The 54,834-nt window shown below is 67.8% G+C and carries 57 protein-coding genes and 1 riboswitch (1 of these 58 only partly in view); of the genes, 33 read left to right on the forward strand and 24 right to left on the reverse strand.

All coding sequences use genetic code 11. The features are described 5' to 3' along the window. The 6 genes from exaC to ACTJJX_RS23660 all read left to right on the forward strand — a co-directional run. Positions 1-1,470 (forward strand): acetaldehyde dehydrogenase ExaC (exaC, locus tag ACTJJX_RS23635; protein WP_049261398.1); only part of this gene is annotated, 1,470 nt, incomplete at its 5' end. Positions 1,471-1,679: 209 nt separating this feature from the next. Further along, complete coding sequence (eat, locus tag ACTJJX_RS23640) at positions 1,680-3,128, forward strand: ethanolamine permease (protein ID WP_016852472.1); 1,449 nt, start codon at positions 1,680-1,682, stop codon at positions 3,126-3,128. Between the two features lie 57 nt (positions 3,129-3,185). Beyond that, entirely contained in the window at positions 3,186-4,580 is a 1,395-nt protein-coding gene (locus ACTJJX_RS23645) for an ethanolamine ammonia-lyase subunit EutB (RefSeq protein ID WP_003093232.1), read from the forward strand. Between the two features lie 10 nt (positions 4,581-4,590). Further along, on the forward strand, positions 4,591-5,412 hold the full coding sequence (eutC, locus tag ACTJJX_RS23650) for an ethanolamine ammonia-lyase subunit EutC (RefSeq protein WP_003114907.1): 822 nt from the start codon (positions 4,591-4,593) through the stop codon (positions 5,410-5,412). Positions 5,413-5,574: 162 nt separating this feature from the next. Next, positions 5,575-6,036, forward strand: coding sequence for a GNAT family N-acetyltransferase (locus ACTJJX_RS23655; protein WP_003093235.1), 462 nt, complete (start codon positions 5,575-5,577; stop codon positions 6,034-6,036). Between the two features lie 49 nt (positions 6,037-6,085). Continuing rightward, positions 6,086-6,979 (forward strand): substrate-binding periplasmic protein, encoded by an 894-nt coding sequence (locus ACTJJX_RS23660; protein WP_003102782.1) that lies wholly within the window; start codon positions 6,086-6,088, stop codon positions 6,977-6,979. Here ACTJJX_RS23660 and ACTJJX_RS23665 read toward each other — a convergent pair. Continuing rightward, positions 6,872-8,455 (reverse strand): protein kinase, encoded by a 1,584-nt coding sequence (locus tag ACTJJX_RS23665; protein WP_016852471.1) that lies wholly within the window; start codon positions 8,453-8,455, stop codon positions 6,872-6,874. The two genes, ACTJJX_RS23660 and ACTJJX_RS23665, sit on opposite strands and share 108 nt — an antisense overlap. A gap of 193 nt (positions 8,456-8,648) precedes the next feature. Between ACTJJX_RS23665 and ACTJJX_RS23670 the strand changes: the two genes are divergently transcribed. The 3 genes from ACTJJX_RS23670 (at position 8,649) to ppa (ending at position 10,754) form a co-directional block, all read left to right on the forward strand. Next, positions 8,649-9,314: a DedA family protein gene (locus tag ACTJJX_RS23670; protein WP_003093241.1), complete on the forward strand. Its 666-nt coding sequence runs from the start codon at positions 8,649-8,651 to the stop codon at positions 9,312-9,314. 2 nt (positions 9,315-9,316) lie between these two features. Beyond that, on the forward strand, positions 9,317-10,147 hold the full coding sequence (locus ACTJJX_RS23675; RefSeq protein WP_003093244.1) for a zinc-dependent peptidase: 831 nt from the start codon (positions 9,317-9,319) through the stop codon (positions 10,145-10,147). A 79-nt stretch (positions 10,148-10,226) separates the two neighbouring features. After that, on the forward strand, positions 10,227-10,754 hold the full coding sequence (ppa, locus tag ACTJJX_RS23680; protein ID WP_003093248.1) for an inorganic diphosphatase: 528 nt from the start codon (positions 10,227-10,229) through the stop codon (positions 10,752-10,754). Between the two features lie 91 nt (positions 10,755-10,845). Here the strand turns inward: ppa and ACTJJX_RS23685 are convergent, their stop codons facing one another. Continuing rightward, a complete protein-coding gene (locus tag ACTJJX_RS23685; RefSeq protein WP_003093250.1) occupies positions 10,846-11,562 on the reverse strand; it encodes a response regulator transcription factor in 717 nt (238 codons plus the stop codon). A gap of 194 nt (positions 11,563-11,756) precedes the next feature. Here ACTJJX_RS23685 and mucE point away from each other — a divergent pair, with 194 nt between their 5' ends. From mucE to ACTJJX_RS23725, 8 genes are all read left to right on the forward strand, one after another. Next, positions 11,757-12,026, forward strand: coding sequence for a mucoid induction factor MucE (mucE, locus tag ACTJJX_RS23690; RefSeq protein WP_003093256.1), 270 nt, complete (start codon positions 11,757-11,759; stop codon positions 12,024-12,026). A 346-nt stretch (positions 12,027-12,372) separates the two neighbouring features. Further along, the gene (aqpZ, locus tag ACTJJX_RS23695; RefSeq protein ID WP_003102790.1) at positions 12,373-13,062 is read left to right on the forward strand and encodes an aquaporin Z; all 690 of its coding nucleotides are present in this window, start codon (positions 12,373-12,375) and stop codon (positions 13,060-13,062) included. 165 nt (positions 13,063-13,227) lie between these two features. Beyond that, entirely contained in the window at positions 13,228-14,229 is a 1,002-nt protein-coding gene (locus tag ACTJJX_RS23700) for a FecR family protein (RefSeq protein WP_003102793.1), read from the forward strand. 18 nt (positions 14,230-14,247) lie between these two features. Beyond that, positions 14,248-16,548 (forward strand): CHASE2 domain-containing protein, encoded by a 2,301-nt coding sequence (locus tag ACTJJX_RS23705; RefSeq protein WP_004345887.1) that lies wholly within the window; start codon positions 14,248-14,250, stop codon positions 16,546-16,548. 404 nt (positions 16,549-16,952) lie between these two features. Further along, entirely contained in the window at positions 16,953-17,879 is a 927-nt protein-coding gene (locus ACTJJX_RS23710) for an ABC transporter ATP-binding protein (RefSeq protein WP_003118243.1), read from the forward strand. Then, the gene (locus tag ACTJJX_RS23715) at positions 17,876-18,610 is read left to right on the forward strand and encodes an ABC transporter permease (RefSeq protein ID WP_003102804.1); all 735 of its coding nucleotides are present in this window, start codon (positions 17,876-17,878) and stop codon (positions 18,608-18,610) included. Before ACTJJX_RS23710 ends, ACTJJX_RS23715 begins: the two co-directional genes overlap by 4 nt. Before the next feature lie 9 nt (positions 18,611-18,619). Then, on the forward strand, positions 18,620-20,422 hold the full coding sequence (locus tag ACTJJX_RS23720; RefSeq protein WP_003118241.1) for a GldG family protein: 1,803 nt from the start codon (positions 18,620-18,622) through the stop codon (positions 20,420-20,422). A 1-nt stretch (position 20,423) separates the two neighbouring features. After that, entirely contained in the window at positions 20,424-21,431 is a 1,008-nt protein-coding gene (locus ACTJJX_RS23725) for a DUF4340 domain-containing protein (RefSeq protein ID WP_003114913.1), read from the forward strand. 231 nt (positions 21,432-21,662) lie between these two features. Here ACTJJX_RS23725 and ACTJJX_RS23730 read toward each other — a convergent pair whose 3' ends face one another. Continuing rightward, on the reverse strand, positions 21,663-22,832 hold the full coding sequence (locus ACTJJX_RS23730) for a mandelate racemase/muconate lactonizing enzyme family protein (RefSeq protein WP_003118239.1): 1,170 nt from the start codon (positions 22,830-22,832) through the stop codon (positions 21,663-21,665). Between the two features lie 157 nt (positions 22,833-22,989). On the opposite strand from ACTJJX_RS23730, the gene ACTJJX_RS23735 reads away from it, so the two are divergent. The 3 genes from ACTJJX_RS23735 (at position 22,990) to dxs (ending at position 26,108) form a co-directional block, all read left to right on the forward strand. Next, positions 22,990-23,232, forward strand: coding sequence for an exodeoxyribonuclease VII small subunit (locus tag ACTJJX_RS23735; protein ID WP_003093283.1), 243 nt, complete (start codon positions 22,990-22,992; stop codon positions 23,230-23,232). After that, complete coding sequence (locus ACTJJX_RS23740; RefSeq protein ID WP_003114915.1) at positions 23,229-24,116, forward strand: polyprenyl synthetase family protein; 888 nt, start codon at positions 23,229-23,231, stop codon at positions 24,114-24,116. Before ACTJJX_RS23735 ends, ACTJJX_RS23740 begins: the two co-directional genes overlap by 4 nt. 108 nt (positions 24,117-24,224) lie before the next feature. Next, positions 24,225-26,108 carry a 1-deoxy-D-xylulose-5-phosphate synthase gene (gene dxs, locus ACTJJX_RS23745; RefSeq protein ID WP_003102816.1) on the forward strand — a complete coding sequence of 628 codons (1,884 nt, stop codon included), beginning with the start codon at positions 24,225-24,227 and terminating at the stop codon, positions 26,106-26,108. A gap of 237 nt (positions 26,109-26,345) precedes the next feature. Here the strand turns inward: dxs and ACTJJX_RS23750 are convergent, their stop codons facing one another. From ACTJJX_RS23750 to nrdR, 13 genes are all read right to left on the reverse strand, one after another. Continuing rightward, complete coding sequence (locus ACTJJX_RS23750; protein ID WP_003102817.1) at positions 26,346-27,143, reverse strand: cobalamin-binding protein; 798 nt, start codon at positions 27,141-27,143, stop codon at positions 26,346-26,348. After that, complete coding sequence (locus ACTJJX_RS23755; protein ID WP_003102818.1) at positions 27,143-27,562, reverse strand: hypothetical protein; 420 nt, start codon at positions 27,560-27,562, stop codon at positions 27,143-27,145. The genes ACTJJX_RS23750 and ACTJJX_RS23755 overlap by 1 nt, the downstream gene beginning before the upstream one ends. Further along, a complete protein-coding gene (gene ribA / locus ACTJJX_RS23760; RefSeq protein WP_003110510.1) occupies positions 27,559-28,176 on the reverse strand; it encodes a GTP cyclohydrolase II in 618 nt (205 codons plus the stop codon). Before ribA ends, ACTJJX_RS23755 begins: the two co-directional genes overlap by 4 nt. 130 nt (positions 28,177-28,306) lie before the next feature. Next, complete coding sequence (locus tag ACTJJX_RS23765; protein WP_003093301.1) at positions 28,307-28,951, reverse strand: TIGR02281 family clan AA aspartic protease; 645 nt, start codon at positions 28,949-28,951, stop codon at positions 28,307-28,309. A gap of 2 nt (positions 28,952-28,953) precedes the next feature. Beyond that, positions 28,954-29,700, reverse strand: coding sequence for a substrate-binding periplasmic protein (locus tag ACTJJX_RS23770; protein ID WP_003102821.1), 747 nt, complete (start codon positions 29,698-29,700; stop codon positions 28,954-28,956). Positions 29,701-29,708: 8 nt separating this feature from the next. Beyond that, positions 29,709-30,224 carry a phosphatidylglycerophosphatase A family protein gene (locus tag ACTJJX_RS23775; RefSeq protein ID WP_003093304.1) on the reverse strand — a complete coding sequence of 172 codons (516 nt, stop codon included), beginning with the start codon at positions 30,222-30,224 and terminating at the stop codon, positions 29,709-29,711. Next, positions 30,217-31,185, reverse strand: coding sequence for a thiamine-phosphate kinase (gene thiL, locus ACTJJX_RS23780; RefSeq protein WP_003113052.1), 969 nt, complete (start codon positions 31,183-31,185; stop codon positions 30,217-30,219). The genes ACTJJX_RS23775 and thiL overlap by 8 nt, the downstream gene beginning before the upstream one ends. An 18-nt stretch (positions 31,186-31,203) precedes the next feature. Further along, on the reverse strand, positions 31,204-31,683 hold the full coding sequence (gene nusB / locus ACTJJX_RS23785) for a transcription antitermination factor NusB (RefSeq protein WP_003118236.1): 480 nt from the start codon (positions 31,681-31,683) through the stop codon (positions 31,204-31,206). After that, complete coding sequence (gene ribH, locus ACTJJX_RS23790) at positions 31,680-32,156, reverse strand: 6,7-dimethyl-8-ribityllumazine synthase (protein WP_003093311.1); 477 nt, start codon at positions 32,154-32,156, stop codon at positions 31,680-31,682. Before ribH ends, nusB begins: the two co-directional genes overlap by 4 nt. A gap of 117 nt (positions 32,157-32,273) precedes the next feature. Next, entirely contained in the window at positions 32,274-33,371 is a 1,098-nt protein-coding gene (gene ribBA, locus ACTJJX_RS23795; protein WP_003093313.1) for a bifunctional 3,4-dihydroxy-2-butanone-4-phosphate synthase/GTP cyclohydrolase II, read from the reverse strand. Between the two features lie 26 nt (positions 33,372-33,397). After that, on the reverse strand, positions 33,398-34,057 hold the full coding sequence (locus ACTJJX_RS23800; protein WP_003093316.1) for a riboflavin synthase: 660 nt from the start codon (positions 34,055-34,057) through the stop codon (positions 33,398-33,400). Positions 34,058-34,240: 183 nt separating this feature from the next. Then, a riboswitch (FMN riboswitch) is annotated at positions 34,241-34,403 on the reverse strand. An 81-nt stretch (positions 34,404-34,484) separates the two neighbouring features. Next, positions 34,485-35,606 carry a bifunctional diaminohydroxyphosphoribosylaminopyrimidine deaminase/5-amino-6-(5-phosphoribosylamino)uracil reductase RibD gene (ribD, locus tag ACTJJX_RS23805; RefSeq protein WP_016852470.1) on the reverse strand — a complete coding sequence of 374 codons (1,122 nt, stop codon included), beginning with the start codon at positions 35,604-35,606 and terminating at the stop codon, positions 34,485-34,487. Further along, positions 35,603-36,067: a transcriptional regulator NrdR gene (gene nrdR, locus ACTJJX_RS23810; RefSeq protein ID WP_003107181.1), complete on the reverse strand. Its 465-nt coding sequence runs from the start codon at positions 36,065-36,067 to the stop codon at positions 35,603-35,605. The genes ribD and nrdR overlap by 4 nt, the downstream gene beginning before the upstream one ends. 185 nt (positions 36,068-36,252) lie before the next feature. Here nrdR and ACTJJX_RS23815 point away from each other — a divergent pair, with 185 nt between their 5' ends. From ACTJJX_RS23815 to trxA, 3 genes are all read left to right on the forward strand, one after another. Beyond that, positions 36,253-36,723 (forward strand): YbaY family lipoprotein, encoded by a 471-nt coding sequence (locus ACTJJX_RS23815; RefSeq protein ID WP_003113050.1) that lies wholly within the window; start codon positions 36,253-36,255, stop codon positions 36,721-36,723. Further along, a complete protein-coding gene (locus ACTJJX_RS23820; protein ID WP_003113049.1) occupies positions 36,720-37,382 on the forward strand; it encodes a class I SAM-dependent methyltransferase in 663 nt (220 codons plus the stop codon). Before ACTJJX_RS23815 ends, ACTJJX_RS23820 begins: the two co-directional genes overlap by 4 nt. A gap of 71 nt (positions 37,383-37,453) precedes the next feature. Further along, positions 37,454-38,323 carry a thioredoxin gene (gene trxA, locus ACTJJX_RS23825; RefSeq protein WP_003137633.1) on the forward strand — a complete coding sequence of 290 codons (870 nt, stop codon included), beginning with the start codon at positions 37,454-37,456 and terminating at the stop codon, positions 38,321-38,323. A 24-nt stretch (positions 38,324-38,347) separates the two neighbouring features. On the opposite strand, the gene ACTJJX_RS23830 is transcribed toward trxA, so the two are convergent. After that, positions 38,348-38,704: a hypothetical protein gene (locus ACTJJX_RS23830; RefSeq protein WP_003161695.1), complete on the reverse strand. Its 357-nt coding sequence runs from the start codon at positions 38,702-38,704 to the stop codon at positions 38,348-38,350. 132 nt (positions 38,705-38,836) lie between these two features. Here ACTJJX_RS23830 and ACTJJX_RS23835 point away from each other — a divergent pair, with 132 nt between their 5' ends. From ACTJJX_RS23835 to ACTJJX_RS23860, 6 genes are all read left to right on the forward strand, one after another. Beyond that, positions 38,837-39,421 carry a DUF2796 domain-containing protein gene (locus ACTJJX_RS23835; protein WP_016852469.1) on the forward strand — a complete coding sequence of 195 codons (585 nt, stop codon included), beginning with the start codon at positions 38,837-38,839 and terminating at the stop codon, positions 39,419-39,421. Positions 39,422-39,509: 88 nt separating this feature from the next. Beyond that, entirely contained in the window at positions 39,510-40,214 is a 705-nt protein-coding gene (locus ACTJJX_RS23840) for an ABC transporter ATP-binding protein (RefSeq protein WP_004365793.1), read from the forward strand. A gap of 2 nt (positions 40,215-40,216) precedes the next feature. Further along, positions 40,217-41,482, forward strand: a complete 1,266-nt coding sequence (locus ACTJJX_RS23845) for an ABC transporter permease (protein ID WP_016852468.1) — start codon at positions 40,217-40,219, stop codon at positions 41,480-41,482. 17 nt (positions 41,483-41,499) lie between these two features. Further along, positions 41,500-42,018: a DUF3299 domain-containing protein gene (locus ACTJJX_RS23850; RefSeq protein ID WP_003105266.1), complete on the forward strand. Its 519-nt coding sequence runs from the start codon at positions 41,500-41,502 to the stop codon at positions 42,016-42,018. 147 nt (positions 42,019-42,165) lie between these two features. Beyond that, positions 42,166-42,864, forward strand: coding sequence for an outer membrane protein OprG (oprG, locus tag ACTJJX_RS23855; protein ID WP_003093337.1), 699 nt, complete (start codon positions 42,166-42,168; stop codon positions 42,862-42,864). A gap of 83 nt (positions 42,865-42,947) precedes the next feature. Beyond that, complete coding sequence (locus ACTJJX_RS23860) at positions 42,948-43,304, forward strand: SirB2 family protein (RefSeq protein ID WP_003093338.1); 357 nt, start codon at positions 42,948-42,950, stop codon at positions 43,302-43,304. On the opposite strand, the gene ACTJJX_RS23865 is transcribed toward ACTJJX_RS23860, so the two are convergent. From ACTJJX_RS23865 to ACTJJX_RS23890, 6 genes are all read right to left on the reverse strand, one after another. After that, positions 43,305-44,234, reverse strand: coding sequence for an NAD-dependent epimerase/dehydratase family protein (locus ACTJJX_RS23865; RefSeq protein ID WP_003093339.1), 930 nt, complete (start codon positions 44,232-44,234; stop codon positions 43,305-43,307). It lies immediately after the preceding gene. Continuing rightward, positions 44,227-45,111, reverse strand: a complete 885-nt coding sequence (locus ACTJJX_RS23870; RefSeq protein WP_003113045.1) for a dTDP-4-dehydrorhamnose reductase — start codon at positions 45,109-45,111, stop codon at positions 44,227-44,229. Before ACTJJX_RS23870 ends, ACTJJX_RS23865 begins: the two co-directional genes overlap by 8 nt. A 268-nt stretch (positions 45,112-45,379) precedes the next feature. After that, positions 45,380-46,330 (reverse strand): transcriptional regulator FeaR, encoded by a 951-nt coding sequence (feaR, locus tag ACTJJX_RS23875; protein WP_003105262.1) that lies wholly within the window; start codon positions 46,328-46,330, stop codon positions 45,380-45,382. A 160-nt stretch (positions 46,331-46,490) separates the two neighbouring features. Continuing rightward, entirely contained in the window at positions 46,491-47,069 is a 579-nt protein-coding gene (locus ACTJJX_RS23880; protein ID WP_003105260.1) for a DUF3156 family protein, read from the reverse strand. Beyond that, a complete protein-coding gene (locus tag ACTJJX_RS23885; RefSeq protein ID WP_016852467.1) occupies positions 47,044-48,534 on the reverse strand; it encodes an APC family permease in 1,491 nt (496 codons plus the stop codon). The genes ACTJJX_RS23880 and ACTJJX_RS23885 overlap by 26 nt, the downstream gene beginning before the upstream one ends. A gap of 167 nt (positions 48,535-48,701) precedes the next feature. Further along, a complete protein-coding gene (locus tag ACTJJX_RS23890; protein WP_003159318.1) occupies positions 48,702-50,189 on the reverse strand; it encodes an aldehyde dehydrogenase family protein in 1,488 nt (495 codons plus the stop codon). Between the two features lie 228 nt (positions 50,190-50,417). Between ACTJJX_RS23890 and ACTJJX_RS23895 the strand changes: the two genes are divergently transcribed. Continuing rightward, complete coding sequence (locus ACTJJX_RS23895; RefSeq protein ID WP_016852466.1) at positions 50,418-51,086, forward strand: helix-turn-helix transcriptional regulator; 669 nt, start codon at positions 50,418-50,420, stop codon at positions 51,084-51,086. Here the strand turns inward: ACTJJX_RS23895 and ACTJJX_RS23900 are convergent. Beyond that, positions 51,083-51,919: a class I SAM-dependent methyltransferase gene (locus tag ACTJJX_RS23900; RefSeq protein WP_003132375.1), complete on the reverse strand. Its 837-nt coding sequence runs from the start codon at positions 51,917-51,919 to the stop codon at positions 51,083-51,085. The genes ACTJJX_RS23895 and ACTJJX_RS23900 overlap by 4 nt on opposite strands. Positions 51,920-52,025: 106 nt before the next feature. Between ACTJJX_RS23900 and ACTJJX_RS23905 the strand changes: the two genes are divergently transcribed. The 3 genes from ACTJJX_RS23905 to ACTJJX_RS23915 all read left to right on the forward strand — a co-directional run. Continuing rightward, positions 52,026-52,400 carry a hypothetical protein gene (locus ACTJJX_RS23905; protein WP_003105252.1) on the forward strand — a complete coding sequence of 125 codons (375 nt, stop codon included), beginning with the start codon at positions 52,026-52,028 and terminating at the stop codon, positions 52,398-52,400. Next, positions 52,397-52,603, forward strand: coding sequence for a helix-turn-helix transcriptional regulator (locus ACTJJX_RS23910; protein ID WP_016852465.1), 207 nt, complete (start codon positions 52,397-52,399; stop codon positions 52,601-52,603). The genes ACTJJX_RS23905 and ACTJJX_RS23910 overlap by 4 nt, the downstream gene beginning before the upstream one ends. Positions 52,604-52,812: 209 nt before the next feature. Then, positions 52,813-54,834: the 5' portion of a non-ribosomal peptide synthetase gene (locus ACTJJX_RS23915; protein ID WP_016852464.1), read on the forward strand. 954 nt of this gene lie beyond the right edge of the window; the window shows 2,022 of its 2,976 coding nt (coding positions 1-2,022); its start codon is at positions 52,813-52,815; the stop codon falls past the right edge of the window.

Below are 54,834 nucleotides of genomic sequence, written 5' to 3' on the forward strand. Positions count from 1 at the left end.
CGCTACGGCAACTACATCGGCGGCGAGTTCGTGCCTCCGGTCAAGGGCCAGTACTTCACCAACACCTCGCCGGTGAACGGCCAGCCGATCGCCGAGTTCCCCCGTTCCACCGCCGAGGACATCGACAAGGCCCTCGACGCCGCCCACGCCGCCGCCGACGCCTGGGGCCGCACCTCGGTGCAGGAGCGCTCGAACATCCTGCTGAAGATCGCCGACCGCATCGAGCAGAACCTGGAACTGCTCGCCGTCACCGAGACCTGGGACAACGGCAAGGCCGTGCGCGAGACCCTCAACGCCGACATCCCCCTGGCCGCCGACCACTTCCGCTACTTCGCCGGCTGCATCCGCGCCCAGGAAGGCTCCGCCGCCGAGATCAACGACAGGACCGTGGCCTACCACATCCATGAGCCGCTGGGCGTGGTCGGGCAGATCATCCCGTGGAACTTCCCGCTGCTGATGGCCGCCTGGAAGCTGGCCCCGGCGCTGGCCGCCGGCAACTGCGTGGTGCTCAAGCCGGCCGAGCAGACCCCGCTGGGTATCTGCGTGCTGCTGGAACTCATCGGCGACCTGCTGCCGCCGGGCGTGCTCAACGTCGTCCAGGGCTTCGGCAGGGAGGCCGGCGAGGCCCTGGCCACCAGCAAGCGCATCGCCAAGATCGCCTTCACCGGTTCCACCCCGGTCGGCTCGCACATCCTCAAGTGCGCGGCGGAGAACATCATTCCCTCCACCGTCGAGCTGGGCGGCAAGAGCCCGAACATCTATTTCGAAGACATCATGCAGGCCGAGCCGGCGTTCATCGAGAAGGCCGCCGAGGGCCTGGTGCTGGCCTTCTTCAACCAGGGCGAGGTGTGCACCTGCCCGTCCCGCGCGCTGGTCCAGGAGTCGATCTACCCGGCATTCATGGAAGAGGTGCTGAAAAAGGTCAGGGCGATCAAGCGCGGCGACCCGCTGGACACCGAGACCATGGTCGGCGCCCAGGCTTCCCAGCAGCAGTACGAGAAGATCCTCTCCTACCTCGACATCGCCCAGCAGGAAGGCGCCGAGCTGCTCGCCGGCGGCAGCGTCGAGAAGCTCGAAGGCAACCTGGCCAGCGGCTACTACATCCAGCCGACCCTGCTCAAGGGGCACAACGGCATGCGCGTGTTCCAGGAGGAAATCTTCGGCCCGGTGGTCGGCGTCACCACCTTCAAGGACGAAGCCGAGGCCCTGGCCATCGCCAACGACACCGAGTACGGCCTCGGCGCCGGCCTCTGGACCCGCGACATCAACCGCGCCTACCGCATGGGCCGCGGGATCAAGGCCGGTCGCGTGTGGACCAACTGCTACCACCTGTACCCGGCCCACGCCGCGTTCGGCGGCTACAAGAAGTCCGGCGTCGGTCGCGAGACGCACAAGATGATGCTCGACCACTACCAGCAGACCAAGAACCTGCTGGTGAGCTACGACATCAACCCGCTGGGCTTCTTCTAGTAGGACCCCGGACCGGCCGCGACCGCCCTTTCCCGGAGCGGTCGCGCCGGCTCGTGAAACACGCCGCCGAGGCTGACGGCGGCGCCCCTTCCACCTCCTCGCCAGGCCGATTGCAGAGCGGCTGGCATAGCTATTGCCTGCGTTCACCACGTACAGCACACCACCGGGAAAACCGGGGTCGATAACAACAAGATTGAGGTGAAAAACCCATGTCCCTCGAACAAACCGGCCATGCGCCCACAACTTCCGGGGTCGACTTCGAAAGCGTCGACGCCGACTACTTCCAACACCGTCAACTGAAGAAAGGCGCCGCCGGCTGGGTCCTGCTGGTCGGGCTCGGCGTCGCCTACGTGATCTCCGGCGACTACGCCGGCTGGAACTTCGGCCTGGCCCAGGGCGGCTGGGGCGGGATGTTCCTCGCCACCCTGCTGATGGCCACCATGTACCTGTGCATGTGCTTCTCGCTCGCCGAGCTGTCTTCGATGATCCCTACCGCCGGCGGCGGCTACGGCTTCGCCCGCAGCGCCTTCGGGCCCTGGGGCGGCTTCCTCACCGGCACCGCGATCCTCATCGAATACGCCATCGCCCCGGCGGCCATCGCCTGCTTCATCGGCGCCTACTGCGAGTCGCTGTTCGGCGTCGGCGGCTGGCTGATCTACCTGGTGTTCTACATCGTATTCATCGGCATCCACATCCTCGGCGCCGGCGAGGCGCTGAAGCTGATGTTCGTCATCACCGCGGTGGCGGCCATCGCCCTCGGCGTGTTCATTGTCGCGATGGTTCCGCACTTCGACTCGGCCAACCTGTTCAACATCCCGCAGACCGCGGCGACCGGCGCCAGCAGCTTCCTGCCGTTCGGCTATGTCGGGGTCTGGGCGGCGATCCCCTACGCGATCTGGTTCTTCCTCGCCGTCGAAGGCGTGCCGCTGGCCGCCGAGGAAACCAAGAACCCCAAGCGCGACCTGCCGCGCGGACTGATCGGCGCCATGTTGGTGCTTCTCGCCTTCGCCGCACTGATTCTGGTCGTCGGTCCCGGGGCCGCCGGAGCCAAGGAGCTGATGGGCTCGGGCAATCCCCTGGTGGAAGCGCTGGAGTCGGCCTACAAGGGTTCGACCTGGATGAGCCAGTTCGTCAACCTGGTCGGCCTGGCCGGGCTGATCGCCAGCTTCTTCTCGATCATCTATGCCTACTCGCGGCAGATCTTCGCCCTCTCCCGCGCCGGCTACCTGCCGCGCAGCCTCTCGCTGACCAACCGCAAGAAGGCGCCGGTACTGGCCCTGGTGGTGCCGGGGGTGATCGGCTTCGGCCTGTCGCTGACCGGCCAGGGCGACCTGCTGATCCTGGTCGCGGTGTTCGGCGCGACCATCTCCTACGTGCTGATGATGGCCGCGCACATCACCCTGCGCATCCGCCGCCCGGACATGCAGCGCCCCTACCGCACCCCTGGCGGCATCCTCACCTCCGGCGTAGCCCTGGCGCTGGCCTGCGTCGCGGTGGTCGCCGGCTTCCTGGTCGACCCGCGGGTCGTGGTCGGCGCGGTGGCGATCTACGCTGTACTGATCGGCTACTTCGCCCTGTACAGTCGGCATCACCTGGTGTCCGGCACCCCGGAAGAAGAGTTCGCCGCGATCCAGGCGGCGGAACAGGACCTGCGCTGAGAGCGACAACGACAAAGCCCGGCCCGCCGCTGGCGAGGCCGGGCACTGGAGACACACATGGCACGTTTCACCCATAGCGTCGGCGGCGAAACCTACCGCTTCGACAGCCTCAAGGACGTGATGGCCAAGGCCAGCCCCGCGCGCTCCGGCGATTTCCTCGCCGGCGTCGCGGCGAGCAACGACGGCGAGCGGGTCGCCGCGCAGATGGCCCTGGCCGACATCCCGCTCAAACACTTCCTCGACGAGGCGCTGATTCCCTACGAGGACGACGAGGTCACCCGCCTGATCATCGACACCCACCAGCGCGACGCCTTCGCCCCGGTGTCCCATCTCACCGTCGGCGGCTTCCGCGACTGGCTGCTCGGCGACGCCGCCGACGAGGCCAGCCTGCGCGCCCTGGCTCCGGGCCTGACGCCGGAAATGGCAGCGGCGGTATCGAAGATCATGCGTGTCCAGGATCTGGTCCTGGTGGCGCAGAAGATCCGCGTGGTCACCCGCTTCCGCAACACCCTCGGCCTTCGCGGCCGGCTCTCCACCCGCCTGCAACCGAACCACCCGACCGACGACCCGGCCGGAATCGCCGCGAGCATCCTCGACGGCCTGCTGTTCGGCAATGGCGACGCGATGCTCGGGATCAATCCTGCCACCGACAGCATGGCCTCGATCTGCGCCCTGCTGGAGATGCTCGACGCGATCATCCAGCGCTACGAGATTCCTACCCAGGCCTGCGTGCTGACCCACGTCACCAGCTCCATCGAGGCGATCAACCGCGGCGTGCCGCTGGACCTGGTGTTCCAGTCGATCGCCGGCACCGAGGCGGCCAATGCCAGCTTCGGCATCAGCCTGAAGATCCTCCAGGAAGGCTACGAGGCCGGGCTCAGCCAGAAGCGCGGCACCCTAGGCAACAACCTGATGTACTTCGAGACCGGCCAGGGCAGCGCGCTCTCGGCCAACGCCCACCACGGCGTCGACCAGCAGACCTGCGAGACCCGCGCCTATGCGGTGGCTCGTCACTTCAAGCCGTTCCTGGTGAACACCGTGGTCGGCTTCATCGGTCCCGAGTACCTGTACAACGGCAAGCAGATCATCCGCGCCGGCCTGGAAGACCACTTCTGCGGCAAGCTGCTCGGCGTGCCGATGGGTTGCGACATCTGCTACACCAACCATGCCGAGGCCGACCAGGACGACATGGACATGCTCCTGACCCTGCTGGGCGTCGCCGGGATCAACTTCATCATGGGCATTCCCGGCTCCGACGACGTGATGCTCAACTACCAGACCACCTCCTTCCACGACGCCCTCTATGCGCGCCAGACGCTGGGCCTGAAGCCGGCGCCGGAATTCGAGGACTGGTTGCAGCGGATGGGAATCTTCACCCAGGCCGACGGGCGCATCCGCTTCGGTGACGAGTTACCGCCGGCGTTCCGCCAGGCCCTGGCGCAACTGGCCTGAGGAGATGCCGATGAACGACAAGCACCTGCCCGACGCCAGCGCCGAGAACCCCTGGCTGCCGCTGCGCCAGCTGACCCCCGCGCGGATCGCCCTGGGCCGCACCGGCACCAGCCTGCCGACCCGCCCGCAACTGGACTTCCAGTACGCCCACGCCCAGGCGCGCGACGCCGTGCACCTGCCCTTCGACCATGCGGCCATCAGCGACGGCCTGCGCCAGCGCGGCCGCGACAGCCTGCTGCTGCACAGCGCCGCCGCCGACCGCCACGTCTACCTGCAACGCCCGGACCTCGGCCGGCGCCTCGACGAGGCCTCGGTGCAACGCCTGCGCGAACACGCCGCCGGCTACGACGGGCAGATCGACCTGGCCATCGTGGTCGCCGACGGCCTCTCCGCGCTGGCCGTGCAGCGTCACACCCTGCCCTTCCTCGAACGCCTGGAGGAACAGGCGCTGGCCGAAGGCTGGTCGCTGTCGCCGGTGGTCCTGGTGGAACAGGGACGGGTGGCAGTGGCCGACGAGATCGGTGAATTGCTGCGGGCGAAGATGAGCGTGATCCTGATCGGCGAGCGTCCCGGCCTCAGCTCGCCGGACAGCCTCGGCCTGTACTTCACCTGGGCCCCGCGGGTCGGCCTCACCGACGCCTATCGCAACTGCATCTCCAACGTCCGCCTGGAAGGCCTCAGCTACGGCATGGCCGCGCACCGCCTGCTCTACCTGATGCGCGAGGCCTGCCGGCGGCAGCTTTCCGGGGTCAACCTGAAGGACGAGGCGGAGGTCCAGGCGCTGGACGGCGAGGCTCCGCGCACCGGCAACTTCCTCCTGGCGAGGGACTGAGCCTCCCGGCCGAAGGATGGGCCGGCGCGCGTCGCCCCTCCTTCGGCCGATTCAAACGTTCGCTTGGATTGCGCTTTCCAGGGAGATTGGGCAGCATCGAAGCGTTGCTGGCATGCAGCCTGCATCGTCCCGGCAGCCCCTTCCCGCAATGCGAGGCCCGTCATGCGAATCGTGCAAGCCACCCTCGAACACCTCGACCTGCTGGCGCCGCTGTTCGTCAAGTACCGCGAATTCTACGGCATGCTCTCCTACCCCGAGTCCTCGCGGAAATTCCTCGAGAAACGCCTGCGCCGCAAGGAATCGGTGATCTACCTGGCGCTGGCCGACGAAGAAGACCGCCTGCTCGGTTTCTGCCAGCTCTATCCGAGCTTCTCCTCGCTGTCGCTCAAGCGCGTCTGGATCCTCAACGACATCTACGTCGCCGAGGAGGCACGCCGGCAACTGGTCGCCGACCACCTGCTGCAACACGCCAAGCAGATGGCCCGGGAAACCCATGCGGTGCGCATGCGTGTCTCCACCAGCGTCGACAACGAGGTAGCGCAGAAAGTCTACGAGTCGATCGGCTTCCGCGAAGACCAGGAGTTCAAGAACTACACCCTGCCGATCAGCGACGAACTAAGCTGAAGACAAAGGCACGGCACTTCCCAACCGATCGCTCAGAGCAGAGGCATCCATGGGTTCGCGCACCTGGCACTGGCCCGGCGTCCTGCTCGGCCTGCTCCTCGCCACGGCCGGCGCGCAGGCCGACACCCTGCGCGTGGCGACCCTCGACTGGGCGCCCTACGTCGGCCCCGACCTGCCGGGCAAGGGCCTCGCCAGCCGCATCCTCGACGAAGCCCTGGCCCTCGACGGGCACCGCGCCGAACTGGTGTTCCTGCCCTGGCAACGTGCCCTGAAGGAAGCCGCCGAGGGGCGCTTCGACGCTCTCATGCCGGCCTACCTGTCGCCCGAGCGGCGCGAACTGTTCCACGCCACCATCCCCCTGCTCGACTCGCAACTGGGCTTCTTCCGCCAGCGCGAGCGCCTGCTGCCGGTCAATCCCGCGCATCTGGAAAGCCTGCGTCCGTACCGCATCGGCGTGGTCCGCGGCTACGTCAACCGGGAGGATTTCGACGCCGACCGCAGCCTGACCAAGGACGCGGTGACCAACGACTGGCAGAACCTCGAGAAGCTCCTGCGCGGGCGTATCGACCTGGCCGTGGTCGATCGCTACACCGGCTACCACCTGCTGGCGCGCAACGTGCCGGCGCTGAAGGATCGCCTGGTGTTCATCGAACCGCCGCTGGAGGTCAAGCCGCTCTATGTACTGGTGCCGAAAAGACACGCCCGCGGCGCCGCCCTTGCCGCCAGCCTCGACCGCAACCTGCGCCTGATGCGTCGCAGCGGCCGGCTGGAACAACTGATCGCCGAAGCGCACCTCGAACGCAGCGGGCAGACCCGCACGCTGGCCGTCGATCCGTTAACCGGCCAGGCCGACCAGCAGCGCAGCCCCGGCCAGGAGCAGGACCAGGGCCAGCACGCCCCGTTGCAACCGGCGTGGCGCGAAGACCCGCTGGGGATGCGCTAGCGGCTTCTGCAAGGCCAGCCAGAATTCCGACAACGCTTCGAAGCGCGCCTCCGGACGCGGCGCCAGGGCCCGCGCCAATACCCCATCCCAGCCGACCGGCAGGTCCGCCTGACGCTCGCCCAGGGGCTCGTAGCGGCATCCGCCGTCGCTCTCCGGGCAGGCGATCGACGGCCAGCGACCACAGAGCAGCCAATAGAACAGCGCCGCCAGGGCGAACTGGTCGGCCCGGCCATCGATCGCCTCGCCGCGACGCAACTCCGGCGCCAGCGGCACGCTGTCCGCAGGCAGCGCCTGGCGCGCCACCCCCGGCAGGATCGCCGCCGCCTCGGGGAGGAACAGCAGGCGCCCGCCCTCGTCCAGCAGGATCTGCCGCGGCGCCAGCCACAAGCCCTGTACGCCGCGCCGCTGCAAGGCGCGAACCGCATCGATAAGTTGCTCCAGGAGGACCAGCGCGCATTGCGGTTCCAGCGGCAGGTGCGCTGGCGCCCAATCCAGCAGGCTGCGCATCGGCCAGCGCGGCGGAGCGAACAACTGGAAGGCATGACGACGCAACCGGGGCGACGACAATACTCGCGGCAGGCTCTCCGCACGGCAGCGCCGCAATGCCCATTCGCGCTGCCAGAACGCTTCGTCGGCATCGACCGCCGCGAGCAGCAGCAACGCCTCGCGTCCTTGCTCGTCGCAGGCGCGGAATAGCCGCCCGGGCGGGCCGAACGCGCAAGCTGCCTGCAAGGTCCAGCCATCCACGCAGTCGCCGGGGCACGCCGCGCCCAGCGCTGGCCAGCCGGTATGCCGTGGCGCCGCCGGGGCGCGCTCGAGCGCCCCCGGCAAGACCAGCGCCACCGCCCCCGGCGCATGCAGCAACGGCTGCAGCACGCCCTCCAGGCGCCCCGTGGCCAGCCCCGCACAACGCTCTCCGAGGGCGCGCAGGTCGGCCACTTCGAGCAGCGGCTGGGGCGCCAGCAACAAGGGCTCGCCGGCCACCTGGGTCAGGTTGTGCTGGACCAGCGCCAGCTCCGCGCTGCTACCCAGCGGCTGGCCGCTCCCTCCCAGGCGCTGCAGGCTGCCCTGGCGATAACGCAGCAGGCCGACGGCGCCGCACTGGAGAAAGTGCACGCCTCCGGCATGGACCAGCAGCAACCCCGCCGCCAGCTCGAGCACGCCCGGCTCGCCTTCGCGGCGCCGGCGATAGAGCTGCATGTTCAGCGAAGCCAGGACCTGCCGCGCCGCCTGCGCTTCCGGCCAACCCTCGGGGGTACAGGCGTAGTCGGCGAACAGGGCGTCGAGATGGCCTTCGATGGCCTGCACCACGTTGGCGCAACCGCGTCCCCAGAGCAGCGCCAGGAGAAACGCCGGAGCCCGTCCGGGGCGAGGCGCGAGCCATTCGGCGCGAACCCGCGCGGCCTGCCCCGGGAGGTCGCGCCCGGCGCCCAGGGCGAGACTGAGCGGTGGCTGGGCAAAAGGCTGGAGTGTCATCGCACGCCCTTCCCTGCTAGAAATTTCTCCTGTTCTTGCAGACTTTATGCCGACCAATTTCGGAAAAATTACCGAAACATCCTGCAATCAGTGGTTTTGCCGGGATCGCGACAAACAGCCCCCCACCCATCCGGACGCCCCCCTATAATGGCGGCCCTCTGCCGCTCAACGCGTTGTCTCCGCAGGTTGCTCAATGGACTTCAACCCAATCGATCTGATTCTCCACCTGGATACCTACCTGGCCATGCTGGTCAGCAACTATGGCGTCTGGATCTACGCCATCCTGTTCCTGGTGATCTTCTGTGAAACCGGCCTGGTGGTGACTCCGTTCCTCCCCGGCGACTCGCTGCTGTTCATCGCCGGCGCCATCTGCGCCACCGGCGGCATGGACCCATGGCTGCTCGGCGGGCTGCTGATGGTCGCGGCGATCACCGGCGACAGCACCAACTACGTGATCGGCCGGACCCTCGGCAAGCGGCTGTTCAGCAACCCCGACTCGAAGGTATTCCGCCGCGACTACCTCGACCGCACCCATGAGTTCTACGAACGCCACGGCGGCAAGACCGTGACCCTGGCGCGCTTCCTGCCCATCGTGCGGACCTTCGCGCCCTTCGTCGCCGGCATGGCGAAGATGCACTACCCGCGCTTCGTCATGTTCAGCGTGGTCGGCACCGTGGCCTGGGTCGGCGGCCTGGTGACCCTGGGCTACTTCTTCGGCAACGTGCCGTTCATCAAGAAGAACCTGTCGCTGCTGGTGATCGGCATCATCCTGCTGTCGCTGCTGCCGATGATCCTCGGCTTCATTCGCCATCGCCTGCAGGCGAGCGCCGCCAAACAGGCCAAGGCCCAGAGCGACTGAGCATGTGGTCGTTCCGCGCCTGGCGGCGCCGGCGCCTGCTGGCACGCCACCCGGTGGCCGAAGAGCTCTGGCAGCGGGTACGCCGGCACCTGCCGATCCTCGACGGCCTGGACGCCGACGAGGACCGCCGCCTGCGCGAGCGGGCCGTGCTGTTTCTCGCCGACAAGCACCTGACCGCACTCGCCGGCGTCGATCTCGACGACTTCGGCCGCCTGCTGCTGGCGGCGCAGGCGCAACTGCCGCTGTTGCACCTGCCGGAGCTGAACTGGTACCAGGGCTTCCACGAACTGGTGCTGTATCCCGACGATTTCGTCAGCCCGCAGAAACACCGCGACGCCAGCGGCGTAGTCCATGAGTTCGACGACGAACGCAGCGGCGAGACGTCCCTGCAAGGGCCGGTGGTCCTGGCCTGGCCCGGCGTCGTCGGCGGGGGTGGCTGGGATGCCTACAACCTGGTGATCCACGAACTGGCGCACAAGCTGGACATGCTCAACGGCGACGCCAACGGCCTGCCGCCGCTGCACGCCGGCATGCGCATCGGCGACTGGGCGAGCGCCATGCAGGCCGCCTACGACGAGATGAACGCCCTGCTCGACCGCGACCCCGACGCGCAGACCGCCATCGATCCCTATGCGGCGGAAGATCCGGCGGAGTTCTTCGCCGTTACCAGCGAGTATTTCTTCACCGCCCCGGATCTCCTCCACGAGGCCTATCCGGCGGTATACCGGCAGCTCCAGTTGTTCTACCGCCAGGACCCACTGCAACGCCTGCGCCGCCTGCAGGCCGAGCATCCGGACTACCGCGAGGCGGCGGGCGACACGACTAACGGCTGAATGCCGGTACATGGCATCGACAACCGAATATGCCTATAATCGCGGCCTCTTTTTTGGCCAGAAACCTCTGGAGTCACCCATGAGCTACAGCAAGATCCCGGCCGGCAAGGACCTGCCGAACGACATCTACGTCGCTATCGAGATTCCGGCCAACCATGCGCCGATCAAGTACGAGATCGACAAGGACACCGACTGCCTGTTCGTCGACCGTTTCATGGCCACCCCGATGTTCTACCCGGCCAACTACGGCTTCATCCCGAACACTCTGGCCGACGACGGCGACCCGCTGGACGTGCTGGTGGTGACCCCCTATCCGGTCGCTCCCGGTTCGGTGATCCGCGCGCGCCCGGTTGGCGTCCTGCACATGACCGACGAGGCAGGCGGCGACGCCAAGCTGATCGCCGTGCCGCACGACAAGCTGAGCGTCCTGTACAAGGACGTGAAGGAATACACCGACCTGCCGGCCCTGCTGCTGGAACAGATCAAGCACTTCTTCGAGAACTACAAGGATCTCGAGAAAGGCAAGTGGGTCAAGGTCGAAGGCTGGGGCAACGCCGACGCCGCCCGCGCCGAGATCACCAAGGCCGTGGCCGCGTTCCAGAAGTAAGCGCGCCTCGCCGAAAAGAAGCCCCGCAGCCGCGGGGCTTTTTCATTCTCCCTCGCCGACCGCCAAGGTCGGTCTCGCCACCCCGCTCCGCTCAGTCGACCGTCGCCACGCTCTCCAACCGATATCCGTAGCCGTAGATGGTCAGCAACTGCCAACCGCGCTCGGCGGTCAGGCCAAGCTTGTTGCGCAGGCGATAGATGTGGGTATCCAGCGGCCGCGAGGACAACACTTCCTCGTGGGGCCAGAAGCGCTCGTAGAGATATTCCCGCGACAACGGCCGTCCCAGGTTGGCGAACAGGCAGCGGGCCAGGCGGTATTCGCGTTCGGTCAGGCTGATCGGCGCGCCGGCCCGGGTCACGGTCAGCTCGGCATCGTCGAAGCTGAGGTCGTTGAAAGTCTGCACCTCATGCTGCGCGGGACGCGTTCCCCCGTGGCGACGCAGCACGGCGGCTACCCGCGCCTTCAGTTCGTTGGGTCGGAACGGCTTGCTGACATAGTCGTCGGCGCCGCTGTTCAACGCTTGCACGATGTCCTGTTCGGCGTCACGGCTGGTCAGCATGATCGCCGGCGGCGGCGCATCCAGATGCTCGCGGCTCCAGCGCAGCAATTGCAGGCCGCTGAGGTCCGGCAACTGCCAGTCGAGGATCAGCAGGTCGAAGGTTTCCCGCTTGAGCTGCTTGAGCAGGTCCTCGCCACGGGCGAAACGGTGCACCGTCCAGGCCTGTTCGCCCTGCGCGGGTATCTGCTGCAAGGTCTGCTCGACCCGGTCCAGTTCGGCCGACTCGTCGTCCAGTATCGCGACACGCATAAAAGCTGGTCCTGTTCAATCGGGCTAACGCCCCTTTTTCGCTCCAGGAACGGCGAATTACGTACAAATCTGAAGAATTGTGACGAATCTCTCTGGTCGCGACCAGCCCTTGATAGCCTGATTCCAAATAGCCATTAAGCGGGACGAAGAGCCCGTGAGCCAGCGCCAGCCTGACCTATCAAGGAGTCGTAGCCATGGGTTTCCGGCCAGTTAGCCAACGTTTGCGTGACATCAACCTGCAGGCCCTCGGCAAGTTTTCCTGCCTTGCCCTGGTCCTCGGCCTGGAATCGGTAAGCCATCCGGCCGGCCCGGTCCAGGCCCCGTCGTTCAGCCAGGGCACCGCCAGCCCGTCCTTCGCTACTCCGCTCGGCCTCGACGGCCCGGCCCGCGCCAGGGCCGAGATGTGGAACGTCGGCCTGTCCGGCGCCGTCAGCGTGCGTGACGAGTTGCGCTGGGTGTTTTGAACGCGACGAATCTGAAATAGCGCGGAAGAATCTGAAGAAATATGGCAAATCTCACAGCAGACAAATCGCGCTTGGTAGATTTCCAACCGCTGAGTAGGCCAAGGAGCAAATGGATTGCTCCGACACAGGGATGTGTAAACCCGCTCCGGCGGGCCGTGGAACGAGACCACTCGAACCACAGTCAGGGGTCGGTAACGGACGATCGCCCCAGGCAACCGAGCCAATCCCCCCAGGGCTGGCTTCGACACACGGATGTGTCATCTCCCCTTCCTTGTTCGAATCATCCCCTCCCGCTATCCGGACGCCTCGATCCGCGTCCCATCCTGGATCTGAAAAGGACCTCATCATGAAGCAATACGGAGCAGAGTTCTTCGGCACCTTCTGGCTGGTATTGGGCGGCTGCGGCAGCGCAGTACTCGCTGCCGGCGTACCGGAACTGGGAATCGGCTACCTCGGCGTGGCCCTGGCGTTCGGCCTCAGCGTGCTGACCATGGCCTATGCCATCGGCCCGATCTCCGGCGCCCATCTGAACCCCGCGGTATCGGTAGGCCTGTGGGTCGGCGGGCGCTTCCCGGCCAGCCAACTGCTGCCCTATGTCGTCGCCCAGGTCCTCGGTGGCCTCGCCGCCGGCGGCGTGCTGTACCTGATCGCCAGCGGCAAGGCCGGCTTCGACCTGGCCGCCGGCTTCGCCTCCAACGGCTACGGCGAACACTCGCCGGGCGGCTACTCGTTGCAAGCCGCGCTGGTCAGCGAAGTGGTACTTACCGGCATGTTCCTGCTGATCATCCTCGGCGCCACCTCCAAGCGCGCGCCGCAGGGCTTCGCGCCGATCGCCATCGGCCTGACCCTGACCCTGATCCACCTGATCAGCATCCCGGTCACCAACACCTCGGTGAACCCGGCGCGCAGCACCGCGGTCGCCCTGTACGTCGGCGACTGGGCGGTTTCCCAGCTGTGGCTGTTCTGGGTCGCGCCGATTCTCGGTGCGGTACTCGGCGCCCTGGCCTATCGCCTGATCGGCGACAAGAACGACTGAACCGAAGCGCCTGGCCCAACCGCCAGGCGCTGCGGCCGAGGAAACGACAAGGGAGCCTGCGGGCTCCCGATGTCGTTGCAAGGATTGCGAAACCGGCGCCCGATCAGGCAGATTGCAGCCTGACCGGACCGCCAGCGATACCTGACCCGCCGCCCAGTGAAGCCTATGACAGCCCTCGCCCTTACTTCCCGATCCCTCTTTCCGGCTTGCGCCGCCCTGGCGCTGGGCGGACTGTTGGCGCTGCTCGCCGGCTCCGTCGCGGCCGCGCCGGCCAAGACGAAACGGCCGCCGTTCATCGAGCAGGGCGAAACGTGCCTGCCCCAGCCGCTCCCCGCCAGCGTGCTCTATCTCGCCGGCGACGCCTGGAAGCTCGACGCCAAGGGCAACCAGACGCCCCTGGAAGAAGGCATGGACATCGACGAACTGGAAGGCGTCAAGACCTCTCCGACCGCCTTCGTCAGCCTGCTGCTCGGCGACGGCAGCCGCATCGTCCTGCCCTCCAGTTCGGAAGTCACCCTGCACCTCGACGAGGACACCGGCATTCCGCAGATCGCCCTGCGCGCGGGGCAGGTCGAGTCCTATGTCCTGAAGAGAAAGAGCGATCACGACCGCTTCCAGGTGCTGACCCCGGTCGGCGTACTGGGCGTGCGCGGTACCCACTTCCGCGCCCGCACCGAAGACGGCCAGGCGCTGACCGAAGTGCTCGACGGGCGCGTCGCGGTGAACCGCGAGCTGACCAGCGACGACCTGCCGCTCAACGGCAGGCGCCCGGCTCGCAAGGCGGCGCAGGCCGAGCCGGACGAGGACGTGCTGGTCGACGCCCGCCGCGGCCTGAAGGTCAAGCCGCAGGGCAAGCTGACGCCGGTGGACCTGCTACCCGCCCCGCAATTGCGCGGCCAGGGCGGCGAGCACGGCGAGTCTCCAGTTTGGAAGCTCTATCTTGCCCCGCTGCACGGCGCCAAGCGCTACCGTGCCCAGGTAGCCAGCGATCCGGACTTCCTGCGCATCCAGCAGGAGCGTTTCTCGAGCACCCCGGAAGTCAGTTTCAGCGGACTCAAGGCGGCCTTCTACCACGTCCGCCTCTCGGCCTTCGACAACGACGGACTGGAGGGCGAGACCAGCGTATACGACATTCTCTACTACCCGCGAGGCGGCAGTGCCCGATAGGGCGCCGGGGCCTCGCCGATGAAGGCGCTCGACCGCCAGGACGAGCCCAGCCAGGCGCAGCGGCTGTTCCGCGGCCTGGTGCGCGAATGGCTGCTGGTCAGCCTGCTGCTCCTTCCGCTCACCGCCCTGCTTTCGCTGAGCAGCGGCCTGCCGCTGAACAACCTGCTCTACGACCGCCTGCGCAACCTCGCCCCGCTGGCCGTCGATCCGCGCATCCTCGTCGTCGCCATCGACGACCGTAGCCTGGAAAGCCTCGGTCGCTGGCCCTGGCCGCGCAGCGTCCACGCCGAGCTGCTGGATCGCCTGGCCGCCGCCGGCGCACGCAGCGTACTGCTCGACGTGATCTTCAGCGAACCCTCCTCCAATCCGGACAGCGACCGCCAGTTGGCAAGATCGCTGTGCCGGGCCGGCAACGTCCTCCTGCCACTGCTGCGCGAAAGCGTGCCGCGCTACGGCGAACCGCCACGGGAGATACCGCCGACCGCGCCGCTGGCCGGCTGCGCCGCCGGCATCGGGCATATCAACGTCGAAGCGGACAGCGACGGCACGGTGCGCAGCGTCTACCTGCGCGAAGGACCGCTCGGCCAGCCGCGCCCGCTGCTCGCCTGGCAAGCATTCGCCGATGCCGGCGTCATGCCCATGCCCGGCCTCGACGACATGCGCAACCTGCCCGGCTGGCAGCGTGACCACGCCATCCGCATTCCCTTCATCGGTGCCGACGCGGGCTTCCCCAGCGTGCCCTACGTCAGCGTGTTGCGCGGCGAGGTGCCAGACAGCCTGCTGCGCGACCGCCTGGTCCTGGTCGGCGCCACCGCGCCGGGCCTCGGCGACCGCTATGTCACCCCGCTGTCGGCCAGCCTCGGCACCACGCCGGGGGTGGAGATCCAGGCCAACATTCTCAACGGCCTGTTGCAGCAGCGCACCGCCGTCGACCTGCAACCCTGGCTCGCCGCCCTGCTCTCCGCCGCCAGCGTAGCGCTGCTGCTCGGCCTGATGCTGTTCCGCTCGCGCCACGCCTTGCTCCTCACCCTGGCCTGCGCGGCCCTGGCCCTGGGTCTTTCCTGGGCGCTGCTGCTCAACGGCTGGTGGTGGTCGCCGCTGGCCAGCCTGGTCGGCCTGCTGCTGGCCTACCTGATCTGGAGCTGGCGCCGGCTGAACGCGGTGCTCGCCTACTTCGGCTGGGAACTGGCGCGCCTCGACCGCGAGCCCAAGGTGCTGCCCGAGCGGGCCAGCCCCCCGCGCGCCGGCAACGATCCATTGCAGAACCGCATCGCCGCCCTGGAGCAGGCGGTCAGCCGCACCCGCGACAGCCGGCGGTTCATGGCCGACGGCCTGGAAGGCCTGCCGGTGGCGACCCTGATCTGCGACCCGCAGGGGCAGATCCTGCTGGCCAACCGCAAGGCACGCGACCTGTTCGGCGGCGAGCTGCGCGGCGCCGAACTGCGCCAGCGCCTGGCCGAACTCGGCCATCCGAGCCTCGCCGGTGGCGCCCGCCCAACGCTGGAAACCCTGGAAGCCATCGAGTTCCGCGACCACCGGGAACGCGACCTGCGCCTCGACCTGGCGCGCCTGCTGCCGGTCGAAAGCGAAACCGCCATCGGCTGGCTGGTGAGCCTGATCGACCTGAGCGCCGAACGCGATGCCGAGCGCCAGCGCGCCACCCTCCTGCGCTTCCTCTCCCATGACCTGCGCGCGCCGCACTCGGCGATCCTCGCCCTGCTCGACGTCCGCCCCGCCGAGGACGAAGCCGGCCAGCAGGTCTACCGACAGATAGAGCAGCAGGTCCGTCGCGCCCTGGGCCTGACCGACGCCTTCGTGCAACTGGCCAAGGCCGAATCCGACGCCTACCGCTTCGAAGCGTGCATGTTCACCATGTTGGCGATGGACGCCGCCGACCAGCTCTGGCCCCTCGCGCAACAGAAAGACATCGACCTGCGGCGCGACTGGGACGACGAGCAGGAACCGATGGTCTGGGCCGACCCCGGCCTGCTCACGCGCGCGCTGTTCAACCTGCTGGAGAATGCGGTCAAGTACAGCCCGGCGGGGACCGTCGTCAGCCTGAGCATCCGCCTCGAAGGCGACTGGCTGAGCTGCCGGATCGTCGATCAGGGCAAAGGTATCGCGGCCGCCGAACTACCGCGCCTGTTCAGCCAGTACCAGCGCTTCGCTTCCGCCGAGGGCAGCGCCGGCCTGGGCCTGGGGCTGGCCATGGTCAAGACGGTGATCGACCGGCACGGCGGCAGAATCGGCTGCCAGAGCCAGGTTGGCCAGGGCACCACTTTCGAGATTCGCCTTCCGCTGCTGAAAGGCGAGGAATAACCGCTACTGGCGGAAGTCGGGTCTTCCTCCAACTTGCATTGGTCTCGAAGTTCGGAAGATCCAGGCGGCCGGGCTATTCCGCTTCCCGTCTATCGAAACGGCAACTGCCTTCCCTCGTGAAACTCCGCAGGGGGAATCGACGCGTCCCCAACATAGGCACCAGCGAGCGCGACATGGCCGCGTTCCCACAGCGGAACCAAGGCGCTGCGCCAGCTACAGGGCTGCCCTGGAAGTCTCGATAACTTCCATCTTTTAACGAGAGTTCGTAGGAAGTTTCCCAACAATATAAGTAACTAATCTCAAAAAGAGCCCACTGGAAAAACCAGCCAATAACTCCCGGTAATCTACCGCGCTCATGCGATCCCCTACGCATAACAGCAAACGGCTCAACTTCCAGTGAAACCATGATCGACATAGACAGACTGAGCAAACGCTTTTCCGGCCGGACGGTGGTAAACGACTTGAGCTTCCGCATCGACCGGGGAGAGATCGTCGGTCTCCTCGGCCCCAACGGAGCGGGCAAGTCGACCACCCTGAAGATGCTTTCCGGCTTCCTCGCGCCGAGCGCCGGCAGCGTACGCATCTTCGGCTTCGACATGCAGGACAAGGCGCGCCAGGCACAGAAGCTGATCGGCTACCTGCCGGAGAACGCTCCCAGCTACGGAGAAATGACGGTCGAGGGCTTTCTCGCCTTCGTCGCGTCCATCCGCGACTACAGCGGACGGGAAAAACGTCGGCGCATCGACAGCGCCATGGACTGCATGGAGCTGCGGGATGAGCGCAGGAGCATCATCGAAACCCTGTCCAAGGGCTTCAAGCGCCGCGTCGCGCTGGCCCAGGCGATCCTCCACGATCCCGAGCTGCTCCTGCTCGACGAGCCCACCGACGGCCTCGACCCGAATCAGAAGCACCAGGTCCGGCAACTGGTGAAGAACCTCTCGGAAAGCAAGATCGTGGTGATTTCCACGCACATCCTCGAGGAAGTCTCGTTCATGTGCAGCCGCGCCCTGGTGATCAACGGCGGCCGCCTGCTGGCCGACAACACCCCGGGCGAACTCAGGACCCGCAGCCGCTACCACCATGCCGTCAGCCTCAGCATCGAAGCACCGGTAGACCCGCTGGCCATCGCCATGCTCCCCGGCGTCGCCGGTATCGAAGGACGCCCCGACCGGGCCGGCACCCTGACCATTCTGGCCCGCCCCGGCGCGCAGATCCTTCCCGCGCTCAACCGCCTGATCCACGGCAGCGGCTGGCGGGTATCCGGGGTGCGTACCGAACACGGCCAACTGGAAGAAGTGTTCCGCCAACTGACCCGAGAAACCCCCGCATGACCGCCATCGGCACCATTTTCAGACGCGAGCTGGGCAGCTACTTCGCCACGCCGCTCGCCTATGTGTTCACCCTGGTATTCCTCGTCCTCTCCGGCGTGGCCACCTTCTACCTGGGCGATTTCTTCGAGCGCGGCCAGGCCGACCTGGCGCCGTTCTTTTCCAGCCTGCCCTGGCTCTACCTCCTGCTGATCCCCGCGCTGGCCATGCGCCTGTGGGCCGAGGAGCGCAAGTCCGGCTCCATCGAGATGCTGATGACCCTGCCCGTCTCCCGCGCCACCCTGGTCACCGGCAAGTTCCTCGCGGCCTGGTTCTGCGCCGGGCTGGCGTTGCTGCTGACCTTCCCGATGCCGCTGACGGTGAACTACCTCGGCTCGCCCGACAACGGCGCGATCATCGCCGGCTACCTGGCCGGCTGGCTGCTGTCCGGCGGCTACCTGGCCATCGGATCCTGCATGTCGGCGCTGGCGAAGAACCAGATCATCGCCTTTGCCCTGACCGTTCTCGTCTGCCTGCTATTCGTCGGCGCCGGCACTCCCCACGTACAACAGGCGCTCTCCGGCTGGCTTCCGCAATGGCTGCTGGACGGCATTGCCTCGCTGAGCGTGCTGGTCCGTTTCGAGGCGCTCGGCCGGGGCGTGCTCGACGTCCGCGACCTGGCCTACTTCTGCAGCCTGATCGTCGCCTGGCTGGTCGCCACCACCATCGTCATCGACCTGAAAAAGGCAGCGTAGGAAACATCCATGAAACGAACCCTGTACTCGGGCGTCGGCCTGCTGCTGGTCGGCCTGCTGTTCCTCGCTTTCAACCTGCTGTCCAGCCTGCTGCTGCGCGACCAGCAGTTCGACCTCACCCAGCAGAAGCTCTACACCTTCAGCGCCGGCACCCAGGAAGTCCTCGACAGTCTCGACGAACCGCTCAACCTCTACCTGTTCTTTTCGAAAAGCCGCGCCAGTGACCTGCCCGCCCTGCGCAACTACGCCCGCCGCGTCGAGGAAGTGCTGGACCTCTATGCACGGCGGAGCCATGGCAATGTCCGATTGTTCGTGATCGATCCCCTGCCATTCTCCGACGACGAGGACCGTGCCGCGCGCTTCGGCCTGCAGGCGCCGCCCATCGGCCCGAATGGCGAAGCCATCTACTTTGGCCTGGCGGCCACCAACCCGACCGACGGCCTCCAGGTGATCCCGTTCTTCTCGCCGGAAGAAGAGCCGCTTCTGGAATACGATCTCAGCCGCCTGGTCCAGGCACTCGCACAGCGGGAACGCACGGTAGTCGGCCTGATGAGCTCGCTGCCGATGACCGGGCAGGCGCCCACCGACGGGCAGCCGGGCAGCAGGCCCTGGGCGATGATGGACAAGCTCTACCAACAGTTCGACATCCGCACCCTGGGGCTCGCTTCGACGGAAATCCCCGCCGACGTCTCGGTGTTGATGCTGGTGCACCCCAGGCAATTGTCCGAACAGACCCAATACGCCATCGACCAGTTTGTCCTGCGCAGCGGCAAGCTGCTGGCCTTCGTCGACCCTCTGAGTCTCGCCGATGCAGACGGCGGGAAAAGCTCCGACCTGGCCCCGTTGCTGCGCTCCTGGGGCGTCCAGTTGCGGCCGGATACCCTGCTGGCGGATGCCTCGTTCGCCATGATCAAGCCCAACGCCGAACGTCGCCCGGAGCGCAATCCGACCTGGCTACACCTCCCCGGCGACACGTTCCCCCACGACAACGTGCTGACCACCGGCCTGGAAAGCCTCAACCTCGCCAGCGTCGGCCTGCTCGAACCTCTCGGCGGAGCCTCGACGCGCTTCATTCCGTTGCTGCACAGCTCGGCGCACAGCATGCCGCTGTCGCTGGAACGCTTCCGCCAATCCTCGACGGAGCAGCTCAACGCCACCCTGGTCCCGACCGGGGAACGCTACGTGCTGGCCGCCAAGGTCGAGGGGCCGGCGACGAGTGCCTTCCCTGCGGACCGCGGGAAGCAAGGCGAAGGCCTGAGCGACAGCGCGAACATCCATGTGCTGTTGGTCGCCGATACGGACCTGCTGAGCAATCCGCTCTGGCTCCAGGAACAGCCCGGCCACAACGAGCCGCAGGTATGGGCGGACAACGACCTGTTCGTCGGCAATGCCCTCGACTACCTCTCCGGTTCGGACGCGCTGATCGACCTACGCTCGCGAGGCCATACGAAGCGCCCGTTCACCCGCGTGGAAGCGCTCCGCCGCGAGGCCGGGCTGCGCGCCCAGGAACAGCTCAACGCGCTGCAGCAAAGCCTCAACGACACCGACAGGAACCTGCGCACCTTGCAGCAATCGATGGACGCCGGCGACCAGGAGGTGACTCCGGAAATGGAAGCGACGCTGCGCCGCTTCATCGATGACAAATTGCGCATCCGCCAGCAACTGCGTCAATTGCAGTTCCAGCTGAATGCCGATGTCGAGCGCCTGGGGGAACAGGTGAAACTGGCCAATACGGTCCTGCTGCCGGCACTGCTCACCCTGTTCCTCCTGCTGCATTGGAGTTGGCGCAGCATGCGCCGGAGGAGGGGCTGACATGCGCCTGCGTAACGTAGCGGGACTCGCTCTCGCCCTGGCGCTGTTCGCCGGAATCTTGGGCTGGCTCCACGAACGGCAGCAACCGCCCGCGCAACCGCCTGCGAGCCGCGCCTGGCTGCCAGGGCTGAAACCGCACCAGGTGACCGCGCTGTGCATCGCCACCCCCGGCCAACCGACGATCCGCGCCAGGCGCGATGGCAAGGACTGGATGCTCGCCAGCAAGGACGGCTATCCCGCCTCGGGGGAAACCATCCGGCAGCTGTTGCGCAGCCTGGCCGACGCGCGCCTGCTGGAGGAAAAGAGCGCCTCGCCGGAAAACCGCGAACGCATGGGACTCTCCGACCAGGGCAAGGGCCAGGCCAGCCGGATCACCCTGGAGCGCGGCGACGCGCCGCCGCTGGTCCTGTTGCTGGGCAAGCGCACCTCGCAGGGCGGGCAGTTGGTCAGGCAGGCCGACGATGAGGGGGCCTGGCTGATCGACCGAACGGTCGGCCTGCCGGTCAACGACCTGGCCCTGCTCGACCCTCGGTTGACCGACCTGCCATTCGAACAGTTGCGCGAACTGACCCTGTCCTATGGCAACGGCGTACGGCTGAACATTTCCCGAGCCAGTGAAAAGGACGATGGCATCCGCCTGCGACAGTTCCCATCCAGGCCACAGTTGATGGGCGAGGCGGAAGCCGAGCAGGCCGCACGCCTGTTCGCTGCGCTCAGGCTGCTGGAGGTCGCGCCGGCCAAGGCCTCGCGGCAAAAACCGCTGCTGACCTTCACGCTCAAGAGTTTCGCCGGCGGCACGCTGCAGGGCCAGCTTCTGGAACTGGAGCGCCAGTACTGGTTGCAACTGACCGACAGCAAGGGCTTCGCCGACGGGCAGGTCTCAGCCGTCAAGGGTTGGCGCTACCGCGTGGAGGGTCTGAGTCCGGATACCGCTCCCGCGCCCCAGCCACCCAAGGCATCGCCGGTGAAGCAAAGCAAGCCGGCCAAGCCCTCGTCGCCCAAGTGCTGAGCGCTCTCGCCAGGCGCCGCTCGCAGCCGGCGAAATAGAGCCCCGCGGGATGCTGGGCAGGACTGGCCGAGTTTGCTAGAGTAGCGCTTCCTTCACGAGCCCTCGGCTCGTCGATGCAGAATTCCTAAGGCAGGCGCGGCTTATCAGAAGTAAGCCAACCCCACCCCAGAAAAGCCGGCCACAAGCCGGCTTTTTTAATGCCTCCGCACAACCCCAGCCAATCACCGTTCTCTAGGCCTCCAGAAGCTTGCGGAACAGCCCGGCAAGTGTCGCCTGGCGCTCGAAGCCTATACCAGGCGATTGTGGCAATCCCGCCAATCCCGAGGAAAACGGCAGGGCACCGGCGAAATCGTCGAATGGCCGGAAAGCCGACGGCGTAGCCTCGGCCCAACCCAGGCGCAGGGCCGCCACCAAGTGCAGGCTGAACAGGTAGCCGGCGTGCGGGCGGAAGGCCGCGCGCGGCCAACCCCGGGCGCACAGGTGGTCGAGTATCGCCAGGTAGCCCGGCAGGCCATAGCAATGCACGGGGTCGAACACCAGCACGTCGCGCTCCCGCCGCAAGCCGCCATAGAGATCCAGCAAGCGAGCCTCGGCCAGGGAGAACAAGGCCTCGCCGGCACCGATGGGCCCCGGATAGATATCCGCCACTTCGGCCTGGGTAGGGAAATCGTGGGGGTCGCAGATGTCCTCGAACCACCACAACCCCAGCGGCGCCAGGGCTTTCGCTGCGTCGACCGCGCCCTCCGCGTCGTAGCGATTCATCGCGTCGACCGCCAGCCGCGAAGCGTCGCCGAGAACCCGCAGCGCCCTGTCGATACGGCGCCGGTCCTGGTCCAGCCCGGCCGCGCCGATCTTGATCTTGGCGTGGGTGTAGCCGAGATCGACGAAGCGCCGCAGTTCCTCTTCCAGGCGTCCCAGGTCGTCGTGCGGATAGGGGTAGCCGCCGCCGGCGTAGACCGGTACGCGCTGCGGATAGTCTTCCGCCAGCCCCAGGCGTCGCGCCAGGAAGCGATGCAGCGGCAGGCCGGCGGCCTTGGCCGCGGCATCCCACAGCGCCATGTCCAGGGCGCCCACCGCGACGCAGCGTTCGCCGTGGCCGCCGGGCTTCTCGTCGCGCATCATCAGGTCCCAGGCTCGCAACGGATCGATGCCACTGCCGTCGTCGCTCGCCAGGCTGTCCGCCGGAGCCCCCAGCAGGCGCGGGGCGAAACGCTCGCGGATCAGCCCGCCCTGGGCGTAGCGCCCTACCGAGGCGTGGCCGTAGCCGACCACACGCCGACCGTCGCGCACGATATCGGTGAGCACCGCCACCAGGCTGGTGCTCAAACCACCGGTGGCAGCCGCCACGCCGGCGTAACGGGAAAGGGGAATACTGCGTTCCCGGACCTCCTGGATGCGCATCGCCTGTCGGCTCCTCCTCGCTGGACCTCTCTCCACCTTAGCCAAGGCCGCCGCCATGGTCGTCCCGATCGGTCGTAGCGACCTTCCGCCGATTTGCCCGGCCCCCGCCCCTCTGCTAGTGTCGCGGGGTTTTGTACACCTCGCCGAGACTCCCCCGATGGCCCGCAAGAAAACCCTCGATTTCGAACAGTCCCTCACCGAGCTGCAAACCCTGGTGGAACGCCTGGAAAGCGGCGAGCTGTCGCTGGAAGAGTCGCTGGGCGCCTTCGAGCAGGGCATCCGCCTGACCCGCGAATGCCAGACGTCGCTGAGCCAGGCCGAACAGAAGGTACAGATCCTCCTCGAACGCGACGGCGAGCTCAGCGAAGCGCCGTTCGATGCGGAAGGCGACGAGGCATGATCGCGGCCTACCAGGCGCGCTGCCAGGCGCGCGTCGATGCCGCCCTGGACGCCCTGTTCGTCGCTCCCCGCGAAGAACTGCAACGCCTCTACGAGGCCATGCGCTACAGCGTGATGAACGGTGGCAAGCGGGTTCGCCCGCTGCTCGCCTACGCCGCCTGCGAGGCCCTCGGCGGAGCGCCGCAGCGCGCCGACGCCGCGGCCTGCGCGGTGGAGCTGATCCATGCCTACTCGCTGGTCCACGACGACCTGCCGGCGATGGACGACGACGACCTGCGCCGTGGCCAGCCGACCACCCACCGGGCCTTCGACGAAGCCACCGCGATCCTCGCCGCCGACGGCTTGCAGGCGCTGGCCTTCGAAGTGCTCGCCGACACCCGGCGCAATCCGCAGGAACATGCCGTCTGTCTGGAAATGCTCACCCGCCTGGCGCGCGCCGCAGGCTCCGCCGGCATGGTCGGCGGCCAGGCGATCGACCTCGGCTCGGTCGGCGTGGCCCTCGACCAGGCGGCCCTGGAAGTCATGCACCGGCACAAGACCGGCGCGCTGATCGAAGCCAGCGTGCGCCTCGGCGCCCTCGCCAGCGGTCGCGCCGAGCCCGCCTCGCTGGCCGCCCTGGAGCGCTACGCCGAAGCGATCGGCCTGGCCTTCCAGGTGCAGGACGACATCCTCGACGTGGAAAGCGACACCGCCACCCTCGGCAAGACCCAGGGCAAGGACCAGGCGCACAACAAGCCGACCTATCCCGCCCTGCTCGGCCTGGAGGCCGCCAAAGGCTATGCCCTGGAGCTGCGCGACCTGGCCCTGGCCGCCCTCGACGGTTTTCCGCCGAGCGCCGACCCGCTGCGCCAACTGGCCCGCTACATCGTCGAGCGACGCAACTGACCGACGGGTCGTCGGAAGTCCCCGGCAAAGGTAGGGGCTCCCTTGCTTGGGCGCGGCCGGTGCATCAGGTAAACTGCTGGCCTCTCCGGATTGCATAACGACAGCCTGATGCCCAAGACGCTCCATGAGATTCCCCGCGAGCGCCCCGCCACGCCCCTGCTCGACCGCGCCTCTTCGCCGGCCGAACTGCGCCGGCTGGGCGAGGCGGACCTGGAAACCCTGGCCGACGAGCTGCGCCAGTACCTGCTGTATACCGTCGGCCAGACCGGCGGTCATTTCGGCGCCGGCCTCGGCGTGGTCGAGCTGACCATTGCCCTGCACTACGTCTTCGACACTCCGGACGACCGCCTGGTCTGGGACGTCGGCCACCAGGCCTATCCGCACAAGATCCTCACCGAGCGCCGCGAGCTGATGGGCACCCTGCGCCAGAAGAACGGCCTGGCGGCCTTCCCGCGCCGCGCAGAGAGCGAGTACGACACCTTCGGCGTCGGCCACTCCAGCACCTCCATCAGCGCCGCCCTGGGCATGGCCATCGCCGCCCGCCTGCAAGGCAAGGAGCGTAAGTCGGTGGCCGTGATCGGCGACGGTGCGCTGACCGCCGGCATGGCCTTCGAGGCACTCAACCACGCCTCGGAAGTCGACGCCGACATGCTGGTGATCCTCAACGACAACGACATGTCGATCTCGCACAACGTCGGCGGGCTCTCCAACTACCTGGCGAAGATCCTCTCCAGCCGCACCTATAGCAGCATGCGCGAGGGCAGCAAGAAGGTGCTCTCGCGCCTGCCCGGGGCCTGGGAGATCGCCCGGCGCACCGAGGAATACGCCAAGGGCATGCTGGTCCCCGGCACCCTGTTCGAGGAGCTCGGCTGGAATTACATCGGCCCGATCGACGGCCACGACCTGCCGACCCTGGTGGCTACCCTGCGCAACATGCGCGACATGAAGGGCCCGCAGTTCCTCCATGTGGTGACCAAGAAAGGCAAGGGCTTCGCCCCGGCCGAACTGGATCCGATCGGCTACCACGCGATCACCAAGCTGGAAGCTCCCGGCAGTGCGCCGAAGAAGACCGGCGGACCCAAGTATTCCAGCGTCTTCGGCCAGTGGCTGTGCGACATGGCCGCCCAGGACGCGCGCCTGCTCGGCATCACCCCGGCGATGAAGGAAGGTTCCGACCTGGTGGCCTTCAGCGAACGTTATCCGGAACGCTACTTCGACGTCGCCATCGCCGAACAGCATGCCGTGACCCTGGCCGCCGGCATGGCCTGCGAGGGCATGAAGCCGGTGGTAGCGATCTACTCGACCTTCCTCCAGCGCGCCTACGACCAGTTGATCCATGACGTCGCCGTGCAGCACCTCGACGTGCTGTTCGCCATCGACCGCGCCGGCCTGGTCGGCGAGGACGGCCCGACCCACGCCGGTAGCTTCGACATCTCCTACCTGCGCTGCATCCCCGGCATGCTGGTGATGACCCCCAGCGACGAGGACGAGCTGCGCAAGCTGCTCACCACCGGCTACCTGTTCGATGGCCCGGCCGCGGTGCGCTATCCGCGCGGCAGCGGCCCCAACCATCCGATCGATCCGGACCTGCAACCGGTGGAGATCGGCAAGGGCGTGGTCCGTCGGCGCGGCGGCAGGGTCGCACTGCTGGTCTTCGGCGTGCAGTTGGCGGAGGCGATGAAGGTCGCCGAAAGCCTCGACGCCACGGTCGTCGACATGCGTTTCGTCAAACCCCTCGACGAAGCCCTGGTACGCGAATTGGCGGGCAGCCACGAACTGCTGGTGACCATCGAGGAAAACGCCGTGATGGGCGGCGCCGGCTCGGCGGTCGGCGAGTTCCTCGCCAGCGAGGGCCTCGAAGTCCCGCTGCTGCAACTGGGCCTGCCCGACTACTACGTCGAACACGCCAAGCCCAGCGAGATGCTCGCCGAATGCGGCCTGGATGCCGCGGGCATCGAAAAGGCAGTACGCCAGCGTCTCGACCGGCAGTAGCGCCAAACCCAGCGACAACGGCGGATAACCGCGTTGCGGTTATTCGCCCTACCCCCCAATTGCCGTAGGGCGAATAACGCCACCGGCGTTATCCGCCGATACACCACCATACCGACATACCCCGCCGACTGGCAGCGATAACCGCGTTGCGGTTATTCGCCCTACCCCCCAATTGCCGTAGGGCGAACAACGCCGCCGGCGTTATCCGCCGATACAGCGCGCGATACCGGCAAGCATTCAGCGCGCCCCGGCGAGCGAGCGGCAGAGTTTCTCGGTCGCCGCCAGCATGGCGAAGCTCGGCCGCTCGAGGTTCTTGTCTTCGATCCGGTACAGCTGTCCGCGCCGCGTCGCCGCCAGCGCCGGCCATTGCCGCCAGAGTTCGAGCTGGGCGTGACTGCCGGCGACGATGACCGCCGGATCCCGCGCCAGAACCGCCTCGACGCTGACCTGCGGCGCCGGCTGCGGCAGGTCGCCGAACAGGTTCTCGGCGCCGCAGACGCGCAGCGCATCGCTGATCACCTGGCGTCCGCCAATGGTGTACAGCGGCCGGTCCCAGACCTGGTAGAACACCTTCAGCGGCTTGTCCCGCCGGTAGCGCTCGGCCAGGCGCCGCATGCCTTCGCGGAACCTGGCCGACAACCGCTGGCCGGCCTCGGCCTCGCCCAATGCCTCGCCCAGCGCAGCCAGTTGCAGGGCCAGTTCGTCGAGGCTGTGCGGTTCGGCGATGAAGAGGGCGATGCCGAAGTCCCGCAGGCGCTGCAACTGCGCCTCGGGCACGCTGCCGGGCCAGACCAGGATCAAGTCGGGCTGCAGTTCCAGCAGGCGTTCGAGATTGACCTGGCCGTAGCGGCCGACGGAAGGCAGGTCGCCAATCGCCGCCGGACGCTCGCCGCCATCCAGCACGCCGACCAGGCGGCGCGCTGCGCCGAGTTCGAGGACGCTGTCGGTCAGCGAAGGCGCCAGGCTGACCACCCGCTGCGCCGCCCCGGCGGAAAGGCTGAGGAGCAGGCAGGCGAGCAGCCAGAACGAGCGCATCAACCGAGTTGACGCGGAATACGGTAGAGCCAGAACAGCACCAGGCTGGTGACCCCGAGCAGGATCAGCGCAACGCCGTTGAGCCCGGCGAACACACCCGGCACGCCGATCCAGGCCGGCAGGCTGGCGCCGAACAGGGCCTTGCGGCGCACCTGCGCCAGACGGGTCCAGGCGGCGGCTTCCTCCGCCGTATCCAGCGCTTTCTGGGTGGCGATGAGACCACGCTTGTAGGCACCGAACAGCGGCAGGTTGACGAACATCGACAGCAGCGCGGCGATGAACAGCGGCATCGCCAGGCCATGGGGAAGGGGTTGCAGTTCGCCGAGGAAGAACTCGACCAGGATCAGCGGCAACAGCGCCAACGCCAGTTGCAACCACCAGGCACGTCCCAGCGCGCCGCGGGCTTGCTGGCGACTCACGTGGTTTCCGCCTCGCCCTGGTGCAGGCTGCCGAGCATGTGCCCGAGCTTGCCGGCCTTGGTCGCCAGGTAGCGCCTGTTGTGCTTGTTCAGGCCCTTTTGCAGCGGCACGCGCTCCGCCACGGTGATGGCGTAGCTTTCCAGCGCCTTGACCTTGCGCGGATTGTTGGTCATCAGGCGCAGGGAGGAGACGCCCAGGTGCGCGAGCATCGGCTGGCACATGGCGTAGTCGCGCTGGTCGGCGCCAAAACCCAGTTGCAGGTTCGCCTCGACGGTGTCGGCACCGCCATCCTGCAATTCATAGGCACGGATCTTGTTCAGCAGGCCGATGCCGCGACCTTCCTGGCGCAGGTAGAGGAGCACGCCGCGGCCCTCCTCGGCGATGGCGGCAAGCGCGCCTTCCAGCTGGAAACCGCAATCGCAGCGCAGGCTGAACAGCGCGTCGCCGGTCAGGCATTCGGAATGCAGGCGACCAAGCACCGGCGCGCCATCGGCGATGTCGCCCATGCTCAGGGCTACATGTTCCTTGCCGCTCTCCTCGTCGAGGAAACCATGCATGGTGAATTCGCCGAAGGGAGTCGGCAGTTTGGAGGCGGCGACGAACACGACGGACACCGGGGAACTCCTAGGGAAACGGAAGTCCGCCATTGTACCAGCAGCGTCCGGCGCCCGGTCAGCTCGAAATGCCGCAAATACCTATCGAGATGGACGATGAATAGAACCCCGGGTTATGAGCGAGCGACATTCAATGCTTGGCCTCGATAAGCAGCATTCCCTGTTCCTCGCGCCAACGCACCCGGTTGAGGAAACTCATGCCGAGCAGGGCTTCGGTCGGATAGCCACCCTCGATCACCGCCGCCTCGACACCCAGCAACTCGATACCGCCGATCTTCACCCGGTCCAGGGTCACCCGCCAGCCGCGCGAGGTTCCGCTGGCAGTGGAGGCGACCATCGGCTTGCCGTCCACCCGGTAATCGATACCCAGGCGGCGCGCCTCGTTCTCGTTCATGGCGATGCTGGTGGCGCCGGTATCCACCAGGAACTGCATGTTCTGCCCGTTCACCGAGCCAGCCACCCAATAGTGCCCGCCCGTACCGCGGGCGATGCTGAAGCTTTGCCGCTGCGGCGCCGAATAGCCCGCCTCGTTGTATTCGCGGCTCAGTTCGTAGGTGCGCTCGACGCCGTCGATCCGCAGCACCGCCTTGCGGCTGTCGGCGCTGACCACCTGGACGCCCTGCGGGCCGGTCTGGCCGACCCTGACCAGCTTGCGCTGGCCATCGACGTTGAGTACCGCCGCGCCGGGGAACAGGCCGACCACGAACACCTGGGGCGCGGCCAGCGAGGACAACGCGAGAACGCTGGAAAACAGGGCGACGCACAGCCGCAGCATGATCACTCCTTGGGTGGCAGGATTGCCTTCAACGGCGCATAGGGCCAGTTCCAGCGGGCGAAGATCCGCTCCAGCTCGCCGCTGGCATGCAACTGCCGCATGCGCCGGTCGAACAGCGCCAGCAGCTCACGGCCCCTGGGGGAATCGGAGAAGCCAAGATACAGCGGCAACCGAGTGACGTCGGTGATGCGGTACTCAGCCGCCAGCGCTCCGGCCCCTGCGAGCATTTCCTCGAGTTCCGGACGCGAATCGATGAAATAGTCGACCCGGTGGTTGAGCAGCATCGGCAGCGCCGAGGTGCGGCGCTGCAACTCGCTGTGCGGGGTCAGGGTAGGGAAATAGCGGGCGAAGGCGTAGCCACGCATCCATGACAGGCGGAACCGGCTCAGGCCCTCCAGTGGCGGCGGCGGATTGTCTTTCAGGGAAAGCACGGCGATCGGATCGACGTCATAGGGCCAGCGAGGATAAAGCGCTTCGTCGATTTCCCCGCGGTAGGCGCCGACCCAGGCGTCGGCCTCGCCGCGCAGGACCAGGCCGACCGCCCGGGTATAGGGCTCGTTGGCGATCCGCAGGCGTACCCCGGCCGGCTCGTAGACGGCCCGCAACAGGTCCCAGGCCACCCCGCGACCGTCCTCCTGGGTGTAGCGCGTCCAGGTTTCGCTGACCACGCGGATCTCGCCCACGGAGGGGGCGGCGGAAGCGACGCCGGGCAGCAGCCACAGGCAGCAGAACAGGACGAGCAGACGCATGGGAGGCCTCAGACCAGCCAGTGTACCCATCCCCAGACTAGACCCTGCATGACCAGCCAGGCGAATACCCCGGCCAGGACGTCGTCGAGCATGATCCCGACGCCGCCGTGCACGTTGCGGTCCACCCAACTGATCGGCCAGGGCTTGAGAATATCCACGATGCGGAACACGACGAAGCCGATCAGCAGCCACCACCAGCCCTCCGGCACCAGCCAGAGGGTTATCCACATGCCGACCATCTCGTCCCAGACGATGCCTTCGTGGTCGTGCACGCGCAGGTCGTCGGCGACCTTGCCGCACAGCCAGAAGCCGAACAGCATGGTCACTCCCAGCATCAGCCAGTAGCCCCAGTCCGGCAGCATCTGCCACAGCGGGATGAACGGGATGGCCACCAGCGACCCCCAGGTGCCCGGCGCCTTGGGCAGGGTGCCGGAGCCGAAGCCGAAGGCGAGGAAATGCCAGGGATTGCGCCAGACCGACGGCGGCACCGGCTGCGCCGGCGCCTGATCAGGATGCTCAGTCACGTTGGGTTCCGAAATGTTGGTAACCGGCCGCGGCCGGTATGAGTTCCTTTCCGTCGGCGTCGAGCAGGTGCACCCCCTGTCCCGCCTCGACCCGGCCGATGACGGCCATGGCCGGCCACGCGGCGCGAATCTCGCCAAGGTACTCAGGCGGCAGGGTGAAAACCAGCACGTAGTCGTCGCCGGCGGCCAGTTGCTGGCGCAAGGCTTCCTCGCCGGCGAGCAGGCCGCTCAACGCGGCGCTTGCCTGCAAGCGCTGGCATTCGACCAACAGGGCAACGCCGGAAGCGCGGGCGATATGCCCGCAGTCGGCGAGCAGCCCGTCGGAGATGTCCAGGGCGGCGCTGGCCTTGCCGCGCAGGGCGAGGCCCAGACCGAATTGCGGGGCCGGCGTCCAGTAGCGCGCCAGCAGCGGTTCGGCCACCTCGGCGGGCGCCGATCTTCGCTCCAGCACCAGTTCCAGCGCCGCTCCAGCCTCGCCGAGCGGGCCCCCGACGCAGAGCAGATCGCCCGGGCGCGCACCGGCGCGGGTCAGCGCCTGGCCGGCCGGCACCCTGCCGAATACGGTCAGGGTCATGCTCAGCGGGCCGCGCGTGGTGTCGCCGCCGACCAGGGCCAGGCCACACTGCCGGGCCATGGCGTCGAGGCCGCGGGCGAAGCCCTGCAACCACTCGGCGTCGGCCTGCGGCAAGGTCAGGGCCAGGGTGAAGGCCAGGGGCGCGGCGCCCATCGCCGCCAGGTCGCTGGCGGAGACCGCCAGGGCGCGCTGGGCAAGAAGGAAAGGGTCGCAACCGGCGGGAAAATGCACGCCTTCCACCAGGGTATCGGTGGAGACCGCCAGTTGTTCGCCGGCTGGCGGCGCCAGCAGGGCGCAGTCGTCGCCGATGCCGAGGGCCACGTCCGCCGCCGGCGCCGCGCAGGCGGCCGCGGCGAAGAAGCGGCGGATCAGCTCGAACTCACCCATGACGCCGCCGGCGCGGGATCAGCGCTTGCCGCCGCGCAGCTCGGCGGCGCGCAGGCGCGGCGCCAGCTTGTCGAGCACGCCGTTGACGAACTTGTGGCCGTCGGTGGCGCCGAAGGTCTTGGCCAGCTCGATGCCCTCGTTGATCACTACCTTGTAGGGCACGTCGATGCGGTTGCGCAGCTCGTAGGTGGACAGCCGCAGGATGGCCAGCTCGACCGGGTCGATCTCGGCCAGCGGGCGGTCCAGGCAGGGCTCGAAGGTGGAGTCCAGCTCGCTCTTCTGTCGCGGCACGCCGTGCAGGATCTCGTGGAAGTAGGCGCCGTCGACCTCGGAGAAGTCGTTGTCGGCGCGGAACTGCGCCTCGATCTCGTGCAGGGGCTGGCCGGCGATCTGCCAGGAGTACAGGGCCTGGACGGCCAGGCTGCGGGCCTTGCGGCGAGCGGCGGTCTTGCCTTTCGGCGGCTTGGCTGCCGGGTTGCCGCTGTCTTGATTGCTCACTTGGCCTCCAACTGCGCCAGCAGGCTGACCATTTCCAGGGCCGACAACGCGGCTTCGGCGCCCTTGTTGCCGGCCTTGGTGCCGGAGCGCTCGATGGCCTGCTCGATGGAGTCGACGGTGAGGACGCCGAAGGCGACCGGGATGCCGAACTGCAGGGACACCTGGGCCAGGCCCTTGGTGCACTCGCCAGCCACGTATTCGAAGTGCGGGGTGCCGCCACGGATCACCGCGCCGAGGGCGATGATGGCGTCGAAGCCGCCTTGCTGGGCGACCTTCTGGGTCACCAGCGGGATCTCGAAGGCACCCGGGGCGCGGATGATGGTGATCTCGCTTTCAGCCACGCCGTGGCGGACCAGGGCGTCGACGGCGCCGCTGACCAGGCTTTCCACGACGAAGCTGTTGAAGCGGCCGACCACCAGGGCGTAGCGGCCTTTGGGGGCAATGAAGGTACCTTCGATGGTCTTCAGGGTCATGAGCAGGTCTCATCTGTTAAAGAGCCGGGACGCCGTTGCGCCCCGAGCGAAAAGGGTCGAAAGGTCCGTCCAGCATAGCGCCCACCGCGATCTTGCACGCGGCGGGCGGGACAGGCCTTATTCGGCGGGCAGGTATTCTACAACTTCCAGGTCGAAACCGGATATCGCATTGAAGCGCATCGGCGCACTCAGCAGGCGCATCTTGCGCACGCCGAGGTCGCGCAGGATCTGCGAACCGGCACCGACGGTGCTGTAGGTGGTGGTGGCCTTGGGCGCCGGAGCCGGCGCCGAAGCGATCTCGCGGACATGGGCGAGCAGGTCGTCGCCGCCGATCTGGTGACCGAGCAGCAGCACCACGCCGCTGCCCGCCTCGGCGACCTTGGTCATCGCCGCGCGCAGGCTCCAGCGGCCCGGTTGGTTGACCTGCAGCAGGTCGCGCAGCGGGTCCATGTTATGCACGCGGACCAAGGTCGGCTCTTCCGCGCAGACCTTGCCGAGGGTCAGCGCCAGGTGCACGTCGCCCTCCACCGAGTCGCGGTAGGTGATCAGGTTGAAGTGGCCCAGTTCGCTGTCGAGCGGCTGCTCGGCGATGCGCTCGACGGTGCGCTCGTGGATCAGCCGGTAGTGGATCAGGTCGGCGATGGTGCCGATCTTGATCCCGTGCTCGGCGGCGAACGCCTCCAGTTCGGGCCGGCGAGCCATGCTGCCGTCGTCGTTCATCACCTCGCAGATCACCCCGGACGGCTCGAACCCGGCCATCCGCGCCAGGTCGCAGGCCGCCTCGGTGTGCCCGGCGCGAGCCAGGGTACCGCCCGGCTGGGCCATCAGCGGGAAGATGTGGCCGGGGCTGACGATGTCGGCGGCCACGGCGTTCTTCGCCGCCGCAGCCTGCACGGTGCGGGCGCGGTCCGCGGCGGAGATGCCGGTGGTGACGCCCTCGGCGGCCTCGATGGAGACAGTGAACTTGGTGCCGAAGCCGGAGCCGTTGCGCTGCACCATCAGCGGCAGGCCGAGGCGCTCGCAACGCTCGCGGGTCATCGGCATGCAGACCAGGCCGCGGGCATGCTTGACCATGAAGTTGATGTCTTCGGTGCGGACGCATTCGGCGGCCATGATCAGGTCGCCTTCGTTCTCGCGGTCCTCGTCATCCATCAGGATGACCATCTTGCCTTGGCGGATGTCTTCGATCAGTTCGTCGATCGTGTTGAGTGCCATGGGCACCCCCTTATGCAATTCGTGGGTTACTTGAGAAAACCGTTCTCGGCGAGAAACGCTTCGCTGATGCCGGAGGCGCTGGGCTCGGCGGCCTTGTCGCCAAGCAGCAGGCGCTCCAGGTAACGGGCCAGCAGGTCGACCTCGAGGTTGACCCGGCGTCCGGGCTGGTACTCGGCCATGATGGTTTCGCTGAGCGTATGCGGGACGATGGTCAGCTCGAACTCCGCGCCGTTCACCGCGTTCACCGTGAGGCTGGTGCCGTCGACGGTGATCGAGCCCTTGTGCGCGATGTACCTGGCCAGTTCGCGCGGGGCACGCACGGTGAACTGGATGGCGCGGGCGTTCTCCTCGCGCTTGAGCACCTCGCCGACGCCGTCGACGTGGCCGCTCACCAGGTGTCCGCCGAGGCGGGTGGTCGGCGTCAGGGCCTTTTCCAGGTTCACCCGGCTGCCCACCTTCAGGTGCTGGAAGGCGGTGCGCGCCAGGCTCTCGCGGCTGACGTCGGCCCAGAAGCCATCGCCGGGCAGTTCCACCGCGGTCAGGCAGACGCCGTTGACCGCGATGCTGTCGCCGAGCTTGACGTCGCCCAGGTCGAGCTTGCCGGTGGCGATGTAGACCCGCAGGTCGCCGCCCTTGGGCGTCATTGCGCGGACGCTGCCGATCGACTCGATTATGCCGGTGAACATGCGACCTCCCGTTTTTCCGCCGCACAGGCGCGCAGCATGGCCGGCGCGACGCCGAGCGGCCTGCGTGCCATAGCGCGGGTATTCCAAGATGAAGACATATGACGAACTCCTGTTTCGTGAAAAACAGGGCTTTTTGGATCGAAGGGGATCTTGCGGGCGCACAGGGTACGCCCAGGCAGGCAATCCCGTTCTCTCTTTATCCGGACTATGACCGTCGGCCCCGGAATCGCACCGGGTCTGCTGACCTTGTCGTCCGGCGGTGGCCGGTCCGGCAAGCGCTCGCGGGCTAGGCGCCTTGCGCGCCATTACCGCCGGTGGGGACTTTCACCCCGCCCTGAGAACGTTACGGCCACCGAGATGGCCGTGTGGCGTTTTACCACAGTTGCGCCGCTTGTGCATCGTCCGCCGCGTCGCCGCGCAGCGAAGTTCAGGCGTCCCGCGGATGGGGCCGCGCGGTGACCAGCCAGTCGTCGCCCACCGCGCGGATGTCGTCGATCCGCAACTGCGCCGCATCGGCCATCCGCGCCAGCGGCCAGTCGAGCAAAGGACGGGCGCTGGAGCCGAGGAACTTCGGCGCGACGAACAGCCGGTACTCATCCACCAGCCCCAGCCGGGCGAAGGCGCCGGCCAGACGCGGGCCGGCCTCCACCAGCACTTCGTTGGCGCCGCGCGCCGCCAGTTCCAGGAGCAGCTTGTGCAAATCGACGTGGCCCTCGGCGGAGGGCAGCGCCAGCAGTTCGTGGCCGGCGTCCTGGAAGCGTTCGCGCGCCGAGGCGGCGGCGCAGGTCGCCACCAGCGCCGGACCGGCCTGGTAGAACGCCGACTCCAGCGGCACCCGCAGGCGCCCGTCGACCAGCACCCGCAACGGCTGGCGAGCCGCGGCGAGCGCGGTAAGCTCGGCGTTCAGGCCCAGTTCGTCGGGGCGTACGTTGAGCCGCGCATCGTCTGCCAGCAGCGTATCGGCGCCGGACAACACCACGCTGGAGCGAGCGCGCAAGCGCTGCACCGCCGAACGCGCGGAGGGCCCGGTGATCCACTGGCTTTCCCCGCTGGCCATGGCGGTGCGCCCGTCCAGGCTCATCGCCAGCTTGACCCGGACGAACGGCAGGCCATGTTCCATGCGCTTGATGAAACCGATGTTGAGTTCCCGCGCCTCGGCTTCGAGGACGCCGCTCTGCACCGCGATGCCGGCCTGCATCAGACGCAGCAGGCCGCGACCGGCGACCTCGGGGTTGGGATCCTGCATCGCCGCGACCACCCGCGCCACCCCGGCGCCCACCAGCGCATCGGCGCACGGCGGGGTGCGGCCGAAGTGGCTGCAGGGCTCGAGGGTCACGTAGGCGGTGGCGCCGCGTGCATTCTCGCCGGCCTGGCGCAGGGCATGGACCTCGGCGTGCGGCTCGCCGGCGCGGACGTGCCAGCCCTCGCCGACCACCTGGCCGTCATTGACCAGCACGCAGCCGACGCGCGGATTCGGATGGGTGGAGTACAGCCCCTGGCGCGCCAGTTCCAGGGCGCGGGCCATGTACAGCGGGTCGGCGGCGTTCATTCCTTGGCCGGCTCGCGGGCGAGGCGTTCGATCTCCTCGCGGAATTCGTTGAGGTCCTGGAAGCGCCGGTAGACCGAGGCGAAACGGATGTAGGCGACTTCGTCGAGCTTCTGCAGCTCGGCCATCACCAGTTCGCCCAGCACCCGCGACTTGATCTCGCGCTCGCCGGTGGCGCGCAACTGGTGCTTGATGTGGCCGATGGCCGCTTCCAGGCGCTCGACGCTGACCGGACGCTTCTCCAGGGCGCGCTGCATGCCGGCGCGCAGCTTGTCCTCGTCGAACGGCTGGCGGCTGCCGTCCTGCTTGATCAGGCGCGGCATGACCAGCTCGGCGGTCTCGAAGGTGGTGAAGCGTTCGCCGCAGGCCAGGCACTCGCGGCGCCGGCGCACCTGATCGCCCTCGGCGACCAGTCGCGAGTCAATCACTTTGGTGTCATGGGCACCGCAGAAGGGACAATGCATGGTGCTGATACAGGCGTAGCTGAAGGAAGCCGCATGGTAGCGCATCCGCGCCCGACCGAGCACCCGCAGAATCGACCGGCGCCGGCACGCTGGGAAAGGCGAGAGGAATCGGACGTTGCGGACTACGCGAAGCGCGACAAGAATCACACTTTGCGCTATACAAGCGCCGCCCGGATTCCACCGCTATGGAGCAGCCCATGACCCTGCGCCCGATCGCCCTGCTGGCCGTCCTTCTCCTCGCCGCTTGTTCCAGCGACAAGCCGAAGCCTGCGCCAACGCCGCAAGCTTCGCGCAGCGTGACCATGGTCGAGCCGGTGCTACCGGCCCACCTGCGCGAGCTGAGCGGAACGCTGAGCAGCATCCAGGGCAGCCTGCCACGCGGCAGCGAGGTGCAGATGGCACTGCTGGTGATCGACGAGCGCGACCGTCCACAGCGGCTGCTGGCCAGCGAGACGGTGCTGGCCACCGGCGAACTCATGCCCTTCCGCCTGCCGTTCAACCCCGAATCCTTCCCGCCGGCCGGTGGCGCGCTGCGCGTCGAACTGCACGCGCGGGTGATCCAGTCCGGCCAGTTGGCCTGGCGCCTGCATCCGTTGCGGATCGCCCAGCCGACCACCCAGTCCCTCGGCGAACTGCGCCTGGTACGCGCGCCGTGACGGCACCGCAAGCCCTGACCCAGGCGCTGGGCGAGCTGCTCGGCGACGCCCGGCTCAGCGCCACCGCGCTGCCCGGCACCGACCTGCGCCTGTGGCTGATCGACGCGCAGAACATGGACCGCCAGTTCAGCCCGGAGGAAACCCGCCGCATCCTCGAAGAGCCGCCGTACTGGTGCTTCTGCTGGGCCAGCGGGCTGGTCCTGGCGCGCTGGCTGGCGGCGCGCCCGCAGTGGGTCCGCGACAAGCGCGTGCTGGACTTCGGCAGCGGCTCCGGGGTGGCGGCGATCGCCGCGGCCCGCGCCGGCGCCGCCGAGGTGGTGGCTTGCGACCTGGATCCCCTGGCGCTGGCAGCGAGCCGGGCGAACGCCGAACTGAACGGAGTGGAGCTGAGCTATTCGGCGGACTTCTTCGCCGAGGACGATCGCTTCGACCTGATCCTGGTGGCCGACGTGCTCTACGACCGCGCCAACCTGCCGCTGCTCGACCAGTTCCTCAGCCGCGGCCGCCAGGCGCTGGTCGCCGACTCGCGGGTCCGTGACTTCCGTCATCCGCTGTACCGACGCCTGGACGTGCTCGAAGCCTGTACCTGGCCGGACCTCGCCGAGCCCGCCGAATTCCGCCTGGTCAGCCTGTATCACGCCGAACGCGGGCAAGCCTGAGGCACGGGCTTGTTTGCGCGCGGCGCGCCCCCACTTATAGTGGTCACCACCTTGCGTTTCCGAGAATCGACATGAGCGATACGCCCTACATCTTCGACGTCACCGGCGCCAACTTCGAGCAGTTGGTCATCGAGAACTCGTTCCACAAGCCGGTCCTGGTGGACTTCTGGGCCGACTGGTGCGCCCCGTGCAAGGCGCTGATGCCGCTGCTGGCGCAGATCGCCGAGTCCTACCAGGGCGAATTGCTGCTGGCCAAGGTCAACTGCGACGTCGAGCAGGACATCGTGATGCGCTTCGGCATCCGCAGCCTGCCGACCGTGGTCCTGTTCAAGGATGGCCAGCCGGTCGACGGTTTCGCCGGTGCCCAGCCCGAATCGCAGATCCGCGCCCTGCTGGAACCCCATGTGAAAGCACCGGCGCTGCCCGACGAAGACCCGCTGGAAGTGGCCCAGGCGCTGTTCGCCGAAGGCCGCATCGGCGACGCCGAAGCGACCCTGAAAGCCCTGCTGGCGGAGAACAACGACAACCCCGCGGCGCTGATCCTCTACGCCCGCTGCCTGGCCGAGCGCGGCGAACTGGAAGAGGCGCAGGCCATCCTCGACGCGGTGAAGAGCGACGAGCACAAGCAGGCCCTGGCCGGCGCCCGCGCGCAACTGACCTTCCTGCGCCAGGCTGCCGACCTGCCCGACAGTGCAGAACTGAAGAGCCGTCTGGCCGCCGATGCCGGCGACGACGAGGCGGCCTACCAGTTGGCCGTCCAGCAGCTCGCCCGGCAGCAGTACGAGGCGGCTCTGGACGGACTGCTCAAGCTGTTCCTGCGCAACCGCGGCTACCAGGACGACCTGCCGCGCAAGACCCTGGTGCAGGTCTTCGACCTGCTCGGCAACGACCATCCGCTGGTCACCACCTACCGCCGCAAGCTGTACCAGGCGCTCTACTGAGTCGCCGAGCCCCGTCCGCGGGGCTCAGTCCTCCAGCCAGACGAACACCTGGGTGCCGTCGACCACCTCGACCTTGACCCGGGCGTCGTGCCGCAGGCGCACCAGCAGTTGCTTGGCGGCGCCGGCGTTGCCGCTGAACGCCTCCAGCTCCGCCAGCAACTGTGGCCCCTCGATCCGCCCGCTGCCGCGCAGCAGGTCCTGGGCGGTCTGCCACAGGCGATCCACCGGCGCTGCCGACGCCGGCGCCCTGGCCGCCGCGACCTGCGGCTCGCCCAGCGGCGGCGGGGGCACGTGTTGCGCCAGCTGGCGCCAATCCTCGGCGTCCAGTTCCAGGGTCAGATCCACCGGCCAGTCGCCGATGCTTCCGCGAATCCGCACCATCTCGTTTCTCCACAAGCGAATCGCGCCATGCTCCCACGTCGGCGCGTAGGGGCCAAATCGGCCAGGCTAGGCAGGCGGAAAAATTCGTTATAACGTAACAAACTCTTTTCCTTCCTTGCCGGAGTCCCGTTCATGCGCCCACTGCTGTTAGCCCTCGTCTTGCTGCCGTTCGCCGCCCAGGCCCATGACGACCACGACCATGACCACGCCCACGGCAGCCTGGGCAAGCACGAGCACGGCGTCGCCCAGTTGAACGTGGCGCTGGACGGCAAGACCCTCGAACTGGAGCTGGACAGCCCGGCGATGAACCTGGTCGGTTTCGAACACGCCGCCAGCACCGACGCGGACAAGGCCGCCGTGGCCAAGGCCCGCGCGCAACTGGAAAAACCGCTGGAACTGTTCGCCCTGCCGGTCACCGCCGGCTGCTCGGTGGCCAGCCAGGAACTGCGGAGTCCGCTGTTCGGCGACAAGGCGCCGGCCCACGCGCACAAAGAGAAGGCAGGCCACGAACATGAACATGAACATGAACACGGTCATGCCGATATCCACGCCCATTACCAGCTCAGTTGCGAGAAGCCCGAGCTGCTCAAGCTGCTGACCCTCGCCGAGTTCTTCAAGCGCTTCCCCGCCACCCAGAAAATTCAGGTACAACTGATCGGTCCCGACGGCCAGAAAGGCGCCGACCTGGCCCCGGCCAGCGCCGAGCTGAAGCTGTAGGATCGTTCCGGAGGCGCCGCGAGGGATTCGGCGCGGCGCCCCTCCATCCATTCTCGAGGCTCCGGCGGAGCGTTCCGCCCCTACCCCCATGAGCGCACTGATCACCCTGACCAACCTCGGCTTCGCCTGGCCCGGCCAGGCGGAGTTGCTGGACATTCCCAGCTTCCATCTCGAACGCGGCGAGAGCCTGTTCCTCAAGGGGCCTTCCGGCAGCGGCAAGACCACCCTGCTCGGCCTCCTCGGCGGCGTGCAGAAGCCCGGCCGCGGCAGCATCCGCCTGCTCGGCGAGGACCTGGAAAAGCTGTCCGCCGCGCGCCGCGACCATTTCCGCGTCGACCACACCGGCTACATCTTCCAGCAGTTCAACCTGCTGCCGTTCCTCTCGGTACGCGAGAACGTCGAGCTGCCCTGTCACTTTTCCGCGTTGCGCCGTCAGCGCGCCCGCGAACGCCACGGTAGCCCGGCGCAGGCCGCCAGCCATCTGCTCGGCCAGCTCGGCCTCGGCGGCGAACTGCACGCACGCCGCGCCGACAGCCTGTCCATCGGCCAGCAGCAGCGGGTCGCCGCCGCCCGCGCGCTGATCGGCCAGCCGGAGCTGGTGATCGCCGACGAGCCGACCTCGGCGCTCGACGCCGACAGCCGCGAGGCGTTTCTCCAGTTGCTCTTCGCCGAATGCCGCGAGGCCGGCGCCAGCCTGCTGTTCGTCAGCCACGACCAGAGCCTGGCCGGGCTGTTCGACCGCAGCCTGTCCCTTTCCGATCTCAACCGCGCCGCCCGGCCGGCAGGACTCTGAGCATGTATCTCTTCCGACTGGCACTGGCCAGCCTGGCCAACCGCCGCTTCACCGCCCTGCTGACGATCTTCGCCATCGCCCTCTCCGCCTGCCTGCTGCTGGCGGTGGAGCGGGTCCGCACCGAGGCCAAGGCCAGCTTCGCCAGTACCATCTCCGGAACCGACCTGATCGTCGGCGCGCGCTCCGGCTCGGTGAACCTGCTGCTCTACTCGGTATTCCGCATCGGCAACGCGACCAACAACATCCGCTGGGACAGCTACCGGCACTTCGCCGAAAACCCGCGGGTGAAGTGGGCGATCCCGATCTCCCTCGGCGACTCGCACCGCGGCTACCGGGTAATGGGTACCGATGCCGGCTATTTCGAGCACTACCGCTACGGCCGCGGCCAGGAACTGCAACTGGCCGAGGGCCGCGCCTTCGGCCAGGACCTGTTCGACGTGGTGCTCGGCGCCGAGGTGGCCGAAGCCCTGCACTACAGGCTCGGCGAGAAGATCGTGCTGGCCCATGGGGTGAGCACGGTGAGCCTGGTCAAGCACGACGACAAGCCGTTCACCGTGGTCGGCATCCTCCAGCGCACCGGTACCCCGGTGGACCGCACCCTGCACATATCCCTCGCCGGCATGGAGGCGCTGCACGTCGACTGGCGCAACGGGGTGCCGGCGATGGGCGCCGGGCGCGTCAGTGCCGAGCAGGCGCGGCACATGGACCTGCAACCACAGGCGATCACCGCGTTCCTGGTCGGCCTGAAGAGCAAGGTGGCGACCTTCGCCCTGCAACGCGAGGTCAACGACTATCCCGGCGAACCGCTGATGGCGATCCTCCCCGGTGTCGCCCTGCAGGAACTGTGGGGCCTGATGGGCACCGCCGAGAAGGCACTGTTCGTGGTCTCGCTGTTCGTCGTCCTCACCGGCCTGATCGGCATGCTCACGGCGATCCTCACCAGCCTCAACGAGCGCCGCCGGGAGATGGCCATCCTGCGCTCGGTGGGCGCGCGCCCCTGGCACATCTTCGGCCTGCTGCTGGCCGAGGCCTTCAGCCTGGCGCTGGCCGGCGTCGCCCTCGGCCTGGGCCTGCTCTACCTCGGCATCGCCGCCAGCCAGGGCTACGTCCAGGCCAACTACGGCATCTACCTGCCGCTGGCCTTGCCGAGCGACTATGAGTGGAGCCTGCTCGGGGCTATCCTGGCGGCCGCCGTGCTGATCGGCTGCGTGCCGGCCTGGCGCGCCTACCGCCAGTCCCTGGCCGATGGCCTGTCGATCCGCCTATGACCCGGAGATATTCCCCGATGCTGCGCTCCCTGACCGTCCTCCTGCTGGCTTTCGCCCTGCTCCTGGGCAGTGCCGTGGCGCGCGCCGCGCCGCGCGAACTGACCTGGTCGCAACTGATCCCGGCCGGCGCCCCGCCCGCCCCGGCGCCGCTGCCGATCCACGACCTCGCCAACGCCCTCAGCGAAGCCGGTCCGGCGGCCAGCCAGCAGAGCCCCAACGCCCCGGTGGTGAAGGCACTGGACGGCATCGAGGCCAAGCTGCCGGGCTACATCGTGCCGCTGGAAATCAGCGAGGCCGGGCTGGTCACCGAGTTCCTCCTGGTGCCCTACTACGGCGCCTGCATCCACGTACCGCCGCCGCCGTCGAACCAGATCGTCTACGTGAAGACCGCCAAGGGCGTGCAGATGGACGAGTTGTATCAGCCATTCTGGGTCGAGGGCACCTTCAAGGTGGAGAACGCCAGCAGCGAGCTGGCGGCGGCCGGCTACCGCATGCAGGCGAGCAAGGTGACGCCCTACGAATACGAAGGTGGCTGAACGACATGCGACAATCCGCCGCGCCATTTACGTTGCGGCCGTCACATTTGCTCCTAGGATTGATTGAGCTGTGTCAAGGAAGGCAACTGTTAGCTGGCTGACCATTAGCAGCACCAACACTTTCTAATACAAGGAATGGAGCTCATCATGCGTAAGTCCTGGCTTACCGCTTCCCTGCTGGCCCTCACCGTCGCCTCCCCGTTCGCCGCTGCGGATATTCAAGGACACAAGGCCGGTGACTTCATCATCCGTGGCGGCTTCGCCACCGTCGATCCCGACGACAGCAGTTCCGACATCAAGCTGGACGGCGCCAAGCAGCGCGGTACCAAGGCGACTGTCGACAGCGACACCCAGCTCGGCCTGACCTTCACCTACATGTTCGCCGACAAGTGGGGCGTGGAACTGGTCGCCGCCACTCCGTTCAACCACCAGGTCGACGTCAAGGGCCTCGGCCCGGGCCTGGACGGCAAGCTGGCCGACATCAAGCAACTGCCGCCGACCCTGCTGCTCCAGTATTACCCCATGGGCGGTACCAACAGCGCCTTCCAGCCCTACGGCGGCCTGGGCGTGAACTACACCACCTTCTTCGACGAAGACCTGGCCAGCAACCGCAAGGCGCAGGGTTTCAGCAGCATGAAGCTGCAGGACTCCTGGGGCCTGGCCGGCGAACTGGGCTTCGACTACATGCTCAACGAGCACGCGCTGTTCAACATGGCCGTCTGGTACATGGACATCGACACCAAGGCCAGCATCAACGGCCCGAGCGCCCTGGGCGTGAACAAGACCAAGGTCGACGTGGACGTCGATCCGTGGGTCTACATGATCGGTTTCGGCTACAAGTTCTGAGTCGTAGACTGTCGCGGGGCTTGCGCCCCCAACGGGAAAAGGCGCCTTCGGGCGCCTTTTTTCATCCTGCGGAAACGGACCCCATGTACCTCTGGCTGAAGACCCTGCACATCACCTTCGCCCTCAGCAGCGCCGCCCTGTTCGTCTGGCGCCTGGCCTGGAACTGGTCGGGGCGCAAGGCCAGCGGCATCCGCCGCTGGGGACCGCACCTGGTGGACACCCTGCTGCTGCTCAGCGCGCTCGGCCTGGTGCACCTGGCGATGCCCTGGCCGCTGCCGCTCTGGCTGCTGGCGAAGCTGGGGCTGTTGCTGGGCTACATCGTCTGTGCGGCGTTCGCCCTGCGGATGGCGCGGGGCCCCGGCAAGGGCCTGCTCAGCGTCCTCAGCCTCACCCTGCTGGGCGGGATCTTCTACCTGGCGCTGAACAAGCCCTGGTGGTGATCAGCGGCCGAGCAGGCGCGCCAGGCCCACGCCCATCGGCGTCGGCTGGTCGAAGCGGAAACGCCGCAGCAGGCGCTCGTTGTTCGCCCGCGAATGCCTGATGTCACCGGCTCGCGCGTCGGCGTGGGTCACCGGCGGCAGGCCACCGAGCACCTGGCCGATCTCCGCCAGCAACTGCTTCAGGCTGATGCTGCGATTCAGGCCGACGTTCACCGCCCCGGGCTCCACCGCCGTCGCCTCCAGCGCCTGGACCAGGAAATCGACCAGGTCGGCGACGTAGATGAAGTCGCGGGTCTGCTCGCCGTCGCCGAACACGGTGATCGGCGTCCCCTTCAGGGCGCGCTCGGTGAATATGCTGATCACCCCGGAATAGGGCGAGGACGGGTCCTGGCGCGGCCCGTAGACGTTGAAGAAGCGGAAGATCGCCGGCTCCAGCCCATGCTGGCGGCGATAGAAATCGAGGTAGTACTCGCTGGCCAGCTTGTCCGACGCGTAGGGCGTCAGCGGCGACTTCGGGGTGTCTTCGTCGATCGCCGTGCCTTCGCCGTTCTGCCCGTAGACCGCTGCGCTGGAAGCGAACACCACGCGCTTCACGCCCTGCTCGCGCATCGCTTCGCAGAGGTTCAGGGTGGCGATGAAATTGCTCTGGTGGGTGGCGACCGGGTCGTCCACCGAGGCCTGTACCGAGGCGACCGCGGCCAGGTGGGCGACCGCCGCGCAGCCCTTCAGGGCGGCCGCCAGGGTCGCCGCGTCGGCGGCGTCGCCTTCGAGCAGCTCGACCCGTTCGTCGTCCAGGGGCAGGTTGTCGCGCTTGCCGGTGGACAGGTTGTCCAGCACACGCACGCGGTAGCCGCGCGCCAGCAGCGCGTCGGTCAGGTGGGAGCCGATGAAACCGGCGCCGCCGGTGATCAGGATGGGGCGTTCAAACATGCCTGTAGTACCTGTCCAATAGAGCCGGCAAACCTGCGCGCCAGGCGCGCGGCTTGATGCCGAAGGTGTGGAGGATCTTCTTGCAGACCATCACCGCGTGCTGCGGTTCGTCGAGCGCGTCCGGGCGCGCGGCATGGGCCTCCGCCGAAGGCTCCTGGATCAGGTTGGAGCGATAGGTACGCGCCTCGTTGAGGATCACCTGTCCCAGCGCCAGGGTGGTGGTCGCTTCCAGTCCACCGTAGTGGTAGGTGCCCCACAGCGGCGCCTGGCAGTCGAGCTGCTTGAGCACCGAGAGCACCACCCGCGCGGCGTCGTCCACCGGCGTCGGGTTGCCGCGCCGATCGTCGGCGAGGAACAGCGGCTGCGGTTGTTCGGCGCGGCTGAGGAAACGTCCCAGCAAGCCGTTCGGGCTTTCGTCCAGCAGCCAGCCGAAGCGGATCAGCACATGTCGCGGGCAGGCCGCGCGCACGCTCTGCTCCATGCGCCAGAGCGCCTGGCCGCGCAGGCCCAGCGGAAGGGTCTCGTCCTTCTCACTGTAGGCGGTGGCGCGGGCGCCGTCGAAGACCCGGTAGCTGGACGGCTGGACCAGCAGGATCTCGTAGTGCTGGCAGAGCTCCGCGAGGCGCTCGACGGCGCGCTCCTGGGCGCCCAGGCGCTCCGCCTCGACCTGCTCGGCCTGGAACCAGTCGTGGTAGAAGGCGAGGTTGATCACCGCGTCGGGGCGCGTTTCGTCCAGCAGGGTGGTGAGGCTGGCGGCATCCCAGCCCTGCTCGGGTGGTCTGGGCGCGAGGAAACCGATGTCTTCCTCCGCCCCTAGGCGGATCAGCGCCTGTCCAAGGGCATTACCGCCGCCCAAAAGCATCAGGCGCATTCGCATGGTGTAGGGGGGCACTCGAAATCTGATAGTGAATAGCGACGCGGCGCACGCCCCAAGGCAATGACATCCTGCGCCTCGCTGGCGACATGAAAGGTGCGGGCATCGGGTGCTGCTTGTCGCGGCAGGTACCCCGGACAGCGCCGCCGTTATTTTCATGCAACCTGACACGCCGCATTCTTGCTGTGCCTCCGGTGAAGCGTCAAGCATTCACCGGGCCAGCTCCGCCTGCGGCGCGGATCGGCGGGACGAATGGCAGCGCGCGGCGGCGTCAGGCCGGTAGCGCGCCGGCCCGATAGTCCTTGGGCGAAACCTCGAACTGCTTCTTGAACGCCCGGCTGAAATGCGCCGAGTCGCTGAAACCCCACTTGAAGGCGATGGAGGTGATCGATTCGCCGCGCAGCCGTGGGTTGCCGAGGTCGGCGGCGCTGCGGCTGAGGCGCTGGCGGAGAATGTAGCGGCAGACGCTGTCGCCCTGCTCCTCGAACAACCGGTACAACTGGCGCACCGAGATGCGCAGGCGGCCGGCGAGCATGTCCGGACTCAGGCGCGGCTCCTGCAGGGATTGCTCGATCAGACGCTCCGCGTGCCGGCGCAGACTGTAGCCATAGAGCCCGGCCAGCGGTCCCTCCAATTCCTCGCCGGCGTGCTGTAGCGCCGGCCCGAGCAGGGCGATCAGCGCCTCCTGCAACGCCCCGCCCTCGTCCGCCACCGCCCACGGCTGCAGTTCTCCGGCGCACACCTGCTGCACCAGCAGGCTCAGCAGGCGACCGCTGGCGCAGTTCGGCGAGAGTTTGCCGAAGGCCCGCTGGCTGGGTGGCAGGTGCCGGCATACCTCTTCGCGGGAGAGATGGAACGAGGTGTGTTCGATGAGTCCGTGGGGAATGATCTCGCAGCCGCCCGCGGAGTCCATCAGCGCCATTTCCCCTGGCGCCAGCTCTATGCTGTCCCCACCCTGGCGCAGTTGCGCATGGCCGCTGCGCTGGACGACCAGGAAGCAGTGGCGGTCGTCGTCATGATCGGCATGGGTGGCCTGGCGGGCGATGCGCCCTGCGTTGGTGCGGATCTGCGCCAACTCCAGACCGCCGAGGTCCTGCCGCGAGATATCGCCGATGAACAGCGTCCGGTTCAGCGCGGGCTGCGACTCGAAGCGCCCGCAGACCTGGCGCAACGCCTGGTTCCAGGCTTCGAAGCTGTTGTGTGCGGAAGACAGGGTATGCACCGGGCACCTCCTGACGGCAACGGCCATCGTTATTGTTGTATGGCGCGGCAATTACCGAGCCACGCAGCGCTGCCGATATGATTAACATGTTATCGATATACCCACAAGCTAGCGCAAATGGACCGGCGGATACGCATCCGGGAGAGCCGGCAAGGGCCGTTCAGGCGGGAGAAAGCAGGCGCTGCAATTGGGCGAAGGCGCCCAGCAGGGCCAGGCGCTGCTCGGCGACCAGAGGGATGTAGCGGCGATAGGCGGGGAAGCGGTTGACCACCTCGCACGCCCCCAGGTGTTCCAGGCTCACGGTCCAGCCCCTGTCGTCGCGGCAGAGGCGCAAACTCCGGAAGTCCAGCGGCATGAGCTGCTCCAGCAAGACCCGGTCGCCCCCCTGCAAGGCCTCCCGCAACGGCTCGAGCCCGCTCCCGCTGCGTACCTTGCAAAGGATGCCGCGACGCCGCAAGCAACCGGCGTGACGCAGCTCCAGGCTGGCCGGCGGCCCCCCGGGCGCCGCCACGAACAGGCTGAACTCGGTGCTGACGATATGCATGAACAGGTGCGCCTGGACCCGCTCGCGAACCTCGAGGCTCAGCTCTTTCGTACGCAGCAACAGCCTGCCGTCCTGCGCCTCGCCGTCGCACGCAGCCAGGTTGCGCCGCACCAGGGCCAGGGTGGCTCCGGGGCGATAGGCGGCTGGCCGCCAGTCGCGCCAGTGACGCTCATACCAGCGCGCCCAGGCGGACATGCGCCCTCTCCCGCTGCTGCTGGTCCTCTTCGGCGAATTCCTTCTCCAGCACCTCTTCCACCGCCAGCGGACGGAACGGACTCACCCGCTGTACGCACAGGGTCCAGAACAGGGCGTAGGCGGCCGCCAGGCCGAGCATCAGGGCGAACGGCAGGTAGATGTCGGCGGGGTTCATCCCCGGCGGCGTGATGTAGAACATCCCCAGCAGGATTCCGGCGCTGGAGAATAGCTGCGGCAACGGGAACAGCGGCGAGCGGTAGGCGCGCGGCAGGTCCGGGCGACGGATGCGCAGCAGCACCACGGAGAGGGTCACCAGCAGGTAGGCGGTGCCCCAGGCGCAGACCGCAGCCAGGACCAGGTGGATGATCCCTTCGCTGTCGCCGCCCAGCCACCAGGCGTGCAGGCAGGGAATCGCCGCTGCCACGGCGATGCACAGCAACGGTGTCTTGAAGCGCGGGTGCAGGTAGGTGAAGGCCTTCGGCAAGGCGCCATCCAGCGCCATCCCGTAGAGAATCCGCGGCAGGCCGGCCATCAGGGTGTTGATGGTGGCGGCCCCGGCGAACAGCAGGCCCACGCCCAGCCAGATGCGTCCGAACGGTCCCATCACCTGCTCGGCGAATCGCGGGATCGCCATCGGCGTCTCCAGCAGGTGCAGGCCGCCGCCGAGGTCGAGGTTTTCCACCTGCCGGCGCATCGCCGCGCCATAGAGGAACATGCAGCAGGCCACCCCGATCAACCCCAGGGCCATCGCCCGCGGCAGGGTCCGCGAAGCGTGGCGCACCTCCGGCGCCAGCGGCGTGACGAATTCGCAACCGACGAACATGAACATCGCCATGCCCACCAGCGACAGCAGGGTCGGCAGGTCGTCGCCGACCATCGAGGCCCCGAACCAGCCCTGCAACTCCACCGCGGGCAGGCGCAACAGGCCGGTCACGGCGAAGATCATCAGGGTGCTCCACATGCCGAAGGTGAGGATCACTTCGGCGCGACCGAAGGCGGTGATCCCCAGCGCATTCAGCAGGCCGAAGCAGAGCACCATGCCGACGCCCACCAGCCAGGCGCCGCCGCCCGGCTCGGTGAGGGTATTCAGCGACTCGAAGTTGACCAGCGCCATGGTGCCGCTGAGCATGGTCTCGGCGGTGCCGGCGAACACATGGACGATCAGGTAGGCCGACAGCGTGCCGGTGATCGCGAAGAAGCGCCCGAGGCCGCACGACAGGTAGTCGTAGACCGAGCCACGGGTCGGCAGCAGGCAGGCGGCCTCGGCGAAGGTGGTGGACTGCGCCAGCATCAGCAGCAGCGCCACCAGCATCGCCACGGCGAAGGTTCCGCCGCCCAGGCCGAAGCCGGTGGTGGCGGTGAGGATCACCGGGCTGGCCATGATCAACCCGACCGAACTGGCCAGGGCGGTGGGGAAACCAACCCGCCCGCGGAGCAGGTGCTGGGTGAGTCTGGAGATGGACATCGACGTATCCTCGACGGCAGCGTTGCTGTTGTTGTTCTTGCGTCAGGCCCTGCGGGACGCGCCGGCGTCCCGTACGCTCCGCCGGCAGGCGAGGCGTGTTGAACAAAAGGCTGCCGCGGAGGGCAGCGAAAGAGCCGAACGAATCGGCTCCCCCCGATTCATCGATATCAGTAGGCGATGCACACCGACTTGTTCTCGGTGTACGCCTCGATCGCCGCATGGCCCATCTCGCGTCCGATGCCGGACTGCTTGAAGCCGCCGAACGGCATCGACGGGTCGAGCAGGTTGTGGGCGTTCACCCATACCGTGCCGGCCTTGATCCTGGGCACCAGGTCCATGACCTGGCGCAGGTCGTTGGACCAGATGCTCGCACCGAGCCCGTAGATGCTGTCGTTGGCCAGACGCACCGCTTCGTCGAGATCGTCGAAGGGCGTCGCCACCAGCACCGGCCCGAAGATTTCCTCGCGCACCACCTGCATCCCCGGGGTGACGTCGGCAAGGATCGTCGGCTGCACGTAGAACCCCGTCTCGCCCTGGCGCGCCCCGCCGCAGACCACGCTGGCGCCCTCAGCCACCCCGCTTTCGATCATCCCCAGCACCCGCTCCTGCTGCCTGGCCGAGACCAGCGGGTTGATCTGCGTGGTCGGATCCAGGCCGGGGCCGATGCTCAGGTCGCCGGCGATGGCCGCCAGGCGCTCCAGCACCTGGTCGAAACGCTTGCGCTGCACATAGAGGCGCGAGCCAGCGGTGCAGACCTGCCCCTGGTTGAAGAAGATCGCGCCGGCGGAACCGGCGGCAGCCATGTCCAGGCTGGTGTCATCGAGGATGATCACCGGGGATTTGCCGCCGAGTTCGAGGGAAAAACGCGTCATGTTCTCCACCGCCGCATGCCCGATCAGCTTGCCCACCGGGGTCGAGCCGGTGAACGCCAGCTTGTCGATGCCCGGGTGCGCCGCCAGTGCCGCGCCGGCCTCGGCGCCCGTGCCGGTGACGATGTTCACCACTCCTGGCGGAATCCCCGCCTCCAGGCACAACTGGCCGAGGCGCAGGGCGGTCAGCGGGGTTTCGTCGGCCGGCTTGAGGACCACGGTGCAGCCGCAGGCCAGGGCCGGGACGATCTTCCAGATCGCCATCAGCAAGGGGAAATTCCACGGCACGATGGCTCCGACCACGCCCACCGGCTCCGGCACCGTGTAGGCCCGGTAGCGCGCGCCTGGGACCGCGGCGATCGACAGGTCGAGGCTGCGGCCCTCGATCTTGGTCGCCCAGCCGGCCATGTAGCGGATGAACTCCACCGAGGCGCCGACCTCCAGGGCCCGCGACAGGTTGATCGACTTGCCGTTGTTCAGGGTTTCCAACTGCGCCAGTTGCTCGCCATGCGCCTCGACCCGTTCCGCCAGTCGCAGCAGCAGGCGCTCGCGATCGGCCGGGCGCTGGCCTGCCCAGCTGCCTTCGAACGCGCGCCGCGCGGCAGCGACTGCCCGGTCGACGTCTTCGGCGCCGGCGCGGGCCACGCGAGCCAGCTCGGCGCCGGTCGCCGGGTCGTACAGCGGCATGTCGGCGCCGGAACGCGCCGGCCCGGACTCACCGTCGATCAGCAGGCCATGGGGACTGCGCAAGAAGGCGCTGACGGACGGGTCGATGGCAATACTCATGTGTGCTCCTCGGCTTGGCGACGGCGCTGCGTCGTGCATGCGCCTACTACCCGGGAATACTCTGGACCCGCCGCTCCCCCGCTCGCTTGCTCCAGCCTGCCGGGTTTCTTGCCGCTGCCTGCCAAGCCAGGCAGAGAAAGACAAGACGGCACGCCGGGGCATGGACATTCTGCCCGGCAGGCGGGACAGTGGACGTCCCGCCGCCTCGTCCCACGGGAGCCCCGCGCCATGTCTTCGACCCTGTCGCCCGACCTCGGCCTGCGCTGCATGCAGGCCTTCACCCAAGTGGTGCCGGCCAGCCTGTGCGTGTTCTATCGCATCGACGAGGACTGTCGCGCACACGACTTCCAGCTCCTGCGGATGCCGGCCGGCATGCACCGCGACTACCTGCGCCACTACCGCGACTACGATCCGCTGCAGCCGCGCCACTGCCTGGCCAGCGCTTCGCCGGTAGTGCCGCTGCGCCAGGGCATTGCCCGCCAGCCCGCGAAGGACAGCGCGCTGTACCAGGGCTTCCTGCGACGCCACGGGATCTGCGACGTGGTCGAGGTGCTGGCGCATGCGCAGCAGCGTCCGGTGGCGGCCCTGTCGTTACTGCGCGACGCCCGCCTAGGGGCCTTCTCCGACCAGGAGCTGCGACAGTTGCGCGCCCTGCATGGCCTGATGGAGCTGGCGGCGCAGGCATGCGCCACGCCAACGGCCAGCGCCGAGCGCCTGCAAGGCCTGACACCGAGGGAACGGGAGATCGCCCTGCTGCTGCGCGACGGCGTCAGCAACAAATGCCTGGCGCAGTGCCTCGGACTCGGCCTGCCGACGGTGAAGACCCACCTGCTCAACCTGTTCCGCAAGACCGGCGCGCGCAGCCGCACCGAGCTGGTGAAGCGACTCTTCCTCTAGCCGCGCGCGGCCTGGGGGCTGCGCGCCTCCAGCCAGAAGAGGAACTGCCGCACCGCCAGCGGCTTGCCGCTCTCGTGCAGGCCGCGCAGGCGCTCGCGGTGGCGCCTGAAGGAAAAACCGGGAAATACCCAGGGCAGGTTCAACAGGTACCAGGCCAGGGCGCCGACATCGGCGAAGTGCAACACCTCCCAACCTTCGCCGCCTGCCACCGGCGGCAACTCCGCGGCCTCCAGCTGGGCCCGGGCGAAACCCAGGTTCCAGTGCGGCGCCTCCGGCGTCGGCGCCGGTTCGCCGAGCAACGCATAGAACTCGCGGTTGAAGTCGCCGGCCACCTGCTGGGTGAGGAAACAGCCGCCGGGCGCCAGCACCCGCCGGACCTCCGATGGCAGATAGGACTCGTGGCGGTTGCCGACCAGGTCGAAGGTGCCATCGGCGAACGGCAACGCCCCGCCGCCATCGCCCTCCCGGCCCTGGCGGTGGTTGTCCGGCGCGCCCTCCACCTCGACCACGCGGATGCCCAGGGGCTCCAGGCGACCCCGGGCAATCTCCAGGTTGGGCGCCCAGCCCTCGGTAGCCACGGTGAGCGGCGGACGATACGGCAGCCGGCTCAACCATTCGCCGCCGCCGGTGCCCATGTCCAGCAGGCTGGCGGCGGCCCGGCAGCGCTCCAGCATGCGCCCCGGGAAATCCCATGGCGGCGGTTCCAGGCGGATGCGTCCGCCATAGTCGTATTCCCAGCCGCGCATCGGTGTGCGGCCGGCTTCCACCAGCAGCGCGTCGAATTCGTCGCCCGTCGCCATTTCGCCGTTCTCCCAGAGACCGCCCGCTACCATCCCCGAGTCTCCTCGCCAAGGCAAGCCCATAGAGAATGTAAAGCTTGCTTGACAAAGAAGAGCATCCCGGCCAATGTAAAGCCCCCTTTACATGGACGATTCAACCATGACCCACAAACGTTTCTTCCTCGAACTGCTTCTCGCGCTGGTCGGCTATGCCGCTGCCGTTCTGATCAGCGGCCAGTCGCTGGCGGGCACGGAACCGGGCGCCGGCCGGGTCTTCCTCGCCCTGCTGCCGGTGCCACCGATGGTCGCCCTGGCGCTGGTGGTGATCCGTTACCTGCGGCGCCTCGACGAAATGGCCCGGCGCATCCATCTCGAAGCCCTCGCCCTGGCCTTCGTCGGCACCGCCCTGCTCACCTTCACCTACGGTTTCCTCGAAACCACCGGCTTTCCGAAACTCTCGATGTTCTTCGTCTGGCCCCTGATGGGCGCGTTCTGGGTCATCGGCTGCGTCCTGGGACTGAGGCGCTACGCATGAGGAACCGCGTTCGCGAGTTGCGCGCGGAGTGCGGTTGGTCACAGGCGGAGCTGGCCGGAAAGCTGGAGGTATCGCGGCAGACGGTGAACGCCATCGAAACCGGCCGCTACGATCCAAGCCTGCCCTTGGCGTTCAAGCTCGCCCGGGTGTTCGGACTGGCCATAGAAGCGATCTTCGACGACCGGGAAGGCCAGCTGGACTGAGTCCGGTCCCGCTTCCGAAAACTTCCGGGGCGCCCCTGGCGACCCCGGCGGCAAGCCCCCCTTACCCTGTACCAAATGGCAGTTGCCGCATTTCCCCTCGGGGCTAGCCTTGGACCAGGCCTATCGCCAGCCTTCCCCCTGGTCCCCGCTCGATACGCTGAAAAACCACGGATAACGTCTTTTCCACCGGCAAGACAGGAGTCTCAGCCATGTCGAAAGATTCTGTTCTTGGCTTATTCAGGCAACACGCAGATACCCATCCCGAACGCCCCGCCCTCGTCGATCGCGAGCGCTCGTTCAGCTACCGCGAACTCGACCGGCTCAGCGACCGGCTGGCCGCCCACCTGGCCAGGCGCGACGTCGCCCGGGGCGAGCTGCTGCCCCTGCTGGCCGAACGCTCGGCCGAACTGGTCATCGCCATCCTGGCGGCCGCCAAGTGCGCAGCGGCCTACGTACCGGTGGACCGTCGGCAACCCGACAGGCGCAAGCGGGAAATCCTCCGCCAGTGCCAGGCCCCCTTGGCCCTCGCCACCCAGGCCGAGGACCTGCCGGGGCAACCGGTGGAGGCCATCGCACAGGCGCTCGCGACGAGTGCGGCGGGTGCCGCGCCGAGACCGGCGCTCGACGGCAGCGAAGCGCTGTATGTGATCTTCACCTCGGGCACCACCGGCGAACCCAAGGGCGTGGTGATCGAGAGTCGCTCCCTGGCCAACCTCGTGAGCTGGCACAACCGGCGCTTCAATATGGATCAACGGAGCCGCACCACCCTGATGGCCGGCGTCGGCTTCGACGTTTCCCAATGGGAAATCTGGTCCACCCTGTGCGCAGGCGCCTGCCTCCACCTGGTGCCCGACGAGGTGCGCCCAGACCCGGCGGCGCTGCTGGCATTCTTCGCCGAGCAGCGGATCAGCCACGCCTTCGCGCCTACCGTGATGGTGCCCGCGCTGGCAGAGCAGCCCGCCCCGCCGTCGCTGGCGCTGCGCTACCTGTTCTGCGCCGGGGAAAAACTGCCGCCGGTCGCAACCGGCGGGCTGCCCTATACCGTGGTGGATTACTACGGCCCGACCGAGGCCACGGTCTTCGCCACCTGCCGCATCGTCGACGCCGAAGCACATCGGCGACCCGCCTCGATCGGCACGCCCATCGACGGCTGCGAGGCATTCATCCTCGACGCCGACGACCGGCCTTGCCATGGCGACCGACCCGGTGAACTGAACCTGGCGGGCGTCTGCCTGGCGCGCGAATACCTGCGCGACCCGGACATGACCGCCAGGCGCTTCCACTACTCGCAGGCACTGCGGCGTCGGCTCTACCGCACCGGCGACAAGGCCCGCTGGTTGGCCGATGGCAGCCTGCAGTTCCTCGGTCGGCTGGACGATCAGGTGAAGATCCGCGGCCACCGCGTCGAACTCGGCGACGTCGAGGCCGCGCTGTTGCGCCAGCCGGCTATCCACGGCGCGGTGGTGCTGGCGCATGCCGACCCACGCTCCGGTAGCCAGCAATTGAGCGCCTTCGTGGTCCCCCGCCAGCAGGACGGCGATGCCAGGGCCGTGCTCGCCGCCATCAAGACCGCACTGCGCCAGGAACTGCCCGACTACATGCTGCCCAGCCGCTACCTGTCGCTGGACAGCCTGCCGACCACGGTCAACGGCAAGATCGACCGCCAGGCCCTGCGTCGACACCTGGACGAACAATGCCAGGAACGACTCGACGAGCAACGCTTCGGCACCCCCGGCGAACTGCAAGTGGCCCTGTCCTGGCAGGAAGTGCTGGGGCATACCGACTTCGGCCTGGACGACAGCTTCTTCGAGGTCGGCGGCCATTCCCTGCTGGCCGCCGCCCTGGTGCGCGAATTGAGCCGACGCTTCGGCAACCGTGCCTACATCCACGACATCTACCGCACCCCGAGCGTGCGCCAACTGGCGGCCAGCCTGGCGCGGCGCGCCGGCGAAGCGCCGCCGGCGCTGGACAGCGAACCGGCCCAGGAGCTGCAACGGGACGTGCGCCTGCCCGCCGACGTGGATTTCAGCCGCCCCATGGACACCGCCCAATTGCTGGCGCCACGGCACATCCTGCTCACCGGCGCCAGCGGGCTGATGGGCGCCCACCTGCTCGCCGAGCTGCTGGCCAGCCGCGAGGCCGACCTGCATTGTCCGGTCCGTGCGCAAAACGACGCCCATGCCCTCGAACGCCTGCGCCAGGCCGCCCGGCAGCACCGCATCGAACTCGCC

The organism is Pseudomonas sp. 22490, assembly GCF_052044465.1.
GTDB lineage: Bacteria > Pseudomonadota > Gammaproteobacteria > Pseudomonadales > Pseudomonadaceae > Pseudomonas > Pseudomonas aeruginosa.

Coding starts and splice junctions, on each gene's coding strand:
- ACTJJX_RS23860 (WP_003093338.1), top strand. CDS start 42,948: ATGTACCTCTGGCTGAAGACCCTGCACATCACCTTCGCCCTCAGCAGC.
- ACTJJX_RS23835 (WP_016852469.1), top strand. CDS start 38,837: ATGCGCCCACTGCTGTTAGCCCTCGTCTTGCTGCCGTTCGCCGCCCAG.
- dxs (WP_003102816.1), top strand. CDS start 24,225: ATGCCCAAGACGCTCCATGAGATTCCCCGCGAGCGCCCCGCCACGCCC.
- ribBA (WP_003093313.1), bottom strand. CDS start 33,371: ATGGCACTCAACACGATCGACGAACTGATCGAAGACATCCGCCAAGGC.
- ACTJJX_RS23865 (WP_003093339.1), bottom strand. CDS start 44,234: ATGTTTGAACGCCCCATCCTGATCACCGGCGGCGCCGGTTTCATCGGC.
- aqpZ (WP_003102790.1), top strand. CDS start 12,373: ATGAAGCAATACGGAGCAGAGTTCTTCGGCACCTTCTGGCTGGTATTG.
- trxA (WP_003137633.1), top strand. CDS start 37,454: ATGAGCGATACGCCCTACATCTTCGACGTCACCGGCGCCAACTTCGAG.
- ACTJJX_RS23830 (WP_003161695.1), bottom strand. CDS start 38,704: ATGGTGCGGATTCGCGGAAGCATCGGCGACTGGCCGGTGGATCTGACC.
- ACTJJX_RS23815 (WP_003113050.1), top strand. CDS start 36,253: ATGGAGCAGCCCATGACCCTGCGCCCGATCGCCCTGCTGGCCGTCCTT.
- nrdR (WP_003107181.1), bottom strand. CDS start 36,067: ATGCATTGTCCCTTCTGCGGTGCCCATGACACCAAAGTGATTGACTCG.
- ACTJJX_RS23845 (WP_016852468.1), top strand. CDS start 40,217: ATGTATCTCTTCCGACTGGCACTGGCCAGCCTGGCCAACCGCCGCTTC.
- ACTJJX_RS23665 (WP_016852471.1), bottom strand. CDS start 8,455: ATGACACTCCAGCCTTTTGCCCAGCCACCGCTCAGTCTCGCCCTGGGC.
- ACTJJX_RS23670 (WP_003093241.1), top strand. CDS start 8,649: ATGGACTTCAACCCAATCGATCTGATTCTCCACCTGGATACCTACCTG.
- ACTJJX_RS23800 (WP_003093316.1), bottom strand. CDS start 34,057: ATGTTCACCGGCATAATCGAGTCGATCGGCAGCGTCCGCGCAATGACG.
- eutC (WP_003114907.1), top strand. CDS start 4,591: ATGAACGACAAGCACCTGCCCGACGCCAGCGCCGAGAACCCCTGGCTG.
- ACTJJX_RS23880 (WP_003105260.1), bottom strand. CDS start 47,069: ATGTCCGCCTGGGCGCGCTGGTATGAGCGTCACTGGCGCGACTGGCGG.
- ACTJJX_RS23685 (WP_003093250.1), bottom strand. CDS start 11,562: ATGCGTGTCGCGATACTGGACGACGAGTCGGCCGAACTGGACCGGGTC.
- eat (WP_016852472.1), top strand. CDS start 1,680: ATGTCCCTCGAACAAACCGGCCATGCGCCCACAACTTCCGGGGTCGAC.
- ACTJJX_RS23715 (WP_003102804.1), top strand. CDS start 17,876: ATGACCGCCATCGGCACCATTTTCAGACGCGAGCTGGGCAGCTACTTC.
- mucE (WP_003093256.1), top strand. CDS start 11,757: ATGGGTTTCCGGCCAGTTAGCCAACGTTTGCGTGACATCAACCTGCAG.
- ACTJJX_RS23910 (WP_016852465.1), top strand. CDS start 52,397: ATGAGGAACCGCGTTCGCGAGTTGCGCGCGGAGTGCGGTTGGTCACAG.
- ACTJJX_RS23675 (WP_003093244.1), top strand. CDS start 9,317: ATGTGGTCGTTCCGCGCCTGGCGGCGCCGGCGCCTGCTGGCACGCCAC.
- ACTJJX_RS23770 (WP_003102821.1), bottom strand. CDS start 29,700: ATGCGTCTGCTCGTCCTGTTCTGCTGCCTGTGGCTGCTGCCCGGCGTC.
- ACTJJX_RS23840 (WP_004365793.1), top strand. CDS start 39,510: ATGAGCGCACTGATCACCCTGACCAACCTCGGCTTCGCCTGGCCCGGC.
- ACTJJX_RS23725 (WP_003114913.1), top strand. CDS start 20,424: ATGCGCCTGCGTAACGTAGCGGGACTCGCTCTCGCCCTGGCGCTGTTC.
- ACTJJX_RS23700 (WP_003102793.1), top strand. CDS start 13,228: ATGACAGCCCTCGCCCTTACTTCCCGATCCCTCTTTCCGGCTTGCGCC.
- ACTJJX_RS23885 (WP_016852467.1), bottom strand. CDS start 48,534: ATGTCCATCTCCAGACTCACCCAGCACCTGCTCCGCGGGCGGGTTGGT.
- ACTJJX_RS23905 (WP_003105252.1), top strand. CDS start 52,026: ATGACCCACAAACGTTTCTTCCTCGAACTGCTTCTCGCGCTGGTCGGC.
- ACTJJX_RS23740 (WP_003114915.1), top strand. CDS start 23,229: ATGATCGCGGCCTACCAGGCGCGCTGCCAGGCGCGCGTCGATGCCGCC.
- ACTJJX_RS23850 (WP_003105266.1), top strand. CDS start 41,500: ATGCTGCGCTCCCTGACCGTCCTCCTGCTGGCTTTCGCCCTGCTCCTG.
- ACTJJX_RS23735 (WP_003093283.1), top strand. CDS start 22,990: ATGGCCCGCAAGAAAACCCTCGATTTCGAACAGTCCCTCACCGAGCTG.
- ACTJJX_RS23750 (WP_003102817.1), bottom strand. CDS start 27,143: ATGCGCTCGTTCTGGCTGCTCGCCTGCCTGCTCCTCAGCCTTTCCGCC.
- ACTJJX_RS23705 (WP_004345887.1), top strand. CDS start 14,248: ATGAAGGCGCTCGACCGCCAGGACGAGCCCAGCCAGGCGCAGCGGCTG.
- ACTJJX_RS23655 (WP_003093235.1), top strand. CDS start 5,575: ATGCGAATCGTGCAAGCCACCCTCGAACACCTCGACCTGCTGGCGCCG.
- ACTJJX_RS23660 (WP_003102782.1), top strand. CDS start 6,086: ATGGGTTCGCGCACCTGGCACTGGCCCGGCGTCCTGCTCGGCCTGCTC.
- ACTJJX_RS23895 (WP_016852466.1), top strand. CDS start 50,418: ATGTCTTCGACCCTGTCGCCCGACCTCGGCCTGCGCTGCATGCAGGCC.
- ACTJJX_RS23900 (WP_003132375.1), bottom strand. CDS start 51,919: ATGGTAGCGGGCGGTCTCTGGGAGAACGGCGAAATGGCGACGGGCGAC.
- ribD (WP_016852470.1), bottom strand. CDS start 35,606: ATGAACGCCGCCGACCCGCTGTACATGGCCCGCGCCCTGGAACTGGCG.
- ACTJJX_RS23730 (WP_003118239.1), bottom strand. CDS start 22,832: ATGCGCATCCAGGAGGTCCGGGAACGCAGTATTCCCCTTTCCCGTTAC.
- ribH (WP_003093311.1), bottom strand. CDS start 32,156: ATGACCCTGAAGACCATCGAAGGTACCTTCATTGCCCCCAAAGGCCGC.
- ACTJJX_RS23645 (WP_003093232.1), top strand. CDS start 3,186: ATGGCACGTTTCACCCATAGCGTCGGCGGCGAAACCTACCGCTTCGAC.
- ACTJJX_RS23720 (WP_003118241.1), top strand. CDS start 18,620: ATGAAACGAACCCTGTACTCGGGCGTCGGCCTGCTGCTGGTCGGCCTG.
- oprG (WP_003093337.1), top strand. CDS start 42,166: ATGCGTAAGTCCTGGCTTACCGCTTCCCTGCTGGCCCTCACCGTCGCC.
- thiL (WP_003113052.1), bottom strand. CDS start 31,185: ATGGGTGAGTTCGAGCTGATCCGCCGCTTCTTCGCCGCGGCCGCCTGC.
- ACTJJX_RS23765 (WP_003093301.1), bottom strand. CDS start 28,951: ATGCTGCGGCTGTGCGTCGCCCTGTTTTCCAGCGTTCTCGCGTTGTCC.
- ppa (WP_003093248.1), top strand. CDS start 10,227: ATGAGCTACAGCAAGATCCCGGCCGGCAAGGACCTGCCGAACGACATC.
- ACTJJX_RS23890 (WP_003159318.1), bottom strand. CDS start 50,189: ATGAGTATTGCCATCGACCCGTCCGTCAGCGCCTTCTTGCGCAGTCCC.
- ACTJJX_RS23710 (WP_003118243.1), top strand. CDS start 16,953: ATGATCGACATAGACAGACTGAGCAAACGCTTTTCCGGCCGGACGGTG.
- ACTJJX_RS23870 (WP_003113045.1), bottom strand. CDS start 45,111: ATGCGAATGCGCCTGATGCTTTTGGGCGGCGGTAATGCCCTTGGACAG.